Origin of the sequence: Corallococcus sp. AB030 (genome assembly GCF_003668965.1) — a bacterium.
Taxonomy (GTDB): Bacteria; Myxococcota; Myxococcia; order Myxococcales; family Myxococcaceae; genus Corallococcus; species Corallococcus exiguus.
The window spans coordinates 1-56,437 of record NZ_RAWQ01000019.1 but is presented as its reverse complement, the minus strand read 5'-3'; the positions used below and the strand labels follow the sequence as shown (position 1 = coordinate 56,437).

Here is a 56,437-nt window from a genome sequence, read left to right as displayed (position 1 = left end):
GACATTGGCGGGCGACGTCCTTTCCAACGGCCTCTTCTTCTCGCTCGTGGCCCTGGGACGTCCCAAGCGGCCGTACCTGCGCGGCGCCACGCTGGGCCTGCTCGCCGGCCTGGGCGCGGTGGTGCTGCCTCCGAAGCTGGGCTTGGGCCGCAAGCCGTCCCAGGCCCGCCCGTCCACGTCGCTGCTCACCGTGGCCTGGTACACGTTGGGAGGACTGGCCGCGGCGCGCGCCACACGGAAGCTGGTGGCGCGCCGTCAGCCGGAGCCGCCCCTGGGCCGGCCCCTGCATTAGCGCCGGGCGGTGACTGGAATGCGTTGCACGCGGTGGACTACAAGTCTCCGCGATGCATCACATCGACATCCCCTCCGGGGAGCTGAACGAGTTCGACCTGCCAGCCATCTGCATCGTCACGGGTGAGCGGCAGGGCGTGGTCTTCAAGCCGGTGAACTTCACCTGGTATCCGCGCTGGATTGGCTTCCTCGCCCTCCTCAACCTGCTCATCGCCATCATCGTCGCGTCCGTGATGACGAAGCGGGTGAATGGCACCCTTCCCTTCACGGAAGAGGCCTGGAGCCGGTGGAAGCGCGGACAGGTCATCATGGCCGTGTCGGTGTTGGCCGCCATCGCGCTGCTCATCCTGGCGTTCTGCCTGTTGGCATCCGACGTGCCCGAATGGCAGGGCCTGGTCGCGCTGGCATCGAGCGTGGCCATCCCCGTGCTCGCCTGGGTCTTCTTCCTGCGCGGCCGGGGACCCAAGGTGCGGCGCATCGACCCGGACAACATCTCGCTCGCCATCCCCAACGGTCCCGCCGCGCATGCCATCACGGGCCACTTCCTGGCCGGGCTGAAGTCTCCAGCACGGGATGACGGTGAGAGCCTGGACGCGAACGAAGCTCCGGCTCACGCCCTCTGCGCGCGGCACGACGACAGCGTCGCGAACCAGGTGTGCACCCGTTGCGGCGCGTTCATGTGCCCGCGCTGTGAGCACCGCGTCCGCAGGGAGTCGCTGCCGCTGTGCCCGGACTGCTGGGAGCTGCGGGGCCACACCATCGCCGTGCAGGCGAAGGCCCCCGGCCTCTCACTGGCGAACTCGGGCCTGTTCATGGGCGTCATCTCGGTGATTCCCATGTGCTACGCGGTCCACGTCGTGTCGCTGGTGCTCAACACCGTGAGCCTGGTGCGCAACCGGCATGCCGACTCGCCCCGCATCGACCGGAAGAAGGCCATCGCAGGGCTCGCGCTCACCGGCATCGGACTGTTGCTGACGCTCGGAATGCGGCTGTATTCCGGGCGCTGGTAGGCGCTCGGCGCCCCCCAAGGTTGGCGAGTGAAACCCCCTGGCACGGGGGCACTTGCCGGAGACGGAACGGCGACCCCAGCCTGAAGGTCCATGGCCACCGACTTCACCCGCCTGCCCCTGCGCGGCGCTCAGGATGCGTTGCACGTCGTCGTCGAGTCGCCCCGCGGTTCGACGGTGAAGCTGAAATACGACTCGAAGCTCCAGGCCTTCACGCTGTCCCGGCCGCTGACGCGCGGCTTCCGTTACCCATTCGACTGGGGCTTCATCCCCAGCACGAAGGGCCCGGACGGAGACCCGCTGGACGCGCTGGTGTACTGGGACGTGCCCACCTGGCCCGGCGTGGTGCTGCCCTGCCGGCCCCTGGGCGTGCTCCTGGTGGACCAGAAGCCGAAGGGCGCGACGAACGGCGAACGCGAGCGCAATGACCGCCTGCTGCTCGTCCCGGTGAACGCCACCCGCTCGGACGACCTCAATTCCTATCAGGACCTGTCCAAGCGCGAGCGCGAGGAGCTGGAGCACTTCTTCCTCGCGGTGGTGCACTTCGCGGACAAGGACGCGCGCATCCTCGGTTGGGAGGGCCCGGACGCCGCGGAGCGCATGGTTCAACAATACGCCCTCAAGGAGGACTGACCCGCCATGCCGCCTCCCACTCCCATCCGGGGCCTGGGCCCCGACACCGCGCTGGGCGACGCCGCCCGCCGCATCCTCGCCGGCCGGCTCGCCGACGTGCGCCACCCCGAATCCCAGCTGGACGACGAGCTGGGCGAGGACGGCGTGCACGACATGCGCGTGGCCACCCGCCGCCTGCGCGCCGCGCTCCAGGTGTTCCAGGCCACCGGCAAGCTCACCCGGCTGGAGACGGACGTGAAGCGCCTCCAGGACGCGCTGGGCGACGTGAGGGACCTGCACGTCCAGGACAAGTGGTTGGACACCGCCGCGAAGGGCAAGAAGGACGCGAGCAAGGCGCTGGCCGGCCTGCGCGAGTCCCACCTGTCCGGCCTGAAGTCCCGGGAGAAGAAGCTGCGCGCGGAGCTGGAGCGCTGGACGGACCACACCGTGCCGCGCCTCCTCAAGAAGGTGGACACGCTGGAGGACGCCCACCGCTTCGCCGGCAAGCGCGTGCGAAGCCACCTGCGCCAGCGACTGCGCCGAGTGGAGAAGCGCCTGGAGCGCTACGCGGACGCGCCGGACGCGGCCTCCGCCCACGCCCTGCGCAAGGATTTGAAGAAGCTGCGCTATGAGCTGGAGATCTTCCAGCCCGCCTTCCGCCGCACCGTGGGCGCGCTGCTGGAGGTCCTGGTGCCACTCCAGGACGGCCTGGGCGAGCTGCACGACGCGGACGTGCGCCTGGAGCTCTTCGAGCGCGCCGCCGCGGAGGCCCCGCCCGGCCAGCGCAAGGCCGCGCGAAAGCTGCTGCCCCAGGCCCGCGACGAGCGCGCGGAGCGCTCCGCCGAAATCGCCCGCGAGGTGCAGCGCTGGCACGCGGAGGCCATCCCCAAACGGCTGCGCAAGGCGTTGACCTGACGAACAAGGGGGAGCAAGGGCAGACGGGTCGTCTTCATGGGTGAAGCCTGACACACCCAGACAGAGCCGTCTTCCTTGTTATTTCTGATAGACCCTGGGAGCCATCTTCATCCGAGGAGTCTGTCCTTGCACCCGAATCCCTCCCGTCTCCTGGCCCTCGTGGCCGGGAGCGCGTTGTTTGTCATTCCCTCGCTGCGTCCGGCCCAGGCGGCCGACACCTGCGGCCCCGGGGACCTGTACGAGGACGTGCAGCCCGCGTTCACCGCCGCGGGGTTCGACCAACTCCAGCAGGTGACGCTCACCCCGCAGCGGACGCTGCGGTCGGTGAACCCGTTCTGGACGCCCACGTCGGTGGACTCCATCGTGTTCCCGTCGGACCAGAACGTCACCATCAGCTTCGTGTACGAAAGCGCCGGCGCGAGCCACGCGCTGGGCTACCTGTACGTGAGCGACCTGCAGGCGCGCGGCTACGTCAACGCCCAGGGCGACCTGGTGGATGGCAATGGCAACGGCATCGCGGACCTGCACGAGGACCTCTACAACCTGGCCCCGCCCTCCGGTGCCCAGGCCCGCCCGTACATCGGCGTGAGCCCCCGCTGTTCCCAGACCTTCACGTCCCGTGGCTTCACCTACCGCCAGCCGGACCTGGCGCTCAACTCGACCTGCGCTTCGGCCTTCCTCACCAACCGGGACATGACGGATGCCCGTCCCGGCCGCACCTCCTCCGCCTACAACATCATCGTCGACGTCGTCGGGAGCACCCAGCTGGGAGCGGCCGGCACCAGCTATTCGGACAACGGGCTCTTCACGCGAATCCCCAACCTGCTGGAGCCCGCCCACGCGTCCAACAACAACATGGGCATCGGCCACCTGGCCTTCCTCCTGGCTGACGACGACTCCGACAGGGAGACCTACCAGGGGCTGGGCGCCGTCGCTGACGCGACGGAGTTGAACGACGGCGTCCCCGACTACGACGTCTCCGCCTATGACGGCCATGGCCGTCCGAGGGCCTTCAACCCGGATCCCGGCATCACGACCTACGACCGCACGGTGGACCTGGGCGTCATCCCGGGCGGACAGGAGGTGGTCTTCTTCCTCGTCTCCGCCTTCGAGCCGATCCACAACACGGACGCGGGCATGGTCCATCCCTGCCTGCGCAGGGATGCCGACCTCAAATGCACGCTGCACCTGAGGACGCCCATCAACGTGTTCTTCTCCAAGGCGAAGTGGAACCTGGATCAGGACTTCATGGGCCAGAACCCCGTCGTGTCCCGGAACATGGGTTGTGATTACGACGAGGCCTGCAACCGGACCAACCCGAACTCGTCTCCGCGCGCCTGCACCCTGGCCGGTACCAGCCAGAAGTTGTGCGGGTGGTTGGATTCCGGGACCCGGACCCGCATGGGAACGTTGCCCTACGGCAACACGACCCTGCCCATGGCAGCCACCACCGTCGCCGCGCCGGGCAACCTCGTCATGCCCCACGCCGTGCTGGGCAACGTGGGCCCCGCGTCCGACCGGTGGCTCCTGGCCTTCGAGGACCTCCCGGGTGGAGGCGACCGGGACTTCAACGACGTCGTCTTCATGCTGCGCAACCAGGCGCCCACGGCCGGCCGCGTGCGCTCCACCGTGCTGAGCCCCGCGGCCCCCAGCTGCGCCATCCAACAGGTGTACATCCACAAGGACGACGCCCAGGACCCCACCTGCGCCCCTCCGGTCGCCATCCACTACGCGGTGGCCACCGACTGCCGCTTGTGCCTCGCCGGCACGTGCATTCCCAATCCCACGCCCACCTGGCATCCGGTGACGTTCGACTGGAACCGGGACGCCGTGCTCGACGTGTCCGGCACTCCCGGCCATCAGCTCTGCTGGAAGGCGGACCTGACCGCCGGGAACGGTCCGTGCCAGGCCACCATCAACAACGTGGACATCGGCTACGAATCCGGGCCTGTCAATCCCTGACAGCCAGGGATTGGCCACCGCTGGAGATGCCCGTCATCTCCATCTGATAGACCCTCGGGGCCGTCTTCACCCCGAGGAGTCTGTCCTTGCAGCCTCATCTTCTTCGCCTCCTGGCCTTCGTGGCCGGGGGGTTCCTGCTTGTCATTGCCTCACCGCGCGCGGCCCACGCGATGCCCCCCGGGGGAACCCAGCCCGGCCATGTGCTGCCGCGGCTCAACGGCTTCTCGCAGTCCTCGGCGGTCCTGCCTCCCGGCGGCACCGCGGAGGTGGGCATCCTGGCCACGGATCCCCACGGGAATCCGCTGACGTTCTCCTGGGACGCCAGCGCGGGCACCCTGGGGACGCAGGTGGACACCGGGACCTCGAGCCTCCAGACCTGGACCGCGCCGCAGTGCCTGGCGGAGGACACCACGCCGGTGGCCGTCACGGTCACCAGCAGCCATGGCCAGTCCATCTCTTCGTCGTTCGGCTTCAGCGTCGCCCAGGACCTGGCGGTGAACCGTCAGCCGCCGTTCGTGGACTCGGGCTTCGAGCTGCTGGAGAACGCTGGCGCCGCGTCCTGGCAGGAGCTGTGGTTGACCGCTCCTTTGGCCCCCAGGTCCCCGGAGCGCATCGTGTTCGCGACGGACCAGGAGCTGAGCGTCACCTTCATCGCCAAGGAATCGGAGGCCACGCACGCGTTCGGCTACGTGTACTACGACGACCTCGTCGCTCGCGGCTACGTCAACGCCCAGGGCGACCTGGTGGATGCCAACGGCAATGGCATCGCGGACCTGCACGAAGACCTCTACAACCTGGCCCCGCCCTCCGGCGTCCAGGCCCGCCCGTACATCGGCGTGAGCCCCCGCTGTAGCCGGACCTTCACGTCCGGTGGCTTCCTCTTCCGTCAGCCGGAGCTGGCGCTCAACTCGGTCTGCGCTTCGGCCTTCTTCACCAGCCAGGACCTGACGGATGCCCGTCCCGGCCGCACCTCCTCCGCCTACAACATCACCGCCGACATCGTGGGGACCGTCCCCCCCGTTCCCTCCGCGAACGCGGGCACCGGCTTCTCCGACAACGGCCTCTTCCCGCACATCCCCAACCTGCTGGAGCCCGCCCACCCCACCAACAACTTCATGGGAATGGGCTCGCTGGTCTTCCTGAGCACCGAGGACGACAGCAACCTGACCACCTATCGCGCGATGGGTCTGGTGCCGGACGCCGATGATTTCGAGGACGGCATCCCGGACTACGACGTGTCCCGGTACGACACGCGGGGCGTGGTGCGGTCCGTCAACCCGGATCCGGGCATCACCCGCAAGGACCGCACGGTGGACCTGGGGCTCATCCAGGGAGGCAAGGAGATGGTCTTCTTCCTCGTCACCGCCTTCGACGCGGCCCACTACCTGGACGACGGCACCGTCTTCCCGTGCCTGCGCAGGGACGCCAACCTCAAGTGCACGCTGCACCTGAAGACGCCCCTGTCCGTCTTCTTCTCCAAGGCGAAGTGGAACCTGGATCAGGACCCCGTGGGCCGGATGCCGACGCTGCAGCGGAACATCGGCTGCGCCTTCTCCGACCAGTGTGACCCGGACCACGCCCAGTCCTCCTCGAAGGCCTGCGCCGTGGTGGCGACCAGCCAGAAGCTGTGTGGCTGGATGGATTCGTTCGTGCTGCAGCGCATGGCGGATCCGTATTACGGGCGTCTCGTCCTTCCCAAGGAAGGCGCCACCGTCCCCGCGTCGGGCAACCTCCGCATGCCGCACGTGCTGATGACGGCGCCCACGACCCTGCCGGGCCAGTGGCTCATGGGCTTCGAGGACCTCAATGGCGGCGGCGACCGCGACTTCAACGACGCCGTCTTCCTGTTCCAGGGTCAGGCGCCCAGCGCCGCGCGCTCGAAGGTGCTGAACCCTCTGGACGCAAGCTGCGCCGTGTCCCGCGTGCGCTTCACGAAGACGGACACCGTGCCGACAGGCTGCGCCACCAGCCAGCCCGCGCCCTCCTATGCGCTGGCCACCGACTGCCAGGTGTGCGGCGACGGCGTCTGCGCATCCAACCCCACGCCCACCTGGCACCCGCTGCCGCTCATGCGCGGGGCGGACAGCGTCACCGTGGATGTCTCCGGCACGCCCGGCAACCAGCTCTGCTGGAAGGTCACCCACCCCGGTGACGCCCCCGCCTGCCTGCCCGCGGCGGTCCAGGTGAACGTGGGCTACGAACTCACGCCCGTGGCCCCCTGAGCGGGCCGCCATTTTCCGGACACCCGGCGCCCCGGTCCCCTGGTGTGGGGGCCGGGGCGTGCCCACATCCCTGCTGGATGTGATCCGCCCTGTGCCCGGGTCGGAGGGCAGGCAACCCTCCCTTGGGGGCACCCGGAAGAAGTGTCGGAACCCCTCGCTGTAAAAAGTGCCGGGTTCCGCCCTAAGCATTGGGGCCGTTTCGCGCAACGCCCTGGAATCATTGAGGTTGCCCGCCGGCTGGCATTGGCCCGTGCGTTGCTAAAGGTCTCCCCGTCGCAGCAAACGGCGGTCGCACACACCGCCCTCTTCCCCGAGAGAGACCCCCATGCAGACCTCCAGCTCCTTCTCTTCCGCCGACTCGCTCTCCACGTACCTCTCGGAGATCAACCAGTACCCGCTGCTGAACCCGCAGGATGAGCAGTCGCTGTCTCGCGCCTTCCGCGCGGGCGACCTGTCCGCGGGCCACCGCCTGGTGACGAGCAACCTGCGCTTCGTGGTGAAGGTGGCGTACGAGTACCGCTCCTACGGCCTGAAGATGTCCGACCTCATCCAGGAGGCGAACATCGGCCTGATGAAGGCGGTGCAGAAGTTCGACCCGGAGAAGGGCATCCGCCTCATCTCCTACGCGGTGTGGTGGATCCGCGCGTACATCCAGAACTACGTGCTCCGCAACTGGAGCCTGGTGAAGCTGGGCACCACGCAGGCGCAGCGCCGGCTGTTCTTCAGCCTGGCCCGCACGCGCCGCGAGCTGGAGAAGCTGGGCGCCGGCGATGGCCACATCGTCAACGCGGACGAAATCGCCAAGAAGCTGAACGTGAAGCCCACGGAAGTGCGTGAGATGGAGCAGCGCATGGGCGGCCGGGACCTGTCCCTGGACGCGCCGGTGGGCGAGGACGGCGACGCCACGCACCTGGACTTCGTGGAGTCCGATGCCGCGTCCCACGCGGACGAGGTCGCCGACCGGCAGCAGGCGGGCCTCACCCGCAACCTGGTGCAGCGCGCGCTGACGCGCCTGGATCCGCGCGAGCGCTTCATCATCGAGCAGCGCGTGATGAGCGACTCGGAGATGACCCTGAGCGAGCTGGGCGAGCACTTCGGCTTCTCCCGCGAGCGCGCCCGCCAGCTGGAGATCCGCGCCAAGGACAAGCTGAAGGCGGAGCTGGCGAACCTGATGGCCGAGGCCGGCCTGGACCAGGCCGAGCTGGCCGCGTAACGCGCGGGTAGCAACAAGGCTGCGACACGGCACGGCCCCGTCCCCTCGCGTTGGGAAGCGCGAAGGCACGGGGCCGTGGCATGTCTGGAGTCACGGTGACCGGGGCACGCCGGGCGAGGACTCGCCGCTCTCCGCCGGTGCGGGCGCGGCCGGCTGCGCGCGGGACGTCGCGTCGATGCGCAGGGCCTGCGGCTCGCCGCTGCTCGCGTCCGTGCGGTAGGAGGCGCGGACCTGCGCGCCCTCCTGGATGTCCGCGGCGCTCGCGGCCCGGCCGTCCACCTGCACCTGCGTGCCGGGGCCCACCTTCAGGCGCAGCCGCGGCTCTCCGCGCTGGCTGACCAGCACCTCCTGGGCGCTCGCGCTGAGCACGTCGCCGGAGATCTGCTGCTCCTGGGCGGGTGCCGCCCGCGAGTTCTGGGCGATGGCGGCCTGCTGGGTGGCGGCGTTCGGATTCGCGGCCTGTTGCTGCCAGGCGTCCGGGTTCGCGACGCGCTGGTTCGCGGCGGCGTTCTCGTTGGAGGCCTGCTGCTGCTGCGTGGTGAAGTTCTGCTGCGCCTGGCGCTGGGCGGCCAACGCGCTGGCCTGGGCCTGCTGGGCCACGGACTGGGCCTGCTGGGTGCGCGCCTGCGCCTGCTGCTGGCTGGCCTGGGCCTCCTGGGATTCCTTCTGGGCCTTGGCCTGGGCCTCCTGGAGCTCCTGCTGCTTGTGCTGCACGTCCTCCTGGGCGCGGGCGGCCTCGCGCTGCTGACTGGAGGCCTCCTTCTGCGCGTCACGTGCGTCGTCGAAGGCCTTCTCCGACTGGAGCTGGGCCTGCTCCACCTGCTGTCCGGGGGTGTTCTTCTCCGCGGTGTCCTGGCGGGAGCGGTCTCCGTCCTGGCAGGCGGTGGTGCCCACTACGAGTGCGGCGACTCCGGCACCCAGCCATGCTGCGCGCGATTTCATGGGGTTCTCCTGTCAAAGGGATGACAGGGCAAAGATGGCGGTGGCCCGTGGAGCGCCAAGCCATCCGTTGGCGAGCGCCCGCCCGGCCGCCCGCCCTGCGGCAGACAGTCACTTTGGGGCTACCGCGTCCGGAAGAATGGCGATAAGGGGCGCCCCCCCATGCGCGCCTGCGGACTCGACTTCGGAACCAGCAACACCGCCCTGGCCCTGCCGGACGGCACCGTGTTGCCGCTGCAGCCCCACACCCCGGAGCCCCGGCTGTTCCGCTCCGTGCTCTTCTTCGCGGAGGAGGAGCGGGAGGTCTTCACGGGCGCGGACGCCATCCAGCGCTACCTGGAGGACAACAACGGCCGGTTCATCCAGTCCGTGAAGTCCTTCCTGCACAGCTCGTCCTTCCGGGCGACGCAGGTGAAGGGGCGCACGTACACCATCGAGGACCTGGTGGCCATCCTGCTGCGCCGCGTGCGCGAGGCGGCCGGGGCGCACCTGGGCGAGCCGCCGGACGCGGTGGTGCTGGGCCGGCCCGCGGTGTTCACGCCGGATGCGGATGCGGACGCGCTGGCGGAGAAGCGGCTGCGCAAGGCGGCGGAGATCGCGGGCTTCACGCACGTGCAGTTCCTGATTGAGCCCATCGCGGCGGCGCTCGCGTACGAGGCGCGGCTGGAGAAGGACGAGCTGGTGCTGGTGGCGGACTTCGGCGCCGGCACGACGGACCTGACGTTGATGCGGCTGGGGCCGTCGCGGCGAGGGAACCTGGACCGCAGGCCGGACGTGGTGGGGTCCACGGGTGTGCGCATCGGTGGTGACCGGTTCGACGCGGAGATCATGCGGCACAAGCTGCTGCCGAAGTTCGGGGCGGGGTCCACGTACAAGGTGAAGGGCTTCAGCCACAAGCGGCTGCCCATTCCGCAGCACGTGCTGGCGAAGCTGCTCAACTGGCACGAGATGTCCTTCATCCGGGAGAAGTCCACGCAGGAGCTGCTGGAGGTGATGCTCGACACGAGCGACCACCCCGCGGAGATTCAAGCGCTCTACGACCTGGTGATGGACAACCTGGGCTACCGGCTGTTCCGGGCGATTGAAGCGACGAAGGTGAAGCTGTCGAGCGAGGACGTGGCGACCATCGACTTCGAGGACGCGCGCATCCACCTGCACGAGCCGATGACGCGGGCGGAGTTCGAGACGGCGAGCCGCACGTTGTTGGATGAACTGTCGCAGTGCACGGAAGGGCTGTTGGCGAAGCACCCGGAGGCCAGGGAGATTGACGCGGTCTTCCTGACGGGCGGTTCGTCGCAGATTCCGGCGGTGCGGGAGCTGTATGTGAAGCGCTTCGGAGAGGACCGGGTGCGCACGGCGGACGCATTCACCTCCGTGGCGGAGGGCCTGGGCCGCGCGTCCGCGTGGCTGACGGGGTGAGCCATGGCGGCACAGGCAGCACGGCGACGGTGGCTTCAAGTCGCGGCCGTGCTGTCCCTGTGCGCAGCGTGTGTCGGGCCCACGGACCGGACCTTCGTCACGGGGCGGATTTTGCCCCGGCAGATCCGTTTCGTGACTCTGAGGGAAGCAACGCCAGGAGAAGAAGGCGGTCAGCGCTCCGCCTGCATCCACATCCGGATTACTCGCGCCAACACCAGCGAGACCGTGCTGTGCAGGTTCGGCGTTGAAACGCCCCTGCGAACCCACGAAGGCGTCCTCTCACTACCGCTGGCGCAGCGCATCGCGGCGGACCGTATCAATGAGGCCTCTCAGGCAGTCTTCGGCTCCGCCACCGTCGACTCACCGCTCGGAATGCTTTGTGAGTTGATGAAGGCACAGCTGCGAACGACCTTCGAGGCGTCCCTTGCTGGAGCCCGGTTCAGGGCGCAATGCGATGAACGGGCGCCTCCGGTGCTGTTCGGACACGTGACTCTCTGACGCTGGAGCCCCCGCGCCATGCCTCCCAGCACGAATGAACTGCTGACTCTCGCTCGCCATTACTGGCCTGCTTCGTACGAGGAGTCCCTGGACGACGCCCATCCTGAACACAAGCGCCGCCAAGAACGTTGGGAGCAGGTGCGACAGCAGAATGAGCGCTGGGATGCATTCCGGCGGCAGCTGGGCATGCTGCTGCCAGACTTCACCCTGGCGGAAGCCAGCACGACCTCCCAGGCCTCCTTGCGCTGCGCCGTCTATCCCGCGAAGGGAATCCCCATGAAGCCCGTGCCCTGGGCCCTCGTGGGCTGCATGAGCATCCTGGCCCCGGTCTACACGGTGTATGGACTCACGTTCGACTACGCGGGACGCAAGCGAGGCAAGGCCCACCTGCACCTGCCGCCCTTGCCCGCGCCCATGAGCGACACCTCGCGCATCATCGCCCGGGAACTGGAGGCCCACTTCCACGTCACGCCGCTCCCGCCCGAAGTCGCAGCCCTTCCCGTCCCCGTCGCCGTGGAGTGGACGCGTCCACCCCAGACCACCCTGTTCGACGCCCTCTTCGACAGCGCCCCCACCATCGTCCCGTGAGCGGGGGCCGACTACGGGGCGCCACCGTCCAACACGGCCCCATCCAGGATTCCCGCATCCACGGACGGAGGCGCTGGCAGTGCCTCCGGTTCCGCGCCCACACTGCGCCGCAAAATCCGACCGTCGAGGCCGACCGCGTAGCGGGCGCCAGTGTCCACGCCAATGAAGGCGTCGCCACAGGAGCCTGGGACCTCGTGGATCAGGATGAAGAAGACGTCTCCCTGACGGATGACACGGTAGCGATACGCCTCCGGTCTTCCCCAGCACGGCGTGTCCTTGGACTGCTTCGGGAAGAAGTCCTCCATGGCGATCTGGACGGCCCTGAGCAGGTTGCCGTCCAGCACATACGCCTGCTCATTGCCCCCCACCTGTACTGCGGACTGCGCATGGAACGGCGGAAACGCGATGCTCCGGTCTCCCTCCCAGGCAGAGGGCTGGGCTCCCTGTCCTCGCAGGCAACCCGCCAGGAGCAGCGCTCCGACCACCACGGTGATGGCCCGACCGGCGCTCAGGGCCCCACGTCCACCGTGCGCGTCGTCCAATCCGTGCCTCCACGACCATCGCGGGCCACGACCCAGACAGTGATGCGCTCGGGCGTCTTGGCTGTCGTGTAGGTCGTCGTCGGGTCGCCGGGCTTGCCGTCCACCGGCTCCAGCGAGCGGAACGACCCTACCTCGCCCTCGCCCGTCGCGAACCAGCTGTAGAAGACCTGCTCCGTCCTCAGCCCGTCCGCCGTGGAATAGGACTCCTCGCTGCCCTCTCCCAGCACCGGCGTGAACGTCACCTCCGCGTCCAGCGGCAGCGGCCCGGACAGCGGCGCGTCGTTCCACAGCACGTCCTGCATCACCGGGTTCTGGTTGGGCGTCTCCGTCGAACGCAACGTGATGCGCCGCACGCCCCGCTCCACTCCCTCCGGCGTCCCGCTGCCGTCCGTCGCCTCGTACCCCACGAAGAGCGGCAGCCCCGCCTGCAACACCTGCTGCACCGCCGGGTCGTTGAAGTCGAACGAGCCTCCCTGCCCTCCCCCCGTGCTCCCCGTGGCCGCCTGGAACGCCGCGATGAGCAGCGCCTGCACCGCCGGGTCACTCAACGACAACACCCCGCCCGGCAACGGCACCCCGCTGTCCCCCGGACACGCCACGTCCCCGTAGGGATTCACGTCCGGCCGGCACAGCGCGTACGTCACCGTCACCGGACGCGCGTCCGGCGTCACCGCCAGCGCCGTGAACGTCACCGGCGGCGGCAGCGTGGAGGCGTTCGGATCCAACGCCAGCTCCGGCGGCTCCGCCTTGATGCCGAGCACGCGCACGCTGCGAATCTCACTCTGGGCTTCGAAATCGGGGCCACTGCACGCGCTCGACCCCAGCAATGCAATGACAGACAGCAGGACGGGAGTGCGCATGGCGTTCAGAAGGCTCCCTTCAAGCCGAGCACGGGCAGGATGGGCAGGCCCTTGAAGTACTCGCGCTTGGAATAGTTGTAGTTGTAGGCCACGCCCTCGACCGACTGGTTGTTGTACGCGTTCGTCAGGTCCAGGTAGAGGTCCAGGTTCCAGGTGTCGAAGATGAGGTTCTTGTCCACGCGGATGTCCAGCTGGTTGAACGACGGCAGCCGCTGGGAATTGACCAGCCCATAGTACGGGATGAACACGTCCGTCGTGTCGTCGCGCTTGGAGCCCAGCACCGGCGTCGTCGGGTTGCCGGACGCGAAGCGGAACCGCGCGCCCACCTCCCAGCCCTTCGGCAGCTTGTAGCTGGCGATGGCCGTCAGCACGTGCGTCTGGTCGTTGTCGAACTTGCGCCAGCGCGCTCCCGGCGCATCCCTGCGCTCGCTGCGGCTCAGCGTGTACGAAATCCAGCCGAACAACCGGTCCGTCAACGCCCGGCGCACCAGCAATTCAAAGCCATAGATGCGCCCCACGCCGCCGTTCTTCAGGTTCTCCGGCACGGACTCGCCGTCGCGCACGACGCGCGCGTTCGAGCGGACGATGAGGTCATCCAGGTCGTTGTAGAAGACCTCGCTGCCCACGAACCACTCCGGCCGCGCCTGCCACTCCGCGCCCACGCTGTACTGGAGCGACCGCTTCGCCCCCAGGTCCGGATTGCCGAACCCCGGCGACGGCTCATCCTGCACCGGCGGGCTGTGGTAGACGCCCGCGCCGCCCTTCAGCGTCAGCGTCTCCGTGAGCGCGTAGCGCACCGCGAGCCGCGGGTTCACCGTGCGCTTCACCTCCTGCTGGTCCGTGAAGATGTAGCTCTCCGTGCGCACGCCCGGCACCACCAGCAAGTCTTTGATGGGCCGCCACCGCACCTCCGCCCAGGCGGACGGGTAGTACTGGGTGAACTTCCCGTCGATATTGATGAGGTCCTCCGTCACCAGCGGCGACGGTGGCTCACCCTCGCGCGGCGGCTGCTGGATGCTGGCCGTCACGTTCGCCAGGTTCGCCACCACGTCCAGACCGCCCGCCACCATCACGCTGTCGTTGAACGCGTACTCCACCGTGGGCCGCAGATACAGGTCCGTGGACGCGATGCGCAGCCCGCGCTCGCCAATCTGGAAGTCCAGGATGGTGTTGCCCACGAGCCCATGCGTGTCGACCGTCAGCCTGCCCTCGCGGAACTGGTGCCGCAGGCGCAGCTGGTTGAAGCCCGTCGTCACATCCAGGCCGCCATTGACGGACGGGTCGCCATCCGCCGGCTGGTCCAGGAGCAATGCCAGACGGTCACGTGACGTCAGGCCCTGCAGCGTGAAGGTGTGGCGGCGGCTCGGCTTCCACACCAGCTTCGCCTGCGCGTCGTAGTAGCGCGGCGCCACCTGGAGGCTGTCGTCGTCGAACGGCACCGCCTTGAGCACCAGGTCGATGTACGAACGCCGGCCGCCAATCGCGAAGCTCAGCGTGTCCGTGATGGGGCCTTCAATCACCGCGTTGGACTCAATGAGGCTGATGCCCACCGTGGCGTGGTAGCGGTCCGTGCGGGGCTCGCGGCTGCGCACGTTGATGACGCCGCCGGTGATGTCGCCGTAGTACGCGGAGAAGTTGCCGGGCAGGTAGTCCACCGCCTCCAGCAGGTCCGAGTTGTACACGGAGGTGAGGCCACCGAAGTGGTACAGGATGGGGATGCGCAGGCCGTCCAGGAAGACGCCGGACTCCTGCGGGCTGGTGCCTCGGATGACCAGCGCGCCGCCGTTGAACGCGGGCCGCGCCACGCCCGGCAGGTTCTGCACCACCTTGAGCGTGTCACCCTGCGTGCCCGGTATGCGCTGCACCTCCGCCACCGAGATGGTCGTGCGCGTCACCTCCTTGCGCTCGCGGTCGCTGCGGACCACCGTCTCGTATTGGCTGAAGATGCGCTTCTGCACGTAGTACGTGGCCCGCGTCTCCTTGCCCTCTTCAATCGTCTCCTGCGTCTTGAAGCGGTCGTAGTTGCCCAGCACCACGACGACCGGGTGCGTGCCCACGGGGACGCCTCGGAAGGAGAAGCGCCCTTCGCCGTCCGTGACGGTGGAGCGGTCCAACTCCGTGAGCACCACCTCCGCGCCCACCAGGGGCTTGCGCGTGCCGCGCTCCACCGCCTGGCCGCTGAAGTTTACCGGCCCCTGCGGCTCCGCGACGCCGCCGTCCGGCGAGGCCTCCGGCTGCGGCTCCGGCGCGCGGAAGACGAACTGGTAGGCGTACTGGATGCGCACCGGCGCGGGGACGTTGTCCACCTCCGCGGGCTCGAACTGGAACTGCTTCACCGCTTCCGTGGCGGCTTCGTCGAAGCCGTGACCCGCGGGCTGGGTGATTTCGACATTCGTGACGGCGCCCGTCTCCGAGATGTCGATGAACATCACCACCGTGCCCTCCAACTGCTGGGCGGCGGCATCCGGCGGGTAGGCCGCTTCGACCTGGCGCAGGAGGGCGGGCGGCTTCGTCAGCACGCCCGTGGGAGCGCCAGCGTCGCTGGCGGGAGTTCCTGCGTCCGGAGCCTGTGCCACGGCTCCGGTCGCAAGCAATACACAGACGACGCAGAGGAGCGTTCTCATGAAGGGTGCGCGGGTCTCCCGCGCCCCCTCCTAGCGCCCCCCGAGGCCGGGGGCGAGAACGATTTCGATGCGCCGGTTCTGGCTCTTGTGCTCCGGCGTGTCGTTGGGAACGAGCGGCTGGTACTGCCCGTAACCCGCCGCGGACAGCATGGTCGGGTCCACGCCAGAGTCCTGAAGCGAACGAACCACCGCCATCGCGCGCGCCAGGCTCAGCTCCCAGTTGGTGGCGAACTGTCCGCCGCCGGTGGGCACGTCGTCCGTGTGGCCTTCCACGCGCACGATGCGGCCCTTCACCGTCTTGAGCGCGTCGGCGATCTTCACCAGCGCGTCCTGCCCTTCCTTGCCCACGCGCGCGGAGCCGGACGCGAAGAGGATCTTGTCCTTGAGCTGCACGGTCATCCGGCCCTTCATCTCCGACAGCTCGATCTTGCCGTCGGAAATCTCCTGCTTGAGGGACTGGGCCAGGTTCTCGTACTCGGAGCTCTTCTTCTCCAGCTCCTCCTTCGCCTGCGCGAGCTTCTTGGCGTTGCGCCCCAACTCGTCGTTGAGCGCGGCCAGCTGCGCGTTCTTCTCCTCCAGGGCGCGGCGCTCGGCCGCGGCGCCGGTGAGGCGGTTCTCGGAGGCGTTGAGGCGCGTCTCCAGCGCGGTCTTCTCCTGCTCCAGCGCGGTCTGCTTCTCCTCCAGCTCCTTGATCTTCGCCTCGGCGGCCGCGCGGGCCGCCTTCTCATCCGTGAGGTTCTTCGTCAGCCCTTCCGCCTCCAGGGCCTTCTCGTTGAACTTCCCCTGCGAGACGCAACCCGTGGAAAGGGCAACGAGGGCAGCCAGAACCAGACGTGTCCGCATAGGTGCGATTCCTCCTGACAAGGATGTTGGTGGGTCCGAGATTACCGCTCTCGGGCCCGCAGCCTAGGAGAAACGCGCATCCAATTTGAGGCCAAACTTCCCCGCCGGGCGAGCGGCCCTACTTGGGGAAGATGGGGTGGGTGTCCAGCCAGGAGCTGAAGAGGGCGTCGGCGAAGGACTTGCCGGGGATGTGGACCCCGCCGGACGCGCCGCCGGAGACGTGGAGGCCGGAGCCGGGCAGGTAGGTGAGGACGAGGTCGTCGCCCTTGCGCACGTCATGGAGGGACGACAGCAGCTTCTCCAGGGACTGGTTGAGGGCGTCCTGGCGCATGGCCGGGTTCTGGCGGAGGCCCTCGCGGAAGCTGCCCACGAGCTGGTCCTTGCTGATGGTGCGCAGGAAGCGGAAGTGCAGTCGTTTCAGGCTGTTGGACGACACAGCCTCCTTGAAGCAGGTGGGCTCCTCCTCCATGTAGAGGCTCCACACGTACACATTGAAGAAGAGCTTCTTCTTCAGCTCCATGTGGGTGAGCGCGAGTGTGCGCCCCTCCACCTGGAGGGAATCCGGCATGTTGACCCCGCCCGCCTGTCCCGCATGGGCGGCAGCGCCCACCAGCAGGAGCATCCCCAGCGCGAGCCCTCGCGCCCCCTTTTTCAACGCCGTCCCCATCATCGCCTTCCCCTTCACCCTCTTCCCAACGCCGGTGATCGCAACGGTGCGCATGCTCTTAAAAACCGCCACCGGTCACGATCATTGGTTTGTGCACCATTGGACGGCAACCGGAGGCCCAAGGCAAGGCTGTTGGGGGCTCAAGTGACTCCCCGGTTGTCCGGCGGACAGGGCGGATGGCGCGGGGTGTCATGAAACCCGGGAGCTGAGCTTACTCCGGAAGCGGGTTGGGGCGGGCCAGCGATTCGCGGAACTCGTCGATGAGCGTCCAGTACAGCGCCCATGCCTCCGGGTCGCCGTCGGCAGCCTTGTGGATGGCGGCGGCCGGACCGCAGGAGGTGCTCCAGCCTCTTGTCTCGAAGAGGTACGCCCCGAACTTCACGGAGAAATCGAGCCCTGGCTCCAGAATGCCGTGGTGGCGCAATGCGCATGAGTAGCCCCACAGCATCTGCTCCAGGCTTCGCAGATGCACCAAGCCCAGAGGCTCGTTGCCAGGCACATACATGGACGGGCGCTGACGAACGCCGTCCAGCAACTTGAAGATGTCCGAGTGGATCATCTTCGCGACGTCCATCCGCTCTGCTTCATCGCGCAGGGCCTTCAGATGCTGCGCCGCTTCGCGAAGCGCCTGCCGGAAGGCAGCGACATCCCGCACCCGTGCCACCTGATCCTCGTACGTGATCACCAGCACGCCTTCGTCGTGAGCGAAGCTCAGGGCATCGGGTTCCCAGAGCAACTTCACCCGCACGGGTGACTCGTGCTGGAGCCGCTTCAGCCCCACGTCCAGGGCCCACAGCCAGGCATTGATGTATGTCTGTTCGTCCTGGATTCGCCCTTCGTCGCCCATGACACGGATGGACCCCATAAGGGCGTAGGGCGAGGCAGCTTCGGGCTTGAGCTCCAGGTGAATGAATCGATTGGAGTGGGAAATCATGTGACCTCTCATGGGTCCGGATGCACCGCCCGGAACATCACCTGAAACCCAATGCTTTTGCGTGCGCGAGACATCAGCCGGTAGAGGTGCCCCGCCTCATCCAGTTTCTCCAGGCTCATGTAGTCGCCGTACGTGATGAACTGGGCAATGCGCCAGATCTCCGAGCGGAACTCAGGACCCGCGGGGCCTGTGACCACGTGGTTCCCGCCGTCCTCACTTGTCCGCTTCCAGCCGGGTTTGAGGAGGAAGTCGAGTTCGATGGAGACGCCTTGCAGGGAGCTCTCTTCCCAGGTGCGTGCCATCGTCACGGCGCGGGCCACGACGTAGCCGCCCATCCCCACGGACGGCTCGAACTCGTACAGGGCGAGTTCACCCGCGAGGACCTCCTGCGTCCAGACGGCATCCAGTGCCCACTCCGCGCAGCGCTCGGCGGCTCCGTCCATTCCTGCTCGCCATTCGCGGATGTCGAAGAGCACGTTCTGCGTCCCGAGCCTCTCCAGGGACCATTCCTCCGCACCCTGGAAGTCAAACCAGACGGTTTCGCGGGTGTGCAGGACCAGCTCCACCTGCAGGAACATCTTCTCCCGATCCATCCGCACGCCCGTGACCTCGGCGTCGTGGACCGACACGTTCAGGAAAGCCATCGTGGGGAACAGTCTGTCACCCAATGGCCCCACGCGGGGAAGAGCCGGCGTAGGCTCTCCGTCCATGAGCGCTTCCGTCCATTTCCGCACCTGCAATCTCTGTGAAGCCATGTGCGGCGTGCGCATCGAAGTGGCGGACGGGCGCATCACGTCCATCAAGGGGGACGCGGAGGACCCGTTCAGCCGGGGCCACATCTGTCCCAAGGCCGTGGCGCTCCGCGACCTGCACGAGGATCCGGACCGGCTCCGCCATCCCATGAAGCGCACCGCTTCCGGCTGGGAGCGCGTGTCCTGGGAGGACGCGTTCCGCGACATCACGCAGCGGCTCCATGCCATCCAGAAGGAGCACGGCCCGAACGCCGTGGGCGCGTACCTGGGCAACCCCAACGTCCACAACCTGGGCGCGATGATGTTCGGGCCCGGGCTGCTTCGCGCGCTGCGCTCGCGCAACCGGTTCTCCGCCACCTCCGTGGATCAGCTTCCTCATCAGCTCGCGGCCCATCTCATGTTCGGCCACCAGTTGCTGGTGCCCATCCCGGACATCGACCGCACGCGGTACATGCTCGTCCTGGGCGCGAACCCGCTCGCGTCCAATGGCAGCCTGATGACCACGCCGGACGTGCGAGCCCGGCTGCGTGCCATCCAGGAGCGCGGCGGCAAGGTCGTCGTCATCGATCCCCGCCGCACGGAGACAGCGGTCATCGCGGACCAGCACGTCTTCGTCCAGCCTGGCACCGATGCGCTCGCCCTCTTCTCCCTGCTGCATGTCGTGCTGGAGGGAAACGCACATCGAATGGGACGGCTCGCGGAGTTCGTGGACGGATTGGACACCGTGCTGCCACTCGTCCGCGACTTCCCTCCGGAGCGCACGGCATCTCACACGGGCATTGCAGCAGACGTTCTTCGCGGCATCGCCCGGGACTTCCTCGCCGCGGACGGGGCTGTCTGCTACGGGCGCGTCGGTGTGTCCACGCAGCCGTTCGGCTCGCTCTGCCAATGGCTCATCAACGTCCTCAACATCGTCACCGGCAATCTGGACCGCGAGGGCGGCGCGCTCTTCACCCTTCCCGCTTTCGACCTCATTGGCGGGCCTCGCGCGTTCGGTGTCAGCCCTGGCAGCCATGGCCGCTGGAAGAGCCGGGTGCGTGGCCTGCCGGAGTCCTCCGGAGAGCTTCCCGTCGCGGCGCTCGCGGAGGAGATCCTCACCCCGGGCGAGGGCCGCATCCGCGCGCTCATCACCCTGGCCGGCAACCCCGTGCTGTCCACGCCCAATGGCACGCAGCTGGACACAGCGCTGGGGCAGCTCGACTTCATGGTGAGCGTGGATCCGTATCTCAACGAGACCACCCGCCACGCCCACTACATCCTGCCGCCCGCGTCGCTGCTGGAGCGAGGACACTACGACCTCGTCTTCCATGTGCTCGCCGTGCGCAACACCGCGAAGTATTCGCCGCCGGTGTTCCCAGCGGGTCCGGACTCGCGTCAGGACTGGGAGATCGCCCTGGAGCTCCAGCACCGGCTGGAGACCCTGCGCAAGGGACGGAGTGTTCGCGCACTGCTCCAGTACCAGGCCCTCAAGCGCATGGGGCCGGAGCGCATCCTCGACCTGGGCCTGCGCATGGGGCCCTATGGCTCGCGCTTCCATCCGCTCAAGAAGCACGGACTGTCGCTCGCGAAGCTTCGCGCCGCGCCGCATGGCATCGACCTGGGCCCGATGAAGCCCAGCCTGCCCGGCAGGCTCCGCAACCGCTCCAAGCGCATCCAACTGGCACCGGAGCTGCTCGTCGCGGACGTGGCCCGGCTTCGTGCCGCGTTCCCGGACGACGCGGCACCTCGCGAGGGTGAGCTGCTGCTCATCGGCAGGCGGCACCTGCGCGACAACAACTCGTGGATGCACAACGTGCCGGGGCTCGTGAAGGGCCGTCCCCGCTGCACGCTCATGGTCCATCCGGACGACGCCTCACGCATCGGGCTCGCGGATGGCGCCAACGCCACCATCCGCTCACGCGTGGGAGAGGTCACCGTGCCCGTCGCCGTCACCGCGGATGTGATGCCCGGCGTCGTCAGCCTGCCGCATGGCTACGGACACCAGCGCCCAGGCATCCGCCAGCAGGTCGCCAGCGCGCACGCGGGCGCAAGCATCAACGACCTCACGGATGACCAGGCGCTGGACGCCGTCAGCGGCAACGCCGCGTTCAGCGGGACACCGGTCCAGGTCCGACCGGCCTGAGCCTCTTTCAGCGGTACACGGGCGCGGACAGCACGGGCGGCACCACCGGCGCGGCGGCCGCCACCTTCGCCTTCGCGCGCCACACCAGCGGCGTGAGCGCTCCCACCAGCACGAACACCGCCTGCACCGTGTGCGCGAGCAGCGCGATGGACATCGCCTTCGCGGCCGTCGTCCCCATCGCTCCCGCCGCCAGCGAGAACATCCCGTCCGTCACGCCCACCTGCCCCGGCACCAGCGAGCCCATCGCCAGCGCCACCAGGTAGAGCCCCTGCGTGAACAGCGCCTGCACCACCGACGCGTCGATGCCCACCGCGTGCGCCAGCACCGCGTACTGCATCACCTGCAACACGCGGCTGCCCAGGAAGGCCAGCATCGGCCGCCACGGACACAGCCCTCCGGCGCATACCGATGCCTGGAACGCCTCCGCGTGCTCGCCCCATTTTCCGCACCGCCTGCGCATCCACGTGCCCAGCCGCTTCGTCCGGAGCCCCGCGCGCACGCCCAGCGACGCGAGCAGCAACACGACGCCGTGCACCAGCATCGCCACCGTGAACGTGCTCCAGCCCGTCATCAGATATGCCGCCAGCGCGCACGGGAAGGAGATGAGCCCTCCGGCTCCCAGCGACGCCGACTGCGACGTGGCCGCCGCCGCCGTCGCGGCCGCGCCTCCCGTGTATGGCGTCAGCAGCGTGGCCTTCGTCGCCTCCGCCGCCGTTCGGCCCGCGGGCGCCATGCTCGACACGGCGGTTCCAATCAGCTGCGCTCGCACCAACACCGACAACGGCACCTGCCGTGCACGCGCGCCGTAGGACAGCCGCGTCGCCGTGGCGTCACACGCCTGGCGTCCCAGTTCGATGAACACCACCCAGGGGAGCAGCGGCAGCGCGTCCAGGAGCGTGGTCTTCAGCTCGCCCGCGCCGGCCTTGTGCACCAGGGTCCCCAACATCCCCAGGCCGCCCATCGCGAACACCGGCTTGAGTACCGTCAGCAGTCTGCGTCTCCAGACGCACGGTGAGGCGGAAAGCCCCTCCCCTGCGGCGGCCCCCGGCCCGGCCAGGGCCCCTTCGCGGTGCTCGTTGCTCACACTCGCCCTCCTCGCCCGTCCCCACCCGCCCCACCGCGGGGTCCATTTCAGAACCTGTGCAGCCCCCAGCGTCGTGGCGAGGCCCGATCGTCACCGACCGTCAGCCTCCTTCCTCTCGCGTCCGGGGGTGGACAGAGCGCCGCGTCCTCGGGACGGGAATGCAGGCGGAGCGGATCCATCCACCAGCGGATGCACACCGCGCGTGGCACCACAGCGCACGCTCGGCAGCAGGGCGGAAGGCGGTTAGGGTGGCGCCGCCTTCACAGCGCGGGAGCAATGCCATGAAAGCAGTGCGCTTCTCGGCCTTCGGGCCGCCTTCCGACGTCGTCCAGGTGGTGGAGGAGTCACCCGCGCCGCTGAAGCCCGGCGAGGCTCGGCTGGCCGTGCTCGCCACGCCCATCAACCCGTCCGACCTGCTCACCCTCTCCGGCGAATACGGCGTGCTGCCCAAGCTGCCCGCCACGCCCGGCAACGAGGGCGTGGGCCGCGTGGTGGAGGTGTCCGGCTCAGACACCGTGGCCGTGGGCGACCTCGTGTTCCTCCCGCTGGGCGCGGGCACCTGGCGCACCCACCTCACCGCGCCCGCCGCGCAGCTGCTGCCCGTGCCGCCGGGACTGGACCTGCTCCAGGCGAGCATGCTGCTCATCAACCCGCCCACCGCCTACCTGATGCTGCGTCAGTTCGTGACGCTACAGCCCGGCGAGTGGGTGGTGCAGAACGCCGCCAACTCCGCGGTGGGCCGCTACCTCATCACCCTGGCGCAGGTGATGGGCCTGAAGACCGTCAACGTCGTGCGCCGACAGGAGCTGGCCGACGAGCTCAAGGCCCAGGGCGCGGACGCGGTGCTGCTGGATACGGACGAACTGCCCCAGCAGGTGCGCGCGGCCACCGGCGGCGCGAAGGTGCGGCTGGGCATCGACGCGGTGGGCGGAGAGTCCGCTCGCCGCGTGGGCGACTGTCTCTCCACCGGCGGCACGCTGGTGAATTACGGCGCCATGAGCGGCAAGGGCCCCATGCTGTCCGCGGCGGCCAGCATCTTCAAGGACGTCACCCTGCGCGGCTTCTGGCTGACGCGCTGGCTGCGCGATGCCCCTCGCGAGGAGCAGAACGCCACGCTCGCGCGGCTGGCGGAGCTGATGGCCGTGGGCACGCTCCAGGCGCCCGTGGACGGCACCTATCCGCTGGAGCGCATCCAGGACGCGGTGAAGCGCGCGCTGGAGCCGGGCCGCAACGGGAAGATTCTCCTCACCCCCAACCCCACGGCGTGAAGCACCCGCCGTTCACATGAAGGAACGACGACCATGAAGCGAGTCGAAGGCAAGGTGGTCCTGGTGACTGGCGGCGCGGGGGGCCTGGGCGCCGCGTCCGCACGGATGCTCGCGCGCGAGGGTGCGAAGGTGGTGGTCACCGACCGGCGCGAGGGCGAGGCCCGCGCGGTGGCGGAGGAGCTGGGCGACGCCGGACTGTTCCTCCCGCTGGACGTCACCCGCGAGGACCAGTGGGTGAGCGCGCTGGCGCGCACGGTGGAGAAGTTCGGGCGGCTGGACGTGCTCGTGAACAACGCGGGCATGGGCATCGTGAAGGACGTGGAGGAGATGTCCCTGGACGAGTGGAGGTTCGTGCACTCGGTCAACCTGGACGGCGTGTTCCTGGGCTGCAAGCACGGCATCCGCGTGATGAAGGAGTGCGGGGCCAAGGGCTCCATCATCAACATCTCCTCCGTCGCGGGGCTCGTGGGCGTGCCGCAGTTCCCCGCGTACTGCTCCAGCAAGGCCGCTGTGCGCATGCTGTCCAAGTCCATTGCGCTGCACTGTGCCTACAAGGGCTACGGCATCCGCTGCAATTCCATCCACCCCGGCTACGTGGAGACCGCCATGGTGGAGGCGCTGGCCCAGGCCGGTGGACAGGCGGAGAAGACGCGCGCGCGCATGCTCAAGGGCATCCCCATGGGCCACTTCGGTGAGCCGGATGACGTGGCCAACGCCGTCGTCTACCTGGCGTCGGACGAGTCCAAGCTGATGACCGGCGCGGAGATGGTCCTCGACGGCGGCGCCACCGCGCAGTAGCGCGGCGGGCCTCCACTCCAGGCGCCCGGGGACATCACTCCCAGGGCGCCCCGAGCAGCTCCCCGAAGCGCATGCCCAGCTCCATGCGGCCCACCATCACCTGTCCCCAGGCGGTGGCCTGCGCGGCCCAGGTGGCGGGCGTGAGCCCCAGGGTCTCGAAGAGCTTCATCACGTCCCCGCCCTGCTGCATCGCCTTGATCATCCGCGCGTAGTCCACAATCGTGGGGAAGGCGGACTCCGGGAAGAGCACCTCGCGGTCCACGTCCTTCAGCGGCACGCGGGGCTGGAGCGTCACCAGCAGGCGCTGCGCATTCACGCGGGAGAGCGTCTCCTGCTGTTCGCGCTCCACCGCCTGCCGGGCCCGGAGCGCTTCGGCCTCACGGCGCTGGGCCTCCAATTGGCGCTCCTGGTCGCGGCGGCGGGACTCGGCCACCTGTCGGTCGATGGCGCGCTGCCGCTCGCGCTCCTCGTCTTCACGCCTGCGCTCGCGGCGCTCGCGCATCATCCGCAGCGCGCTGTGCGTGTCGTCCAGGAAGTCGCGGTGGATGTTGGACTCCTCCGGCGGGGACTGCGTGGCGCGCACGCGCTGTTCGAAGGCGGGGAGCCACGACTCGAAGTGCTCCAGCTCCGCGTCCAGGACATCGAGGACGTGGACGTCGCGGGACTCCAGCCCGTTGCGCAGCGCCATGGCGCCCTTCGACACGGAGAGGGACGCCGTGCGCGGGCGCGTGCCCACCAGCTCCTCCGCCGCGTCCCAGAGGGCGCGCAGCCTCTTGGGCAGTGCTTCCTGCGGGACTCGGTCCAGCAGCTGCTCCGTCTGGCGGTAGAGCCCTTCCGGATCCACGCGCCACCAGGTCTGGAAGCGCACGAGCGCGTCCGGCTCCACGTCGCACTGGTACTCCCACAGGCGGTCTCGCCAGGCCGCGAAGGCGGTGAGCAGGGGAGCGCGCTCGGCGGGATGGGACTGGAAGCGCCTCCACACGGCTTCGACGAACAGCTCGCTTCCGGTGAGGGAGCTCCAGGAGCGCACCACGCGGGTCAGCGGCGCTACCAGGAGGTGCTGGCCCGGCCCTTCCCAGACGGCCATCAGCAGCCGGCCGAAGTGACCGGGGTCGGGGTGCTTCTCCGTGCTCGGGCGCTCCGGAATGAGGCTCAGGTTCCGGGCCCTGGAGGGGAACATGAGCAACGCCTCCAGCAGGGCCTCGCCGCTGTTCGGGTCGCGGGCCCAGTCGTTCAGCCGCCGCTGTTCGTCCACGCCCGAATGGTGGAGGAAGCGCGCGAACGAGGAGTCCTGGAAGCACTCGGTGCGGTCCTTCTTCGCGCCCCGGTCGATGGCGTGCACGGTCTCCTCCAGGAAGGCCCACATCGCCTCGGACTCTTCTTCCTCGGGGGGCTCGGGGTCGTCGCGGGGAGGCGTGGCGGCCCAGCTGAAGAAGTCGAGCGCGGTCTCCGCGGGCAGGTCACTCAGCACCGAGCGCGCCCAGCGGGCCCAGCGCCGCTGGTCTTCCAGCCCCCATTCGCGGAAGGGGCGCCGCTTCGCGAAGGAGAGCAGCTCGTCCGCGAGCGACCCGACCGTGCGCAGCGACACGGTGAGCATCGCTTCCAGGGCGCCCTCGGGTGGAGGGGTGGGAAGTTCGCGGAGGACCTCCTTGGCGAAGGCCGCGTCCCCATCCCGCTGCAGGCGCGTGAGCAGCCGGCGTGAGCCCCACTGACTCAAGGTGCGCCGCGCGAAGGCGGCGAGGTCCGCATCGGAGGAGTCCAGCGCCTGGGCGACCTCCACCTCGTCGTGGAGACACAGCGCGCACTCGAAGCGGACGTCGGGGCCCATGCCATACAGGCCCCGGCGGAGCGCGGTGGAGACATTGTCCGGCGGCGCTTCGTGCGACGCGCGCACCCAGGCGACCGCGGCGCGTGAGGACAGCTCCGGCACGTCGAGCACCCCCAGGGCGAGGGTGCGGATCCGCTCGCGCTCCTCCTGGTTCAAACGGGGGGAGAGGCCGCTGCGCCAGCGCGTCATCGCGAGCATGGCCTCCACCGCCACGCGGCCCTCGCCGTGCAGCAGCTGGTTGCGCACGGAGTAGCGCGCCTCCTGCGACCAGGTGCCCTGATGCACCCAGGCGAGCGACGCCAGCAGGCGCAGGGTCGGATCCGGAGACTTGCTCGCCAGCCACTCCACCGAGTCCGGCATGGGACTGAAGGGCGCGAGCATCTCCTCCAGGGATGCCTCCTCGATGGGCAGAATCACCGCCCACGCATCTTCCAGCTCCCGCACGAAGCCGCGCTGGATGAGGAGGGGCTCGATGCGACGGGCGTCCTCCGCGAGGCGCTGCACCGCGCCCCACTGCCGTGCGTAGCGCGCCTCCAGCACCGCCACCTGGGCGGGCTCCAGCGCGGCGGTGCGGGCCGCCAGGGAGAAGCGGTCCACGCCGGACTTCACCAACGCCCGCGCGGAGCCATAGCGCTCCAGCGGGATGGCACCACAGAGGCAATGCGGGCACGCGGCATCAGCAGGGATGAAGCGGATGCACCCGGGGCAGCGAACCTCCGCGCCCTGGCGCACGCCGCTGTCGAGCAGGGCGGACATGCCGTGTGTCTACCCCGGTCCGGGGGTGTCGCGCACGGCCCAGGCTTCACCCAGGTGCCCTGCCCCGCCAGGCCATGGCGACCGGGCAGTCCTCTCAGCAAGACTCGCCGTCAGGCCTGTGGGACCGGGGGCTCCACCGAGGATGAAGCAGGGGCAACTGCCAGCCGCTCCCAGGCCGTCCGTATGTCATTCCAGGGAGGCACACACATGGGCGCATTGGACGGGAAGATCGCGGTCGTCACGGGCGGGAGCACGGGCATCGGCTTCGCCATCGCGGAGCGCTTCGCCAGCGAGGGCGCGGAGGTGGTCATCGCCGGGCGCCGGCAGCAGCGCCTGGAGGACGCGGCGGCGAAGATTGGCCGGGGCGCCCGGGGCGTCGTCACCGACGTGGGCGACGACGCGCAGGTGAAGCGGCTCATCGACTCCGTGCCTCGCGTGGACCTGCTGGTGACGTGCGCGGGTGGCGCCGTGTTCGGCGCGGTGGACAGCGTGCCCTCGCAGTCGTGGCGGGCCCTCTTCAACGACCGCTTCTTCGGCCAGCTCTCCGCATGCCACTACGCGGTGCCGAAGATGGCCCCGGGCAGCGCCATCATCCTGTGCTCCGGCATCGCGGGTCACACTGCGCTGGTGAACTACTCGGGCGGCGCGGGCCTGTGCGGCGCGGTCAACGCCATGGGCCGCTCGCTGTCCGTGGAGCTGGCGCCCAAGGGCATCCGCGTCAACGTCCTGTCCCCAGGGCTGACGCGCGACACGGATATCGACTGGGGCGTCCCGCCGGAGCAGGTCAGCGCATTCCTGGACGCGCTCGTGAGCAAGGTGCCCCTCAAGAAGCCGGGCACCGTGCACGACATGGCGGACGCGGCGTACTTCCTCGCCACGTGCGCGTACGCCACCGGACAGGTCATCGACATCGACGGTGGCTGGACCGCCGGGGCGTAGCGCTCCGAAGGACGGATGCGACAGTGCCGAAGGAGCGATAAAAATTCGCTCCGATGGGCACGCCAGACGAAGCGCGACGCGCACTGGAGTCCGTCTACGCACGCGTGGAGACGCGTGCGGCGGACATCTCCGGCTCCCATGACGGGTGGCCCTGCCGCCGCGGGTGTGACCACTGCTGCCGCCATCTGGCCGCGCCGCTCCCCATCACGCAGCAGAAGTGGAGCGACCTGGAGGAATGGCTCCGGCAGCTCCCCGCCGAGACGTTGGAGGAGATCCGCACCCGCGTCGACGCCATGGCCCGTCAGGAGGCCCGTTTCCCAATCGTGCGAGCGGGAGCCCCTTTTCAGGGATTGGCGCCAGCCGTCCCGGCAGGGAGCGGCTGCGTGGGCACCTTCAGCTCCCCGGAGATGATGCGAGCCTTGAGCGCCTCCACCGTGCGCAGCGCCTCGTCCTTGCCCGGGAAGTCCAGCCGCACGGGAGCCAGCCCCATGCCGCCCTCCTTCAACCCGAGCGAGACATTCCCGCCCTGGAAGCGTCCCTGGCGCTGTTCGCGGATGGCCTCGTACACCACCAGGTCCACGTGCTTCACGACGGCGGACAGCACCGCCTCCGGCGCCAGGTGGGACGGGTCGGAGTCCACGCCAATCACAGACACGGTCTTGCCCGCCTCGCGCGCCTCCTTCACGGCCTGGATGGCACCCAGGCCGTCCACGCCGGCCGCCGCGAAGAGGACGTCCGTGTTCTTGAGCAGCAGGTCCTGCCCCACCTGCTTGCCCAGGGCGAAGTCCGTGAAGCTGCCGGTGTAGTTCACCAGCACCGTGGCGTTCGGATTCGTCGCGGCCACGCCAGCCCGGAAGCCGGCTTCGTAGCGCTGCACCAGGGGAATCTTCATCCCGCCCACCATGCCCACCCGGCCCGTCTTCGTGACGAGCCCGGCCAGCGCTCCCGCGAGGAAGCAACCCTCCTCCTCGCGGAACACCACCGTGCGCACGTTGGGCAGCGTGATGACCCGGCCCTGCGCGTCCAGCAGCGGGCTGTCCACCAGCAGGAAGGGCAGTGAGGGATTGCGCCGGGCCACCGTCTCCACGGCGTTCTCCAGCATGAAGCCCACGCCCATCGCCAGCGACACGCGCTGCTCCGCGAGCAGTTGGAGGTTCGGCTCGTAGTCCTCCGCCACGCGGCTCTGGAGGACCACCGGCGTGATGCCCAGCGGAATCATCTCCCACCCGCGCGCGGCGACGTCCGGCGCCAACGAGTCCTTCCGCTCGGACGCGGTGGTGTCCTGATATCCAGCCTTCTCGTATTTCACTCCCCCGGCCCACAGCTCCAGTCCCCGCAGGGCGGAGTCGTTGAAGGCGTGGTCGCCCCGGCCCCCCAGCCCCAGCACCAGGCCGATGGCGGGCTTGGAAGGCGCGGCGGGCGCCTCCTTCTTGCAGCCAGTAGCGACCGCCAGCAGACACACGACGAGGGGGAGGATTCGGCGGCGCGGGCTCATGACGCCGCGTAATATATCATGCGGCTTCTGGCGCTCCCCCAGGGTGGACGATGCTCTACTACTTCAAGTGTCAGAAGTGCCTGAACACCAGCGGCATCTTCCTGGAGAGTGAGTTGCCGGGCGACATGCCGACGTGCAACCACTGCACGAAGGAAGGCGGCAGCAGCAAGGTCGACAAGCTGTCGACGATGGCCTTCTTCTTCGGCTGCTCTGACTGCAAGGGCCAATGGATGTACTCCGCGCCCAGCACCTACTCGGATGAGAAGGCGAACCGTCCGGACTGTCCAACGTGCGGACACAACCACTCCATCTTCTTCGTCCCGCTGACGACGGACGCCAACAAGGCCCAGAAGCGCAAGAAGGCCGGATTGCTCAACCCGGCGCGGCACGACGTCAGCGGCTCGCTCGACATCGCTCCGGACGCGGCGGTGCTGAACCTCAAGCGGCGGCGGCTGGACGACGGCTTCCAGGACGAGGTCCCCACCTTCAGCGTGAAGCCCGTGGAGGACGATGACGCCAAGGCGCGCATCGACACCGAGCGGGCCTACCAGAAGGTGAAGAGGCGGCGGCAGGACTACGACACGAAGTTCGGGGCACTGTCGAATGCACAGAACCCGAAGACGACGACCACGCACCCGGGCCGGGTGGTGTCACTCAACCAATACAAGACCCTGCTGACCCACCGGGAGACGGTCAACAGCACCAGCTATCCCCGGCTGAGCCAGTCCGCCCCCACGGTGGTGAACGCCGCGAAGATCGTCGGCCGCGACGCCGTCTGGGATTACCGCGAACTGGGCCCCAACTCCTTCATGCGGCGGCTGTGCACGCTGCTCTACACCATCGACTTCGGCGGAGACTCGATGAACCCCGTCGAGCTCCAGGCCATGTGGGCGCACGGCTCGCTCTTCATCTCCTCCAACAACTACTCCTATGGGCTGGAGCTGGAGAACTCGCTGGGCACGCACGGGACGCTCAAGGCGCTGATTGGGCAGATCAAGATTGGCAAGACGGGCGCGGGGTCCATCAACTCCTCCAAGCGCAACCTGAAGAAGTCCCACACGGATCGACTGCCAGATTACAAGGCGGCCTTCGTCTCGAACACCGAGGCGGCCTATTCGGAGTACTTCCAATATCAATGGAAGTACATCTTCAAGCAGCTCCGGGCGTCGTTGAGCTGCGCGAACCACGAGCTCCTCACCATCACGAAGAACGGCGACGACTACACGGCCTGGACGGCGCCCGCGGTGGCTCCGGGCCGCGTCTACCTGGTCGTGCCGGAGCAGGGCCGCGGGACCTTCACGAAGAAGGACATCCACGCGGAGCAGATGTTCTATCCCATCCTCATGAACCTGGACGCGGCGGGACTGTTGAGCGAGTCATCCCCGGCGTTCATCGGTGGCGTGAAGACGCCCTGCCGGACCTGCTACGAGGTGCTCCAGGCGGCCTCCGGCGCGCTGGGCACCAAGCTCGTGCTGCCGACGGATGCCTCCGGACACTACTGGGAGGCGTCCGGCATGCACGTCCCGAGCACCGTCTTCCCGCCAGCCCATCAGACGATGGTGTTTGGCAAGCCGGGGTCGGACAAGATCTTCGACACGGAAGTGCCTCCGTCTCCCACGGGCCACTGACGCTCAGGCGTCATCGCCATACATGCCAATGGGGATCTTCGCCTTCACGGCCTCGATGACGGCCGCGGGGCACTTCGCCTCGGCCGCCGTCATGAGCGCCTTGGGCGATGCGTGGAGGGTGACGGCGCCCAGGGAGTACTCGACGAGCGGCACCGCCATCTTGCAGGTGGTCTTCAGGTAGAAGCGCAGGTCCAGAGCTCCCCGGATGGCCTCCACGGCGTCCTGGAGGGCAACCTCCGCCGTGCGCGCGTTGTCCGCCTGCTGATACGCAGTGATCTGCTGCTGGCTCAGCAGCTCCGCGTAGACGCCCAGGACGTGCTCGGGGAGGTAGTGCACCTGGGCCTCGCCGTAGGGGATGGAGGCCGCGTTCAGGTAGGGGGCCTTGATGACGCCGCTCGGGAACGAAGTGCCGTCCTCCAGGACGATGTTCCGCTCCACGCCGCGCTGCTTTCCGGTGGAGCTGACGTCGGGCCGGGTGCCATTCACCCGCTCCCGCATCTCCACGAGCTTCGCGCTGACCAGATCCCAGGTCCCCAGGGTCTTCCCATTGGCCTGCGGCGCCGCGGTGCGGGGGAACTGGCCGGGATACCGGCTTTCGAGGACGTTCTTGGTGGGCAGCCCCAGGTCCCCCTTTCCCCAGCCAGCGAGCTCCGCCTGGTTGCTGATGACCACCCCCGGGCACTTGAAGGAGTCGTATTCCTGGATGGGCAGCCCCTGCAGCACGGTGAACGCCGCGTGCCAGTAGTTCTTGTCCAGCGAGGGCTCCACCGCGTCGATGCCCAGGTGGTAGTATTTGTACCTCGGGTGGATGTTGTATTTGATTTCATCCTCCACCCGCCGCGTCTTTCGGATGCAGAGCACCCGGGCGAACTCGGTGCGGATCCGCTCGGAGAGGGTGGCGACGCTCGCCTGACTCTCCGTCTTGGACAAGTGGTTGAAGCGCTTCAGGCGGGTGCCTCTGGCAATCTTGGGCATGACTCGAATCTATGAGCTGTTTCAGGCGCGGGGAACGACCTGATGCGTGGACGTGCATGGGTGTAGGCTCGGGGGTCATGACCTACCGACGCGCTCCGGTGAAGGCTCCGCGACTCTCTGGCATGGCCCTCAAGGCCATGGTCAACACGCTGGAGCGGGGCGGCGTGGGCCCGGCGCTGGTGGAGAAGTTGATGCGGGACAGCGGCATCGAGCAGTGGCGCGAGCTGTCCGCCGGCGATGCTCCGCCCATCCAGTACCCGCTGCCCCCGGGTGCGCCGCCCTCCGAATCACAGACACCGGTGGAGCAAGCCGCGCGCGCCGCCGCCGCGTCGCCCGTGACGCCGATGCAGGAGACGGTCGCGGCGTTCGCTCGCGCCTACCGGGACGGGAGCACGGATCCGGTGGCGGTGACGCGCAAGGTCCACGAGGCGATTGAACGGCTGGACGGCGGCGCGGACCGCCTGGGGCTCTTCATCTCTCGCAAGCCGGAGGAGGTGCTGCGGGCCGCGGAGGCGTCCGCGGAGCGGCTGCGCGCCGGAACGCCCTTGAGCGTGCTCGACGGTGTGCCCGTCGTCATCAAGGACGAGCTGGACCTGGCGGGCTTCCCCACGACGCTGGGCACCACGTTCCGCACCGAGCCGGCCCAAGCCGATTCCACCGTGGCCGCCCGGTTGAAGGCCGCGGGCGCGGTCATCCTGGGCAAGGCCAACATGCAGGAGATTGGCATCAACCCCATCGGGTTGAACCCGCACCACGGCGCCGCGCGCAACCCGTGGAGTCGGGGCCATATCACCGGAGGCAGCTCCAGCGGCTCTGGGGCCGTGGTGGCGGCGGGCCTGTGCCCGGTGAGCATTGGCGCGGACGGCGGAGGCTCCATCCGCATCCCCGCCGCGCTGTGCGGCATCGTCGGGCTCAAGGCCACCTGGGGCCGCATCCCGGAGACGGGCGTGCCACCGCTGTGCTGGAACGTGGCGCACGTGGGCCCCCTGGGCCTCACCGTCGACGACGTCGCGGCGGCGTATGCGATTGTGGCTGGACCGGACGGACACGACGTCGTCGCCCGGCAGCAGCCTCCGCATCACCTGTCTGGCTATGAAGACGGGGCGTTGAAGGGCGTCCGGCTGGGAATCTGCACGCCTTATCTTGAAGACGCGGACGCGGACGTGGTGGCTCGCTGCCGCGAGGCCGTGCGCGCCCTCACCGACGCGGGCGCCACGGTGGTGGAGCTTCCCGCGCCGGACCTGAACACGATTCTCTGGACGCACAGCTGCATCATCCTGAGTGAGATGGCGGAGGCGATGCTGCCGCAGGTGAAGGCTCGCGCGTCGGTGTTCGGGCTCGACTCGCGCACCAACCTGGCGCTGGGGCGTCACTTCCGGGCCACGGACCTCATCCACGCGCTGCGGCACCGGCACCGGCTGACCCGCGAGCTGCTGGCGCTCATGGCGGACGTGGACGTCATCGTCACGCCGACGACGGCGAGCACCGCGCCCGCCATCCCCGAGGCGACGCTCCCTGCCGGAGAGTCGAACCTGCCGGTGGTGGACGCGCTGATGCGCTTCATCCGCCTGGCGAACCTCACCGGCTGCCCTGCCCTCTCCGTGCCCGCGGGCTTCGACCGCGCGGGCCTGCCCGTGGGCGTGCACCTCATGGGGCGCCCGTACGAAGAGCACCTGCTGCTGCGCCTGGGCCGCGTGGTGGAGCGCGCGACGGAGCGCCGCACGCCGGGCATCCACGTCAGCGTTCTGCCCTGACCGGGACAACTCTTCTTCTCATCTCCCGATAACCTCCTCGAACCGCGAGCACGGAAGGCCCGGGACATGTCCATCGACGGAGTGGGAAGAGGCGGAGTCCGGCAGGTGACGCCGCGCGCCGTGGAGGGACAGACCGGCCCCGTGGCGAAGAACGCGCTCGCCCGCCCGCTGGCGGCCAAGGACGTCTTCGAGGCGAAGAGCGCCCAGTCCTCCAGCTCCGGCAACGCGAACCTGCCGCCCATCCAGTCCAACACGGGCACGGTGCAGGCCGGCACGGTGCAGCTGGATGACGCGACGAAGGTGGCTCGCGGCGCGCTGAAGATCGACTCGAACGCGGATCCGAAGACCTACGACGGCATGTACCTGGGCTCGGACGGCTACGCCTATCCGCCGGACAAGTTCTCCGTGTCGGAGGTGCCGCCGTTCAAGCCGGAGAAGCCCATCGCCTCCCCGACGCCGACGACGTACCACGTCAACGGCATCCTCACGCAGCCGCAGGGAGATGGGAACGCCACGGGCGAGGCCCAGAAGCTGGCGAACGAGACGGGCACCAACGTGGTGCCCATCTACAACGCCACGGAGGGGCTGCCCGCGGACGTGACGCAGACGGGCCTGGACCGGTTGGGCCTTGGCGACAACAAGGCGGCCCAGACGCTGGCGGACGCCATCTACAGGGACCTGCAGGCCGGCAAGAAGGTCAACGTCACCGGCTACAGCCAGGGTGGCGCCATCGTGTCGAGCGCGCTGCGCGACGTGGACAACCGCATCAAGGACGACATGGGCGGCTTCTGGGGGAACCTGCCCGTCTTCGGCGACGGCAACCGCGACAAGCGCGAGGCGCTGCTCGGGAACATCAACGTCTCGACCTTCGCGGGCGCGGGCAAGACGTTCCCGGACGGGCCCAAATACACCTTCTACGTGAACAAGCAGGACCCCGTGCCCACGTGGCTGGGCACGCACGCGTTCAACCCGGTGACGGACATCGTCAGCGGCATCGCGTCCGGCCTCTTCCCCGGCATCGGCATCCTCAACGGCGGCCCGTCCACCCAATATCCGGAAGGAGCGACCATCCACACCTTCGACTCCGCCGGGAACGGCGAAGTCTTCGCCCTGGATGGCAAGCACGGCATCGACACGTACCTGAACAACATCCAGGACGCGGTCTGAAGCCACTGGGGCGCGGTGTTCCTGCTCGCCCCGGGATCACGGTGAGGCGGGCGCCTGCTCCTCGTTCCGCAGCCGGTTGGGACGGCGCTCGGGGACGGGGGCGATTCCGCCCACCCACTCCCAGTCCATGCCGTTCCACGCCTGTTCGCACCAGCGCAGGTCCGTGGCCAGCTCGCGCGCCTTGGTCCCGTGGGGGATGAGCGCCCAGCCCAGCCGGGACTGCTTGCACTCGCCGCTCTTGAACTTCAGCAGCCGGCGCTGACCCTGGGCCTCGGCGCGCTCCGCTTCCCAGAGCGCCTGGTTCCGCAGGCCGTCTCCCTGCGCGTCCACGCCGTTCCACTCACACCACGCCTGAACGTCCTTCAGTCGGACCAGCTTCGATCCCCGGGAGAGTTCCGTCACGGCCGCGACGAGAAGGTCGGGGGTGATGACACGCATGCGTTGGGGCCTCCGGTACAGCGCGGCGAAGGACTCCAACGTACAGCGTAGGAAATGGCGGAGGGCCTCAGCTCCGCCATGCGTTTGTCATGGTTCTGTCATGAAGCCCGGCATGACGCAGGCGGGCATGCGTCAGGGCTTCGGCGCGGGCTTGCTTGCAGGGGCGGGCGGTGTGGCTGCCTTGGCCTTCGAGTACGTGGCGATGCGGTTCGTCACCTCGCCCATCAAGTCATTGGGGATGGGAACGGAGAGGTTGTACTGGGCGATCTTCCAGCCGGCCGCGTCCTTCACCAGCACGCCGCTGCCGCGCGCGGGGCCCAGATTGGGCGTGTCCAGCGCCTCGTCGAACCAGGCGACCTGGCCGTCCTTGGAGAAGAACACGTTGCGGGACACCGACTTGAACGACCACGCCTTGCCCTTGGAGAAGTAGGGCTTCGACCACGCGCGGAACTGGTCCACCGTCCAGCGCTCCTCGCCGTCCGTGCCCATGAAGACCGCGTCCGGCGTGAAGAAGGAGAAGTAGCGCGGCTCGTTGGCCACCGCCGCCGCGCGGTGCCAGTCGTCCAACACCGTGGCCACCGCGACCTTGGGGTCGGCCGGAGCCTGGGCCGCGGCGGGAGCAGCGACGGGGTTGGCGCCGAGCGCCAGCAACAACCAGGAGACGGATGCCATCGGGTTCACCTCGACGAAAGGGGGGTTCGCGGTATGAAGCGGCAGGCGTGCCTCCAGGTCAAGGCATGCGACACAAGGCGGTGGTGGCGTGGTGCTCGAAAGTTTTCAGGTGGGCACGGGGGATGTGCTCACGGTGATGTTGCACGGATTCCTCGGGACGGGCCGCAACCTGCGCTCGCTGGCCGTCGCGTGGACAAAAGCCGATCCGCGCCGCCGCATCCTCCTGCCCGACCTCACCGGCCACGGCACGTCCCCGGCCCTGCATCCGGACGCGGACCTGAGCACGCTCGCGCGTGACGTGGTGGACACGCTCGACGCGCAGGGCTTCACCGGCGCCGTGGACTGGGTGGGCCACTCGCTGGGCGGCCGCGTGTCCCTGGCCGCCAGCCTGGAGGCCTCCGAGCGCGTGCGCAGCGTGGCGCTGCTCGACATCGCGCCCGGGCCCGTGCCGGTGAACCTGTCGGACAGCGGCGCGGTGCTGGACATCCTGCTGAAGGCCCCGCCGCGCGCGGACAGCCGCAAGGACCTGCGCGCGAACCTCACCGGCAACGGCCTGTCGGAGCCGCTGACGGACTGGATCCTCATGAACCTCACGCCCGACGGTGACGGCGTGCGCTGGCGCTTCGACCGCGACGCGCTCCTCCGGCTCCACCGCCGCGTCACCGGCGAGGACCTCTGGCCCGCGGTGGAGCGCCCCGTGCACCCGCCCCTGCGCTGCATCCGCGGCGGTCGCAGCCGGTACGTGTCCGATGAGAGCGCCCAGCGCCTGGAGGACGGCGGCTGCCCCGTGGCCTTCCTCCCGGACGCCGGCCACTTCGTGCACGTGGACAGTCCCCAGGACGTGCTCACGTGGCTGATGGCCCCCTGATGGATACACAGACCGTCCTGCTCGTCTTTGTCGCGGTGGGGCTGGACGGCCTGGCCGGGCTCGCGGGCGGTGTGTTGTCCGAACGTTGGCTGCAACGGCGGCTGCCCGCGCTGGTGGCCTTCGCCGCCGGAACGCTTTTGAGCGCGGTGTTCCTGGAGGTGCTGCCGAAGGCGGTGGAGGCCAAGGGCGATGCCGCCTTCGCGTGGGCCTTCGCCAGCTTCGTCGTGCTGACGTTCATGGAGTGGGCCCTGGGCCATCACCATCACGACGCGGAGGCCGCCGCCGGACACGCGCACGGCCATCATCATGCGCACCCGGTCTCGCCCACGCTGCCCACCGCGCTGCTCGCATCGGATGCGTTGCACAACGTGGGTGACGGTGCGGCGGTCGCGGCGGCCTTCCTCGTGTCTCCTCAAGCAGGCTTCGCCACCGCGTTCGCGGTCATCGTCCATGAGCTGCCGCAGGAGGTGGGTGACTACGCGCTCCTGCGCGCCGCGGGCTGGACTCGCGCGCGGTCGCTGGTCGCGTTGGGCGCGGTGCAGCTCACCGCCGCGGTGGGCGCCGCCGGCGTGTTGCTGGGCACGCGGTATCTGCCTTCGCTCCAGGGCACGGTGCTGGCCATCGCCGGAGGCTCGTTCCTCTACATCGGCGCGGTGGACCTGTTGCCGGAGCTGCGCCGGGGCCCGGACTCACGCCAGCGCGTGGTGGGCTTCCTGTGTGGCCTGCTGCTCATTGGCGGACTGCACTTCGCGGAGCGGTTCGCGGGAGGCCATGGCTGAAGGGCCGCGCCCCTGAGAGGATGGGGCCATGCAAGGAAAGACCGTGATTGTCACCGGTGCCTCCGCGGGCATCGGCGAGGCGCTGGCGGTGGCCCTGGCCGGCCGGGGCGCGAACGTGGCGCTGGCGGCGCGGGATGCCCAGGCGCTGGAGCGCGTGAAGGCGAAGTGCGAGGCCGCGGGCGGCAAGGCGCTGGCGGTGCCCACCGACGTGGGCGACCCGGAGGCGTGCCGCGGCCTGGTGGAGCGCACCGTGGAGGCGTTCGGTGGCGTGGACGTGCTCGTCAACAACGCGGGCATCACCATGCACTCGCGCTTCGAGGACGTGAAGGACCTGGGCCTCTATGAGCGCCTCATGCGCATCAACTACCTGGGCGCGGTGCACTGCACCTTCCACGCGCTGCCGTACATCAAGGCGCGCAAGGGATTGCTCGTCGCCGTGTCGTCGCTGACGGGCAAGACGGGCGTGCCCATGCGCACCGGCTACGCCGGCAGCAAGCACGCGATGCAGGGCTTCTTCGATTCGCTGCGCATCGAACTGTTGGGTACCGGCACGGACGTGCTCGTGGTGTCGCCGGGCTTCGTGGCCACGGACATCCGCGCGCACGCGCTGGGTCCGGAGGGCCAGCCCCTGGGACAGAGCCCTCGCGACGAAGCGGGCCCCACCATGGACGTGGACACCTGCGTGGCCCTCATCCTGCGCGCCATGGAGCGCCGCGAGCGCGAGCTGGTGATGACGCTCACCGGCCGCGTGGGACTGGTGCTCAAGCTGGTGGCGCCCGCGCTGGTGGATAAGCTGGCCGCGCGAGCCATCCGCGGCAAGAAGGCCTGAGGCTACTTCTCCAGCCGCGACACCATGCCCCACAGGCCGTCGAAGGTGGCGTTGCCCACCTGATGCAGGCCGAAGCCCCAGAGGAAGGCGGTCATCCACCCACCGGAGCCGCCCCACGTGGGCGCGAAGACGTCCAACACCTGGAGCCCCAGCAGCACCGCGATGATGGACATCATCCCCAGCACCGCGAGCTCCACCTTCCACAAGTCCCTCGAGCGCGGCAGGGGAATCCAATCCAGGTTCACCAGCGCGTCGGTGCTCGCCTTCGTGGATGACGGCGGCAGCGGGGAGAGGTTCCCGGTGGCGGGACCGCCGGGCAGCGGTGATGGCGACGGCTGCGGCGATTCCATGGCCGGCTGCGAGAAGGGGTCCAGCGTCACTGCGGAGGGGACGGACTCCAGGGCCAACCGGCCGCCCGTGGACACCGGGGGCGGCGGGAGCGTGACGTGGCGCGCGAAGTCCTCGCGGGCGGCGCGGTACTCCGCCGCGGCCAGGTTTGCTTCGCCCTTGTCCAACTGCTCTCGCGCCGCCGCCAGCCGCGCGTCCACCGCGGTTCGCCAGTCCGCCAGCGTGTTCAGGCCCCCTCCGGATTGCGCCTGGAGCTGCGTCAACGCCTCCTCCAGGTTGTCCACCAGCTCGCGCAGGTACAGCGCGTGCGCGGACTGGTAGTAGAGGTATGCCTCGTCCACGCTCGCGGACATGCGGGCCCGCGACCGGGCCAGCTGTTCGCCCACGCGCAGGCGCAGCGCCGCCCACTCCTCCTGCGTGAAACCGCCGGGCAGCTCCTTCGCGGTGAAGGCATCCTCCAGGTCCGTCAGGAGGATTTCGAGGAACGCCTCGCGCGCGGTCTCCACCAGCCGGCGCGACGCCTCCAGGTCGGGCCCCGGCAGCTGCTGACGCGCGCGCAGCACATACAGGGGCAGCTCGCCCTGGAGCCGGCGGCTCACGGGGTCATCCCCGCGCTGGGAGGACAGCGTCCGCGACTGCTGCTCCAGCTCCGTCAGCCGCGCCTCCAGCACCGCGCGGGCCACCGCCTCCAGGTCGAGCGTGCGCAGCAGTTGCACCTGTTCGGTGAAGTCCGCGGACGTGGCTTCATCATTCTGGAGCAGCGTCTCCACCGCCTTGAGCTTGCGCTCGGCGTCCAGCAGCGCCACGCCCTTGAGCCCCTCCAGCTGCCGCAGGAGCACGGACCAGAGGGAGAAGAGCTGGAGGCGCGCCTCGAAGAGGGCGAGCACGGAGTCCTGCACGACGAGCCCGCTCAGCGGCCGCTGGATGTCCGCGAGGAGCGCGTCCACCTGGCGGCGCAGCGACGCGGCCACGGTGGCCTCGCGCTCCAGCGGACGGGCGGGCACCAGCGAGAGCAGCTTCTGTCTCGCGAACTCCGCGCGGCTGCGCAGGTTCACGCGAGGGCGCACGCGCTGCACGTAGAAGCGCACCGCCGCGGACGTCACCACGCCCAGGAAGATGAGGAACGCGCCGAACAGCGCGGGCGTCTTCACCCAGACGGTGAAGGCCTGCTCCACCGCCGCGCCCTCCGGCACCAGCAGCCGCACCGTGCCGGTGTACTCGCCGGACTCCGGCAGGTCGTCCACGTCCAGGCTCAGCAGGCCGGTGCCGTAGGCGGGCACCTGGAGGATGCCTTCCTTCCCCGTGCCTTGCGGCTGGCCATCCGGTCCTCGGAAGAACCACTTCGCATCCTGCGCCTGCACGGGCGCGGCACCGTCACCCGAGCCGCCCGCCCTGCGGTCCAGTTGCACCACCGCCGCGGGCCCCACCGCGCCGCCCACGCCCGCCGTCTCCCGGAAGGTCAGCCGCACCGTGGCCTTGCCGGAGAACGGCCCCAGCGTCCAACCGCGCGCGGGGGCCACCGGATAGAACTGCACCGTGGGCGCCATCGCCACTCGCTGCACGACGAGCGGGGTGACTTCCCGCACGCCATCACCCAGGAGCACCACGCGGCCGTGGTAGTCGCCCGCCGCGGGCAGGTCCGCGGACAGCGTCACCGTCACCGGCTGCCGCACGGAGATGGGCACCTCCGCCGCGCCTTCCGTCGTGCCCACGCGCACCGTCACCGGCACCTGCGTGCCGTCCGCCGCGAGCAGCGGATCCACCAGCACCGTCACCCGCGTGACCTCCGCGCTCGCGTCGCGCGGTGACTCCGGAGACACGTCCGTGGGCGTGGGCAGCAGGTCCACGCGCAGCACCGTCTCCAGGTGGGCAGTGGACGTGCGCAGGCGCACCTGATTGTTGGAGGACAGGCCGGCGAGGCCGAAGCGCGGCGCCGCGCCCGCGAGCATGGGCCACAGGCAGAGCACGGCGCACGCCAGTGTCACGCCCGTGGGGAGCAGGACCTTCACGGCCATGGTGCTTCGAGCGGGAAGGCTCATGCGCGCGGACGATAGCAGTCCCCTCCTCCGCGCTCGCATGCGCGTCCACGCGTTATTTCACTCCCAGCCCAGGCGGCGCAGCACGCTCCCGGACAGGCTCCCGCGGATGGCGTCCAGGGGGATGCCCTCGTCGTCCTCGGCGGATTCGTGGCCGGGGCGCGGGTCTCCGCTGTGGTGCAGCGCGACCAGCTCCAGGTCCGGCGTGAAGCACGGCGACCCGGACGAACCCGGGTGCGTGTTGGTGCAGTACGTGACTCGCGTCTGGGAGCGGTTGACCGTCTGGAACGTGTCCAGCGCCACCTGCATGGGCCGGCCCTTCGGGTGCTGCACCACGAGCGCCAGCGCGCCGGGCTCGAACGCCGTGGGCGACGACGGGGCCAGCGGGACGAAGCCGCGCGGCCCGTCCCCCACCCGGTCCTCGCCCGGGGCGTCCTGGATCTGCAGGAAGGCGTAGTCCAGCTCGTCGCGCGTGGCCTCGCGCGGACGCGGGTGCATCAGGTCCGCCGGGCTGTGCGGACTCTGCGCCAGGCACGCCGTCACCGCGTACACCCGGCCGGGATGCACCGCGATGCGGTCCGGCAGCACCTTCAGGTCGAAGCGCACGCGCAGCGCCTCCAGCAGCCGGTGCTCGATGACGTGCGAGTTCGTCAGCACGATATCCGGCGCCACCAGGAAGCCCGTGCCCAACGCGCGGCCGCCCTCCAGCTCCACGCGGCACACGCGCCGAGACAGCGTGGTCAACCGGTCGCGCCAGGCCTGCGGCGTCAGCGCCAGCCTGGACTGCTGGACGATGCGCGCCAGGGCACTGCCGGACACGCTGCGCTGCACGGAGGACAGGTAGCCCTGCAGGAAACGGCGGATGCGCGGATGGCCTGGCGCCGCCGCTTGCGCGCCGCGCACCAGCACGTCCGTCCACCCCTCCGCCTCCGCCGTGCGCACGAGCGCCCGGGCCCGCGCCGCCCCCTCCCGTTCGACGGGGGGCACCAGGCTGCGGCCGCATTTCACCTCGACCATCCGGAGGAGCTCCTCCACCGAGGTGAACGCGCCCAGGAGAGCGTGGGTCAGTTCCTCCTGTTCGGAGCCTTCAAGCTCCATCCGTCTCCTCGCTGCCGCGCGCGATGCATCTCCGCCGTGCACTTTGAAGTGTACGCATGCGGGCAGCGATTGCACCGGGCGGGGGGCGCCCGGCGGGACGGGCCCCTGCCGCGCTTCCGGCGCGCATTCCACTCGCACCCGAGGCCAGACGGAAGGGTCCTGTACCGGCGCCGTGAGTGGAGAATGACCCCACACACAGCGCCGGAGGGATTCAGCGCACCGCCCAGGTGGTGGGCGGCAACGACGCGGTGATGTCCGGCCGGCCAGGCACACCCAGTCGCGCCGCGCCCGCCTGCAACGTCCCGGCGAGCGTGGGCAGCACGCGGAACTCCACCTGCACCAGCGCGCCCTGCTCCCTGGGAGAAAGGTCCAAGGACAACGCACCATCCTGCACATCCCAGGAGGTCACCTGTCCGGACGCCACGAGCGCGGCCAGGCTCGCGGGATCCACCTGCACACCCGCGGGCAGCTCCTGCTGGAAGCGCAGCGGCAACGAGGACGGCGCACCCACCTGGACGCGCACGTTCGTCAGTTGTCCCACGCGCGCCTCCTTCGGCCCCGTCACGGCCAGCTGCAGGCCACCCTTCACCTCGCTCTTCCAGGGCACCGCCGCGGACAGCGCCAGGGAGAAGCCCAGCCCCGGCACCGCGGGCTCCGCGCGCACGGTCCACGTGTGCGACCCCGCCGAGCCCGGCGCCGCGGCCTCCAGCGCCAGCACTTCGCGCAACGCCTTCGTGTCGTAGGTGCCCTCCGTGACGACCTGTCCGTCGCGCGCCACCGACACACGCACCTGGGCAGGCAGCGGATCCTTGAAGAGGGCCAGCGCCGCGCGCAGCCCCACGCGGTTGGCCTGCCCATCCCCCCAGCCCAGGCCCGGCGTGTAGTGCGCGAGCAGCCAGGCGCCCAGGTCCGCGAGCGGCGCCTTCGCATCACCCTGGAGGGCGAGCACCGCCATCGCCGTGGCCTCCGCCTCCGAGGGCATCTCCCCGTCCGCGCGCACCGTGTCCGGCTCCACCGGCAGCCACGCGGTGCCGTCCGTGCCGGTCTTCAGCGCCTCGCGCACGCGGGTGCGCAGGGCGTCCGCCACGCCGCCCTCCGCGGAGCCCTCCGCCAGCAGCACCGCCGCCGTGTAGCCGTCCTTCACCTGCGGCAGGTAGCGCTCGAAGACGCCCGACGCGCGCACGGTGAAGGCCGCCGCGCGCTGCTTGCCCTCCGGGGTGCCCTGCGCCGCGCGCACCGTGCGGGCGCAGTTCGCCGTCGCCACCAGCAGCCGCTGGAGCGTCCAGCCCTCACCGCCCTGGCAGGTGCCATCCGGCCGCTGCGCCTGGGCCACCTGCGCCACCAGCCGCTCGCCCAGCCGCGCGAGCACCGGGTTGTCCGGGTGGGCCAGCGCGCCCTCCGCGAGCCGCGTCGCCACCTCTATCGACGGCGCTCGCGCCGCGCGCAGCACCCGCTGCGTCGCCACCAGCGACAGCGCCTTCAGCGCAGCGGGGTCCGCCGTCTCGCCCAGCGACTTCAAGAGCTCCGGCGCCTGGCCCGCGAGCAGCAACGCGTACGCGTCCCCGGCCACGTCCACGGGACGGCGCTCCACCGCCGCCAGCTCCGCGCGCACCATGCCCAGCGCGCCCGGGTACACCTGCAAGCGCACCCTCTCGCTGCCGGCCTGTGCGTCGGCGGGGCCCACCAGGGACAGCGTGCGCGGCGCCGCCAGCGAACCGCCGCGCGTCTGGACCACGGGCTGACCGGTGGCCCACACGTCGAAGTCGCGCACCACCGCGTCCGTGTCCCCCAGCGAGGCGCGCAGCGTCACCGGCCCCGCGCCTCCGGCCTTCACCGTCACCAACTCCACCACGCTGCCGCGCGCGGGCACCCGCACCGTGCGAGCGCCGGCCTCCACCTGCGCGCCCTTCACGTCCACCTTGAGCGAGGCCTCCACGGCCTTGTCCGTGGTGTTCACCACCTGCACCGGCAGGCGCACCGTGTCGCCCGCGCGCAGGAAGGGCGGCAGCACCGGATCCACGTACGTGGGCAGCGTGCCCGCGAAGGACGTCACCGCCCCCGCCTGCGCGCCGGAGCGAGAGTGCGCGAGCGCCAGCACCCGCCACTGCGTCAGCCGGTCCGGCACGCGCACCGGCACCGTCGCCGAGCCGTTCGCGTCCGTCACCACCAGCGGTTCGAAGAGGAACGTCTCCGGGAACCACGCGCGGGTGGGCGCCGCCGCCGCGCCGTCGCGGTCCTTGCTGACGCCCCCTTCCTCCATCTCCGGCTCCGGAGGAGGTGCCGCCATCTCCATCACGGGTGCCGCGGCCATCGGAGCTTGGGCCGGTCCGCCGCCTCCCCGTGAACCGACGGACTCGTCGTCATACGAGTTCGCCGACCCGAAGCTCTTCATCGTCTTGCGCTGCAGACCCTCATCGCCGGAGCCTGGCGAGCTCTTGGTCGCGACGAACTCATCCCCCGCGAGCGCCGCGGCGGAGCTCCCCATGAGGCGGCGGACCGACTCCCCCGTCACCACCGCGATCATCACCCCGCCCAGCACGAACCCCACCCCGAGGCCCACCGCCCCGGACATCCACGAGCGCTGCTTCATGGCGCCTCCCGGGCGACCCACGCGCCCCAGTTCACGACGTCCTCCGGCAACCGCGTTCCATTCACCACCACCGCGCGAGGATCCGTGAGGGCCAGCAGGTCCTCCGGCAACCGCGACAACCGCAGCTTGCGGCCGAACGCATCCGTCACCTTCTGCCCGCGCTGCTCGCACGCGGCCAGCGACTCCGCCCACAGCCGCGCGAGCCCCGCGGGGTCCAACGTCTCACCCTCGGGCGCGGTCTCCTCCCACTTGCGCGTGCGCGCGTGCAGCTCCGTCAGCACCGCGTAGAAGGGCTCCGTCAGCTCCGCGTCCGGGGAGAAGGGGCTCGTGGCGCTCGCCGACAGGGGCGTCTCCACATCCTCCAGCGTGGGCACCGCCGTCACGCGCAAGAGCGCCGCCGCGGCCGCGTTCGCGCCCCGGATGCGCCCCATGGCCAGCGCCTGGCCGTCCAGCACGCCGAAGGCCGGCGTGGCCACCGACGGAGAAGGCCTCAGCCCGTCCAGCGCATCCGCGCCCGGCAGCGGCGCCAGCTGGGACAGCGTCTCGTCCACGCCGAAGAGGCCCACCGCCGCCTCGCCGTCCTTGCCGTCCACGCGCGTGTGGACCTGGAGACGCGCCAGCTCCCCGGGCGCGTACGCGGGCTTGTCCGGAGACACCTCCACCGTCAGCGATGCGCGAGGCGCCACATACACGCGCGCGGTCGCCGCCACGCCCTCCACCTGCGCCCAGCCCTCGAAGTCCTTGGGCAACGTGAAGTGCGCGGAGCGCGTGGCCGCGTCCAGCTTCTCCTTCAGGCGCGTCGGCCCCGCCACCAGCTCCAGCGTCTTGGGCAGCTCGCCCGTGAAGCCGGGGCCGCGCAGCAGCTCCACCTTCACGGACTCGCCCGCCTTCGCCAGCACCGGCGTCATGCGGAGGCGCAGCGGCGGCAGGCGCGCGGGGCGCAGCACGAACTTCGTCTCCCCCATGTCCTGGCCGTCCCACTTCGCGCGGACCTTCAACTCGTAGCCCAGGAACGTGGTGGCCTGGGGCGGCCGGGGAATGCCGTTGCCGCCGTACGTCGGCTGCGTGATGAAGCGCACCACGCCCATGGCCTCCGACGGCCTGCGTCCCGCCAGCAGCTCCGCCTGCGTCGACGCCGGAACGCGGATGCGCGCGAAGCGCTCCTTCACGCACGCCAGCACCGCAGCCGGGAGCGCGTCATCCGTCGCGGGCTCCGCCACCCAGGACAGCGCCAGCTCCGGCTTGTCCGCCCACCGCCGCCACGTCATCACGCCGGGCACCGCCACGGCGCGGTCCAGCGTGGGCGGCAGGCACGAGCGCGCATCCAGCGCGGCGACCGTCAGCCCCTCGCTCACGCCCCGCTCGTCCCCGAAGGCGACCTGCGTGTTCCAGCGAATCGAGGGCAGGCCTGGATCCATGACCTGGAAGCGCAGCTGGAGCATCCGCTCCGCGCGCGCCGGCAGTCCCCGCGCACGCAGCGCCGACGCCATGCACGCCTCCAACCCCTCCTCCGCGCCGGCCACGTCCAGCACCTGCCCGGACGCGCCCACCCGCACCACGAACTCCGCCATGGAGGCGCCGGAGGACGGGCTGACGAAGCGCGCGCAGGGATGCAGCACCGGCAGCAACCGCTCCAGCGCGAGCTGATCCTCCAGCGACGACTGCCCTCCCTGAGTGCCCAGCAGATCCCGCGACGACGCGAGCGACACGGGCGGCGGACGCGGCTGCACGCGCACCGGCAGCGGCGGCACCACCACGTTCACCGCGGGGCCGGGGTCCAACTGGAAGGCGGCCACGCCGTCCTCGTCCGCCACCGCGCTCACGCCCTTGTCGCGCGGGTCCCACGCGCGCGTCACCATCACCTCCGCGCCCGGCAGCACCTGGCCCGACGCGGTGGTGGCGCGCAGGTAGACGCGGTTGCTGAAGCCCGCCACCAGACCGTCCTCCAGCTCCGTCACGGAGGACACGGCCACCGCGTCCTCGGACAGGAGGAGCGACACGCCGCCGCGCACCGGCTCGCCCGTGGGGTCCTTCGCCTCCAGGCTCGCGCTCAGCGTGGCCTGGCCGCGCAGGTCCTGGGGCACGCGCGGCAGCGTCACGCGGAAGCGGCCGGCGGCATCCGTGCGCGCCTTCGTGGGCAGCTCGCCCCGGAGCCACTCCGTCGGAGGAGGCCATGCGCCCGCGTGGCTCCACGCCAGCGTCACGTCCGTGTCCGCCACCGGCGCGCCGGACGCGTAGGACACCTGCCCCGTCACCTCCGGCGTGTCGTTGGCGCGCCAGAAGGGCCGGGGGCTCTTCGCCTCCATCCGCAGGCGCGGCAGCGTGAAGGGCTCCACCGTGAAGGTCGCGTCACCGGAGGCGCCACCGCTGGTCCACGCCACCGACCACGTGCCCGTGGGCGCGCCCCGGTCCAACGGGAAGTCCCCCGCCACCACGCCCCAGCTGCCCGCGGGCGCGCGCTCCTCCAGCACCACCTCGCCGGAGGGGTCCATCACCTTCCACGTCCCCGGCCGTCCATCGAGCGGCGACAGGTCCTTCGCGCGCAGCGCCACCGCGCGGAAGCGCACCCGGTGCCCGGGCTCGTAGAGGGGCCGGTCCGTCAGCACGCGCACCCGCGCGGGCGCGTACAGGGGCAGCGCCGCGTCCACCGTGCCGGTGCCCAGCGGCGTGGTGAGGCGTGCGCGCAGCTGGTAGTCGCCGTCCGGCACCGCGGGCAGCGTCACCGGCGCCGACAGGGCACCGGAGTCTTCGCGCTCCCAGCGGCCCTTGGCATCCAGCGGCAGCGGCGTCTCCTTGCCGGCCGCGTCCACCAGGAACAGCGCCGCCGTGCCGCGACCCACGAGGGCCTCGAGTTCGCGGCCCTCCGCGTCCATGCCGTGCGCCTGTGCCCAGACCGTCACCCTGCTGGAGCCTCCCCGCGCGAGCCCGCTGGCGGACATGCTCACCGTCTGGCGGAGCTCGCCGTCCGGACACGCGGGCACCTCCACGCCCTGGAACATCCAGGCGGACAGACACCGCCCGGAAGCCATGAAGGCCAGGCCTCCCCCCAGAAACAACAGCCCGAGCCCGCCGGCCACCCATCGCCGGCGCTGGATGCCACCTGTCATGCGTTTTCTCCCCGTCTTTCCACTGTACGCCGGAAAGCGCGGAGCCGGTCCCCACCTCCCCCCGTTGACGTATCCGTCGGGCGGCTGAGCTAGGGTGATGCGTCATGGTCGTTTCGAAGAACCGTCCCCCGCAGGATGCCCTGCCGCCCCGCCTGGATGCGCTGCTCGAAGCGTTGATGGACCGCGACTTCGCGACGCGGCTTCGCAAGGTCTACCAGGCGGCCGCGGTCGCCATCGACCGGCTGGGGCACCTGAGCATCGTGAAGTACGAGCCCACCACCGCCGAACCCGACGACGCCGCGGACCTGTCGTTGTGGGAGACCATGGCGCCCGCCATCGGCGAGACGCTGACGGACGTCAACAAGCTGGTGGCCGCCATCCGCGACGCCTTCCCGCCGCCCGCGCGCCCCGCCGCGTCCAACGACGGCGGCTGGGCCCCGCCGCCCGCGAGCTCCGACGAGCGCCTGTCGCAGGAAGCGGAGGCCGTGCTGCACGCCAGCGCGGAGCGCCTGTCCAAGCGCGTGCAGGAGCTGGGCGTGCAGATGCGCCGGCCAGAGGTGGTGAGCGACCGCTGGACGCTGATGTCGGAGCTGGCCGCGTCGCGCGCGGACTTCCGCAACCGCATCGGCGACCTCGTGTACCTCACCGCCGCGGCCTTCGCGGACGTGCGCCGCGAGGACGTGGTGCCCGGCTACACGAACCAGGTGGGCGCGCGCGTGGCCCTGCGAGGCGCCGCGGCGGACCTGCGCCGCTCACTGCAGGGCCGGCTGGAGCGCGCCGCGAAGGCCACGGACGCCCAGCGGCCCGCGCTGGCGAGGCAGGCCGAGGAGAGCCTGGCCGCGTTCGTGTCCCTGCCCGCGTCGCTCGCGCTGAAGACGCCCACCAAGCGCGAAATCGTCGCGGCGCGAGGCCGGCTGCGCGAAGCGGGCACGCAGTCCGCCCTGGGGCCGGAGGTGCTGCCCGGGATGGTGGAGCCCTTCCTCGCGCTGATGGAGGACGCGATGGAGGAGCTGACCCGCGCGTGGCTCACCGTGCACGACCGAGCGGTGTGGGCCGCGAGCAGCGCCCGGCTGGAGCAGGTGGACATGCACCTGGAGCTGGGCTCTTCGGGCGCGGCGCGGGTCCTGGAGGAGGCGGTGGCGGCGGCGGGCGCGCTCTCGGGCCGCTCGGCGCCCTTCGACGTCTTCCTGCGCAAGGGCCGTCAGGAGGCCTCGGAGGGGCTCAACGAGGCCGGCGCGAGAGACCTGCTCGCCCGCTTCCGCGAGCGGCTGGCCAGTCTGCCGTTCAGCTAGCGGGCCTCACGCCTCCACGGGGCCCGGGAACCTCCGGGGCCCTGGAAGCGGACGGCCAGGCGAATCACCCGGAGCTTCAGGGCTTCGCGGGCGTGGCCGGCGCGGGCAGCGCGGGGGCGTCCTTCTTCGGAGGCAGGATGCGCAGCTCCTCGAAGCGCTCCGCCAGCGTCTGCGGCGTCAGCTCTTCCTGCCACTGCTTGGGGTTGGTGTTCCACCCGAAGTCGGCCGGCACCTTGCCGCCGCCCTGGCTGGTGTAACCAATCATCTCCGGGAACTGCGCGGACCAACGGCCGCCCGGATCCGGCTCCTTGGTGACGTGCTGCCGGTTGGGGAGGATGAAGGGCTTGGGCTTGGGAGCATCACTCATGCAGCCAAGCCTCTCCGAAAGAGACCTCATTGGGTAGAGCCAAGCAGGGCTCCTGCCGCCTTCGCGCGTGGTTCTTGGGGGGCAGCACGCTCGGCCCCAGCTCGAACACCGCCGCGAAATAACGCGCCTGGGACTCGCTGCCGTACCGGTAGCGCCGCACGCCCGCCGAGTGCGCCACCTCCACCCGCCAGCCCTTCCGGTCGCACATGACCTTCACTGTGTTCCCTACACCCATCCCGCACCTCCCCCGTCCCGTTGCTGTCCGAGGGGGTGCGCTATGAAATCCCCGTGCCAGCGCTCGCCAGCCCGCTCAAGAGGTTGCGTTGTCGCCGGGTGAGCAGTCGGAGATCGGCCGGTAACCTTTGCAGGCTGCCTTGAAGGGCCGTCTTCTGTGCCCGAAAGGTGGGGCAAGGCGCCATACCGGGTCCTCGCGGGGAGGGAACCGGTCTGCTTGTGTCGGGCAGATCCTGCGTTAACTCAATGGCATGACCCAATTCGAGACCCAGAGCGGAGAGCGGTTCGCGGACTTCGATCTTCCCGAGGGCTGCATGATGTGTGGCGGCGCGGTCTCCATCCGGGCCACGCCAGCGGGTGCTCACGGCTATTGCCCGCACTGCCATGTGCTGTCGCGTCCACAGATGCGCGTGAAGCCCAATGGCGTCGAGCTCTCCTTCGAGACCACGGCGCTCGCCTGAAACGAATCGCCTGACGCCCGTGCCGCACGGGCGTCAGTGCACCAGGGACAGGAGCAGCGGCGCGGTGGCGAACGACAGCGGAATGCCCACGCCCACCATCAGCACCGCCAGGTCCGCGTCCAGGTCGTGCTCGGCGGCGAGGATGGCCGCCGTCACCATGGGCGCCATGGCGATTTGCAGCACCGTGGTCTGCCTCACCACCAGCTCAAGCCCGGGCATGAGCATCAGCAAGCCCAGCACCGCCAGCGGCGCGAGCACCAGCTTGTAGGACAGCCCCAGCGCGAGCGCCGGCACACGTGGCCAGAGCCCCTTCAGCCGCAGCTGGAAGCCCACGACGAACAGCGCCAGCGGCGTGAGCAGGTCGCCCAGCCGCTGCAGCACGGATTCCAGCCAGTCCGGGAAGGGAAAGGGGCGCAGGAGCAGCGCCAGCACCAGCGCCTGGAACGGGGCGAACCCCACCACCTTGCGAGCGAGTGTGCGCACGGACAGCTCCGTCCGGGCGCTGGCCCTCGCCGCCGTCAGCGTGGCGAGCGTCGCCAGCACCAGGAACGAGCCCAGCTGATCCGCCACCACCGCCACCGGCACGCTCGAGGGCCCCAGGAGCGCGGCGGCCATGGGCAGGCCCACGAAGGCCGTATTGCCCAGCCCCGCGGTGAGGATGAGCGCCGTCACCGACTCGCGCGACAGCCCCAGCCGGGGCCCGAGCAGGCGAAGGAAGAGCACCGCCCCCACGAAGAGCAGCCACGGCGCCGCGGCGGCCACCACCAGCCCGGGCGCGAACTCCAGCCGATGCATGGCGCGCAGCACCAGCGCCGGCAGCGACACGTTGAGGAGGAAGACGTTGAACGCGGGCGCCGTCCCTTCGGGGAACCGGCCACTGCGTCGCGCCAGCACGCCCAAGACGAGGCACACCCCCAGAAGTCCGATGACCTGCCCCATGCCCGCCTTGCGTCCCGCCTTCCAGGGTGTGGATTGGCGCGGCAACCTGGAGGAGCCCGCCAGCGATGTCCAGCGCCATGAAGGTGCGGCCGGGGAAGTCGCGTTTCGCGCGCGACTGGAATGCATGAGGCTCCAACCGCCCGTGTGAGCCAGAGGGCGCATGGAAACGCGCGGGGCGCGAGCGCATGCTGGCGCGCGCCCGCGGTCAGTCCCTCCTCTCCACGTCCGTCGGACATCCCGCCATGAATCCCGTTGCCACGGTGTTGAGAGCGCTGGGCGGGGGTGGCCTGCCACGGACGTATTGGGTCCTGTGGGTGGGCACCTTCGTGAACCGGCTGGGGTCCTTCGTCGCGCCGTTCCTGGCGCTCTACCTCACGCGCGAGCGCGGCTTCAGCATCGAGCAGGCGGGCTTCATCGTGGCGCTCAACGGCGCGGGCGCGGTGCTGGCGGCGCCGCTGGGGGGCATGCTCGCGGACCGGGTGGGCCGGCGGCTGACGCTCGCGGGGGGCCTGTGGCTGGGGTCGGGGGCCATGCTGCTCATCGGCCACTCGGAGACGCCGGGGCGCATCGCGGTGGCGGCCTTCCTCCTGGGCATCCTGGGGGACCTGTACCGGCCGGCGGTGTCCGCGGCGGTGGCGGACCTGGTGCCGCCCCGGGACCGGGCGCGCGCGTACGGGTTGCTCTACTGGGTCATCAACCTGGGCTTCGCCATCGCGCTGCCGTTGGCGGGCCTGCTCGCGGGGATGGGCTACCGGCTGCTCTTCATCGCGGACGCGGTGACCACGTTCCTCTACGGCTGCTGCGTCTGGGCGTTCGTGCCGGAGACGCGGCCCCCGGAGGCTCGAGCGGCGCACGCGGAGCACTCCCCGCTGGGGGCGGTGCTGACGCCCTTCCGTGACAGCGTGTACCTGGCCTTCTGCCTGCCGGTGTTCGCGCTGGCCCTGCTCTTCCACCAGAGCTTCATGAGCCTGCCGGTGACGCTGACCCAGCAGGGCCTGACGCCCGCCCAGTACGGGCTGGTGATGTCCGTCAACGGCGTGCTCATCGTCGCGCTCCAGCCGTTCGTCGTGCGAGGCGTGGGCCGGGTGCGCCGCTCCACCGCGCTGGCGGTGGCGGGCGTGCTCACCGCCGTGGGCTTCGGGCTGCACGCGCTGCCAGCCACCGTGCCGCTCGCGATGGCGGCCGTGGCGGTGTGGACGCTGGGCGAAATCGTCCACTCGCCGGTGGCGCCGTCGGTGGTGGCGGACCTGGCGCCGGCGGAGCTGCGCGGCAGCTACCAGGGCGCGTACCACATGATGTGGGGCCTGGCGTCCAGCATCGCCCCCGCGTTGGGAGGAGCGATGCTGGGCCACGTGGGTGCCACCGCGCTGTGGGCGGGCTGCTTCTGCGTGGGCCTGGCCGCGGCCGCGTGGCACCTGACCATCGCGGGAGCGCGCAGGCGCCGGGTGGAGACGCTGCGGCTGGAGCGCCCGGAGATGAGCGCCAGCCTGGACTGAAGGGCGCGGCGGGCGCCCTGGCGCGAAGCCGGAGCGCACCGCGCCGGGTGAGGCAGGTACGGCGGACTACGGCCCCACGCCGAGCAGGGCTTCCGGCTTCGTGAGGCCGCGCGCGCGGGCGACGGGCTGGAGGATGTCCTGCGGGGGCGCGTCCGCGGTGAGCAGCAGCGCGCGCACGGCGGTCTCCACCACGTCCTCCGCGCCGGGGCGCACCATGCCGCGCCGGGCGTCCTCCACGCGCTTGCCGCGGTACAGGTCGAAGCGCTCCTTCACGTGCTTCGCCACGTCCGCCACGGCCTTGTCGCCCGCGTCCACGCGCAGCTCCAGTTCGTTGCGCAGCTGCACGGGGTCCGCGAGCACGCCGTAGCGGTCATAGCCCTTGTGCGCCAGGTCCTCGTGCAGCACCGCGTAGTCCTGCGTGTTGGGCGCGGGCACCTGCTGGGGCGTCAAGAGGTCGCGCATCACCGACGTCACCGTGGCCGTCACGGTGAGCCGGTGCAGCTGCACGTCGTAGACGAAGTCCGAATACATGGGCTCCTCCACGGTGATGGGCTCGCGGAAGACGGAGTCGCGGTTGCGCTGCACCTCGGTGCGCTGGGTCTCCGCCTTGTCCAGGGCCACCTGCACGGCCACCTCCAGCACGCGCGCCGCCTTGGACTTCATCGACATCAGGCCCTCATCCTGGGTGCACTGGCCCGAGCAGCGCTCCGGGTCGCACTCGCCAGGCACCTTGCCCGGGCTCTTCGCGTCGCGGGCCTCCTCGCCGCACTCCTGGATGGCCGCGCGGCACTCGCGCTTCTCCCGCTCACGGCAGCGTTCGGCGACGTCGCGCAGCGTGCCCAGCTCCAACTGGGCCTTGAGGTACTCGCGCAGCACGGCGGCCTGCTTGCGCTCCACGCCCTCCAGGGTGCGCTCCGCCTCCAGCAGCTTCTTCTCGTAGTCGCCGCGCTTGGGGTTGGGCACGGAGCGGTTGCCCGCGAGGTAGCGCTGGCTGCGCTGCGAATCCTCCACCGCCTTGAGCGGCAGCACTCGCTCCAGGGACAGGTCCAGCTTCACGCCCACGCGGCCCGGGGGCGCCTCCGTCACGACCTTCAGGGGCAGCTTCGTGGGGAGCGCCGAGGCCAGCCGTCCCGCGCTCAGCCGCTGGGCGACGTCGGGGGCCTGGGCGTTGTCCTCCACGGGCGTGGCCACCACCAGGAAGGCCACCTCGTCGCGCAGCCGCTGCCGCACGGACTCCGCGCGCTCACGGGCGGCGGTGGCACCCACGCGCTCCTGGTCCGCGCGCACGTAGGCCACCAGCGCGTTGCCCAGCTTGCCTGCCTTCTCCAGCGTCTCCGCGCTGGCGAAGAAGCGCCTGGCCCACGCCACCTGTACGGCGTCCACGCCCTTGCGAGCGTTCACGTGGTCCGGCGCCACGGCCAGCACCGCGTCCAGCTCCGCTCGAGCGTCCTGGAGCTTCTCCTCCTTGAGCAGCCCCAGGGCCACCTGGACGCGCGCATCCAGCGTCTGGGCGAGCAGCGCGCGGGCCCCTTCATGGTCGGGGTTCAGCTCCAGCACGCGCACCAGCAGCTTGGTGGCGGACGGCAGGTCCCCGGAAGCGTGGGCGGCGCCGGCCTCCTGGTACACCTCCTCGCCCCACTCCCTGCGCACCGCGCGCAGCTTCACGGTGATTTCGGAGGCCTCCGGATCCGCGGCCAGGGCGCGCAGGTAGGCGGCTTCGGCTTCCGCCCAGTGGCGCTCCTTCACGGCGCCGTCGCCCTCGCGCACCGCGCGGGAGAAGGCGGAACAGCCGCTGAGCAGCACGAGCGACAGCAGGGCCAGGGCGCTCAGCCAGCGGGAGGAATCGCGGGGGGTTCGGGCGGCGGGGGAGCTCACGCGCCGCATTCTCGCGGGAAAGCGCTCCGGGCGTGAAGATTCCGACGGCCTGCCCGGCTGGTTGCTCCGCGTGAAGGCAGACATCCTGGCGGGACGGGCCAAGGACGCCCGACGTCATTAGGCTGTTGTGCCTTTTGAATGTGTCGCACCCACACGGTCTTCTGCTGGCAGCGATGAGCCGGGGTGCAAGCGTTCAGTGTCCAGGCGACGGACTGCCGGGAATGACGCGACGCACCAGTCAGTAGAGGGAATCAGCACCCACGAGGGGGGCTAGAGAGAACCCAATGCCTTGTCCACAGCCGCGTCCCACCAAGTTCCACCTCCCGCTGCGGGCCGATACCTTCTCCATCGAGGACCACCGCAACGTCCACTGCCGTTTCTACGGCGGCTGCATCGACGTGGCGGTCCGTCAGGACTGGGAGAGCTTCACCTGCGCCAAGTGCCCCATGTTCCAGCAGGACAAGGCACCAGGCGCCAGCTCGTTTGCCTTCACGCAGCCCGCGAACTTCGGGCAGCCGTAGGTGTCTTTGTTTCAATCCCTGTGATTGAGCCGGCCGGGCGTCCTGGGCGCCCGGCCCCTGCGTTCCGGGAGGACCGGGCCCACCTTGTCAGGCGGCGAGGGGGCAGCGGATGCAGGAGCATCGCGTCACATCCTGGTTGGAGTTGCAGGACCTGGTGTTCGCGGGCTCATGGAACGAGCCGCTGGGCCGGTTCCGCACGAGCTTCGTGTTCCGGGGCGTTCCGGACGCGACGTTGGATTTGACGGCGACGCTCAACCGTCAGGGGGCGTTCGTGCGGTTGGAGCGGGACCTGCTGCGGGCCTTCCGCAAGTACGCGCGAGGCGTGCCGGGCACGGAGCGGCTGACGTCCATCTGGGACTGGCTGGCGCTGGCGCAGCATCACGGGATGCCGACGCGGCTGTTGGATTGGACGTTCAGTCCCTACGTGGCGCTGCACTTCATGACGGAGCGCACGGACCTGCTGGAGCAGGACGGCGCCGTGTGGTGCGTGGACTATCACCAGACGAACCAGCAGTTGCCCCGGCCGCTGCGTGAGCAGTTGCGGTTGGAGGGGGCGGACGTGTTCACGGCGGAGATGCTGGCGACGGTGGCGGGGGACCTGGCGACGTTCGACGGGTTGGGGGAGCATCCGTTCGTCTTGTTCTTCGAGCCGCCGTCGCTGGATGCGCGCATCGTGAATCAGTTCGCGCTGTTCTCGGTGATGAACGGGCCGGGGCTGAGCCTGAACGAGTTCCTGGGGCACCAGCACCAGGGCGTGCGCAGGCTGGTGGTGCCGGCGCGGCTCAAGTGGGAGATCAGGGACAAGCTCGACCAGGCGAACATCACCGAGCGGGTCCTCTTCCCCGGCCTGGACGGCCTCAGCCGCTGGCTGCGCCGTTACTACGCTCCGCGTCCCCGATAGGAGCAGGAACCTGTGGCTCTGGCGCGGGCGTTGGGACCTGGGGTGGCTCAGCAGGTATGCCTTCATCCGGAGGTCCCGGTGACTCCGCGACCACGTCCCCCTGGGGTGTGACGGCGTAGAAGAACCATCCATCCAGGATGCGTCGGCGCGGTCCCGCGCATCGCTCGAAGTCGGGATCCAACAGCACGTAGTAGAGCCCTGGTGTCGGGCCCGTGAAGAGCGAAACGTTGAGGCCGTCCTCGGGATGCTCGCAGCCGGAAAACAACCGGCGGGGGTTCGTCCTGACGAACTCGCGAACGGCGCCCACCGCGGCCTGCGCCGCGCCTGCGGGCATCGGGCTCTCCACAGGCCGGGCCGAGTGCTCATCCGGCCACTCGACAACAATGGTGCCCGGCCCACCCGCACACCCCACCAGCAATGACAGCAGCGCGAATCGCACGGCGCATCCTCGCACCCACGCGAGGAAAGCACCTCACGCTTTCACGCGTGCAAGGGCTCCCCACCCATGGGCCCGGACTCGTCCCGGTCGCGCCGTGACGCGCGCTCCGCGTCTTCCTTCGCCCACCGCGCGTCATCCTCGCGCGCGTTCTTGTGCGCGAGCACACCCCCCACGAGGACCCCACCTATCACCAGCATCATCACCAGGATTCCCACCAGCACCGAGCCGACGATGAGCATCTGAACCACCTCCACCTCCAACGGTACGTCGCGCTTGCCCCTCCCGCAGGCCTGAGCCGACACGCCCTGCGGGACCTTGTCTCCCTGTCCGTCCCCACCCGTGTCTGCGACCCCGGGGCCCCCCGCCTGGCAATGGACAGACGTGGGACGCACCTTTGCCGAAGAGCCGCAGGGACACCCCACATGGAGGTGCGCCAATGCCAGAC

The 56,437-nt window shown here is 70.1% G+C and carries 48 protein-coding genes (1 of these 48 cut by a window edge); 24 read left to right on the top strand and 24 right to left on the bottom strand.

Annotated elements, in window-relative coordinates; translation table 11 throughout:
• From D7Y15_RS07345 to D7Y15_RS07315, 7 genes are all read left to right on the top strand, one after another.
• On the top strand, window positions 1-292 hold the 3' portion of the coding sequence (locus tag D7Y15_RS07345; protein WP_120578161.1) for a hypothetical protein. Its footprint begins 209 nt before the window's first position; only the last 292 of its 501 coding nucleotides appear in the window; its start codon lies off the left edge, out of view; its stop codon occupies window positions 290-292.
• A gap of 52 nt (window positions 293-344) precedes the next feature.
• The gene (locus tag D7Y15_RS07340; protein WP_120578162.1) at window positions 345-1,301 is read left to right on the top strand and encodes a B-box zinc finger protein; all 957 of its coding nucleotides are present in this window, start codon (window positions 345-347) and stop codon (window positions 1,299-1,301) included.
• A 90-nt stretch (window positions 1,302-1,391) separates the two neighbouring features.
• Complete coding sequence (locus D7Y15_RS07335; RefSeq protein WP_120578163.1) at window positions 1,392-1,931, top strand: inorganic diphosphatase; 540 nt, start codon at window positions 1,392-1,394, stop codon at window positions 1,929-1,931.
• A 6-nt stretch (window positions 1,932-1,937) separates the two neighbouring features.
• Window positions 1,938-2,825 (top strand): CHAD domain-containing protein, encoded by an 888-nt coding sequence (locus tag D7Y15_RS07330; protein ID WP_120578164.1) that lies wholly within the window; start codon window positions 1,938-1,940, stop codon window positions 2,823-2,825.
• Window positions 2,826-2,951: 126 nt separating this feature from the next.
• Window positions 2,952-4,787 carry a DUF4114 domain-containing protein gene (locus D7Y15_RS07325; RefSeq protein WP_121752108.1) on the top strand — a complete coding sequence of 612 codons (1,836 nt, stop codon included), beginning with the start codon at window positions 2,952-2,954 and terminating at the stop codon, window positions 4,785-4,787.
• A gap of 86 nt (window positions 4,788-4,873) precedes the next feature.
• On the top strand, window positions 4,874-7,009 hold the full coding sequence (locus tag D7Y15_RS07320) for a DUF4114 domain-containing protein (RefSeq protein ID WP_121752107.1): 2,136 nt from the start codon (window positions 4,874-4,876) through the stop codon (window positions 7,007-7,009).
• A 325-nt stretch (window positions 7,010-7,334) separates the two neighbouring features.
• Complete coding sequence (locus D7Y15_RS07315; protein ID WP_121752106.1) at window positions 7,335-8,222, top strand: RNA polymerase factor sigma-32; 888 nt, start codon at window positions 7,335-7,337, stop codon at window positions 8,220-8,222.
• A 90-nt stretch (window positions 8,223-8,312) separates the two neighbouring features.
• On the opposite strand, the gene D7Y15_RS07310 is transcribed toward D7Y15_RS07315, so the two are convergent.
• Window positions 8,313-9,164, bottom strand: coding sequence for a hypothetical protein (locus D7Y15_RS07310; protein WP_148712717.1), 852 nt, complete (start codon window positions 9,162-9,164; stop codon window positions 8,313-8,315).
• Window positions 9,165-9,323: 159 nt separating this feature from the next.
• Between D7Y15_RS07310 and D7Y15_RS07305 the strand changes: the two genes are divergently transcribed.
• Together D7Y15_RS07305 and D7Y15_RS07295 are read left to right on the top strand one after the other, a co-directional pair.
• Window positions 9,324-10,580: an Hsp70 family protein gene (locus D7Y15_RS07305; RefSeq protein WP_121752104.1), complete on the top strand. Its 1,257-nt coding sequence runs from the start codon at window positions 9,324-9,326 to the stop codon at window positions 10,578-10,580.
• A gap of 636 nt (window positions 10,581-11,216) precedes the next feature.
• The gene (locus tag D7Y15_RS07295) at window positions 11,217-11,666 is read left to right on the top strand and encodes a hypothetical protein (protein ID WP_233604851.1); all 450 of its coding nucleotides are present in this window, start codon (window positions 11,217-11,219) and stop codon (window positions 11,664-11,666) included.
• Window positions 11,667-11,677: 11 nt separating this feature from the next.
• Here D7Y15_RS07295 and D7Y15_RS07290 read toward each other — a convergent pair whose 3' ends face one another.
• The 7 genes from D7Y15_RS07290 to D7Y15_RS07260 all read right to left on the bottom strand — a co-directional run bounded on the left by D7Y15_RS07290 (window position 11,678) and on the right by D7Y15_RS07260 (window position 18,927).
• Entirely contained in the window at window positions 11,678-12,208 is a 531-nt protein-coding gene (locus tag D7Y15_RS07290) for a hypothetical protein (RefSeq protein ID WP_121752102.1), read from the bottom strand.
• Window positions 12,175-13,068, bottom strand: coding sequence for a hypothetical protein (locus D7Y15_RS07285; RefSeq protein WP_121752101.1), 894 nt, complete (start codon window positions 13,066-13,068; stop codon window positions 12,175-12,177). Before D7Y15_RS07285 ends, D7Y15_RS07290 begins: the two co-directional genes overlap by 34 nt.
• A gap of 5 nt (window positions 13,069-13,073) precedes the next feature.
• Window positions 13,074-15,692: a TonB-dependent receptor gene (locus tag D7Y15_RS07280; protein ID WP_121752100.1), complete on the bottom strand. Its 2,619-nt coding sequence runs from the start codon at window positions 15,690-15,692 to the stop codon at window positions 13,074-13,076.
• Between the two features lie 30 nt (window positions 15,693-15,722).
• On the bottom strand, window positions 15,723-16,535 hold the full coding sequence (locus tag D7Y15_RS07275) for an OmpA family protein (protein ID WP_120599470.1): 813 nt from the start codon (window positions 16,533-16,535) through the stop codon (window positions 15,723-15,725).
• Window positions 16,536-16,653: 118 nt separating this feature from the next.
• Entirely contained in the window at window positions 16,654-17,256 is a 603-nt protein-coding gene (locus D7Y15_RS07270) for a chalcone isomerase family protein (protein WP_233597476.1), read from the bottom strand.
• A 157-nt stretch (window positions 17,257-17,413) separates the two neighbouring features.
• A complete protein-coding gene (locus D7Y15_RS07265; RefSeq protein ID WP_121752099.1) occupies window positions 17,414-18,136 on the bottom strand; it encodes a hypothetical protein in 723 nt (240 codons plus the stop codon).
• A gap of 8 nt (window positions 18,137-18,144) precedes the next feature.
• Entirely contained in the window at window positions 18,145-18,927 is a 783-nt protein-coding gene (locus D7Y15_RS07260; RefSeq protein ID WP_233604852.1) for a hypothetical protein, read from the bottom strand.
• Here D7Y15_RS07260 and D7Y15_RS07255 point away from each other — a divergent pair.
• On the top strand, window positions 18,845-21,010 hold the full coding sequence (locus D7Y15_RS07255; RefSeq protein WP_121752097.1) for a molybdopterin oxidoreductase family protein: 2,166 nt from the start codon (window positions 18,845-18,847) through the stop codon (window positions 21,008-21,010). The two genes, D7Y15_RS07260 and D7Y15_RS07255, sit on opposite strands and share 83 nt — an antisense overlap.
• A 7-nt stretch (window positions 21,011-21,017) precedes the next feature.
• Here D7Y15_RS07255 and D7Y15_RS07250 read toward each other — a convergent pair whose 3' ends face one another.
• A complete protein-coding gene (locus D7Y15_RS07250; RefSeq protein ID WP_199745894.1) occupies window positions 21,018-22,094 on the bottom strand; it encodes a lysylphosphatidylglycerol synthase domain-containing protein in 1,077 nt (358 codons plus the stop codon).
• A 281-nt stretch (window positions 22,095-22,375) separates the two neighbouring features.
• Here D7Y15_RS07250 and D7Y15_RS07245 point away from each other — a divergent pair, with 281 nt between their 5' ends.
• A complete protein-coding gene (locus tag D7Y15_RS07245) occupies window positions 22,376-23,362 on the top strand; it encodes a zinc-dependent alcohol dehydrogenase family protein (protein ID WP_120578220.1) in 987 nt (328 codons plus the stop codon).
• Window positions 23,363-23,395: 33 nt separating this feature from the next.
• A complete protein-coding gene (locus D7Y15_RS07240; protein ID WP_121752096.1) occupies window positions 23,396-24,160 on the top strand; it encodes a glucose 1-dehydrogenase in 765 nt (254 codons plus the stop codon).
• Between the two features lie 34 nt (window positions 24,161-24,194).
• Here the strand turns inward: D7Y15_RS07240 and D7Y15_RS07235 are convergent, their stop codons facing one another.
• A complete protein-coding gene (locus D7Y15_RS07235; protein WP_121752095.1) occupies window positions 24,195-26,744 on the bottom strand; it encodes a hypothetical protein in 2,550 nt (849 codons plus the stop codon).
• Between the two features lie 207 nt (window positions 26,745-26,951).
• Between D7Y15_RS07235 and D7Y15_RS07230 the strand changes: the two genes are divergently transcribed.
• On the top strand, window positions 26,952-27,683 hold the full coding sequence (locus D7Y15_RS07230; RefSeq protein WP_120578223.1) for an SDR family NAD(P)-dependent oxidoreductase: 732 nt from the start codon (window positions 26,952-26,954) through the stop codon (window positions 27,681-27,683).
• A gap of 343 nt (window positions 27,684-28,026) precedes the next feature.
• On the opposite strand, the gene D7Y15_RS07220 is transcribed toward D7Y15_RS07230, so the two are convergent.
• Entirely contained in the window at window positions 28,027-29,178 is a 1,152-nt protein-coding gene (locus tag D7Y15_RS07220; RefSeq protein WP_121752094.1) for a BMP family protein, read from the bottom strand.
• Window positions 29,179-29,228: 50 nt separating this feature from the next.
• Between D7Y15_RS07220 and D7Y15_RS07215 the strand changes: the two genes are divergently transcribed.
• Complete coding sequence (locus tag D7Y15_RS07215; protein WP_121752093.1) at window positions 29,229-30,806, top strand: hypothetical protein; 1,578 nt, start codon at window positions 29,229-29,231, stop codon at window positions 30,804-30,806.
• A 3-nt stretch (window positions 30,807-30,809) separates the two neighbouring features.
• Here D7Y15_RS07215 and D7Y15_RS07210 read toward each other — a convergent pair whose 3' ends face one another.
• On the bottom strand, window positions 30,810-31,781 hold the full coding sequence (locus D7Y15_RS07210; protein ID WP_121752092.1) for a hypothetical protein: 972 nt from the start codon (window positions 31,779-31,781) through the stop codon (window positions 30,810-30,812).
• A gap of 77 nt (window positions 31,782-31,858) precedes the next feature.
• Between D7Y15_RS07210 and D7Y15_RS07205 the strand changes: the two genes are divergently transcribed.
• On the top strand, window positions 31,859-33,535 hold the full coding sequence (locus D7Y15_RS07205; RefSeq protein ID WP_121752091.1) for an amidase: 1,677 nt from the start codon (window positions 31,859-31,861) through the stop codon (window positions 33,533-33,535).
• Between the two features lie 66 nt (window positions 33,536-33,601).
• Complete coding sequence (locus tag D7Y15_RS07200; RefSeq protein ID WP_121752090.1) at window positions 33,602-34,702, top strand: PE-PPE domain-containing protein; 1,101 nt, start codon at window positions 33,602-33,604, stop codon at window positions 34,700-34,702.
• Between the two features lie 36 nt (window positions 34,703-34,738).
• Here D7Y15_RS07200 and D7Y15_RS07195 read toward each other — a convergent pair whose 3' ends face one another.
• Together D7Y15_RS07195 and D7Y15_RS07190 are read right to left on the bottom strand one after the other, a co-directional pair.
• Window positions 34,739-35,140: a hypothetical protein gene (locus tag D7Y15_RS07195; RefSeq protein ID WP_121752089.1), complete on the bottom strand. Its 402-nt coding sequence runs from the start codon at window positions 35,138-35,140 to the stop codon at window positions 34,739-34,741.
• 132 nt (window positions 35,141-35,272) lie between these two features.
• Window positions 35,273-35,812, bottom strand: coding sequence for a nuclear transport factor 2 family protein (locus D7Y15_RS07190; RefSeq protein WP_121752088.1), 540 nt, complete (start codon window positions 35,810-35,812; stop codon window positions 35,273-35,275).
• A gap of 88 nt (window positions 35,813-35,900) precedes the next feature.
• Between D7Y15_RS07190 and D7Y15_RS07185 the strand changes: the two genes are divergently transcribed.
• The 3 genes from D7Y15_RS07185 to D7Y15_RS07175 are packed head-to-tail and all read left to right on the top strand — an operon-like array spanning window position 35,901 to window position 38,288.
• Window positions 35,901-36,680 (top strand): alpha/beta fold hydrolase, encoded by a 780-nt coding sequence (locus tag D7Y15_RS07185; RefSeq protein WP_121752087.1) that lies wholly within the window; start codon window positions 35,901-35,903, stop codon window positions 36,678-36,680.
• A complete protein-coding gene (locus D7Y15_RS07180; protein WP_147452122.1) occupies window positions 36,662-37,459 on the top strand; it encodes a ZIP family metal transporter in 798 nt (265 codons plus the stop codon). The genes D7Y15_RS07185 and D7Y15_RS07180 overlap by 19 nt, the downstream gene beginning before the upstream one ends.
• A gap of 28 nt (window positions 37,460-37,487) precedes the next feature.
• Window positions 37,488-38,288, top strand: a complete 801-nt coding sequence (locus tag D7Y15_RS07175; protein ID WP_121752086.1) for an SDR family oxidoreductase — start codon at window positions 37,488-37,490, stop codon at window positions 38,286-38,288.
• 2 nt (window positions 38,289-38,290) lie between these two features.
• On the opposite strand, the gene D7Y15_RS07170 is transcribed toward D7Y15_RS07175, so the two are convergent.
• From D7Y15_RS07170 to D7Y15_RS07155, 4 genes are all read right to left on the bottom strand, one after another.
• Window positions 38,291-40,651 (bottom strand): hypothetical protein, encoded by a 2,361-nt coding sequence (locus tag D7Y15_RS07170; protein WP_120578234.1) that lies wholly within the window; start codon window positions 40,649-40,651, stop codon window positions 38,291-38,293.
• An 81-nt stretch (window positions 40,652-40,732) separates the two neighbouring features.
• Window positions 40,733-41,770, bottom strand: coding sequence for a trypsin-like peptidase domain-containing protein (locus tag D7Y15_RS07165; RefSeq protein WP_120578235.1), 1,038 nt, complete (start codon window positions 41,768-41,770; stop codon window positions 40,733-40,735).
• A 211-nt stretch (window positions 41,771-41,981) separates the two neighbouring features.
• Entirely contained in the window at window positions 41,982-44,360 is a 2,379-nt protein-coding gene (locus D7Y15_RS07160) for an alpha-2-macroglobulin family protein (protein WP_199745893.1), read from the bottom strand.
• Window positions 44,357-47,467 (bottom strand): MG2 domain-containing protein, encoded by a 3,111-nt coding sequence (locus D7Y15_RS07155; protein ID WP_121752084.1) that lies wholly within the window; start codon window positions 47,465-47,467, stop codon window positions 44,357-44,359. The genes D7Y15_RS07160 and D7Y15_RS07155 overlap by 4 nt, the downstream gene beginning before the upstream one ends.
• A 104-nt stretch (window positions 47,468-47,571) precedes the next feature.
• On the opposite strand from D7Y15_RS07155, the gene D7Y15_RS07150 reads away from it, so the two are divergent.
• Window positions 47,572-48,759, top strand: coding sequence for a hypothetical protein (locus D7Y15_RS07150; RefSeq protein WP_120598931.1), 1,188 nt, complete (start codon window positions 47,572-47,574; stop codon window positions 48,757-48,759).
• 76 nt (window positions 48,760-48,835) lie between these two features.
• On the opposite strand, the gene D7Y15_RS07145 is transcribed toward D7Y15_RS07150, so the two are convergent.
• Both D7Y15_RS07145 and D7Y15_RS07140 read right to left on the bottom strand, forming a co-directional pair.
• On the bottom strand, window positions 48,836-49,126 hold the full coding sequence (locus tag D7Y15_RS07145; RefSeq protein ID WP_120578238.1) for a hypothetical protein: 291 nt from the start codon (window positions 49,124-49,126) through the stop codon (window positions 48,836-48,838).
• Window positions 49,119-49,334, bottom strand: a complete 216-nt coding sequence (locus D7Y15_RS07140) for a hypothetical protein (protein ID WP_233597148.1) — start codon at window positions 49,332-49,334, stop codon at window positions 49,119-49,121. Before D7Y15_RS07140 ends, D7Y15_RS07145 begins: the two co-directional genes overlap by 8 nt.
• A 277-nt stretch (window positions 49,335-49,611) precedes the next feature.
• Between D7Y15_RS07140 and D7Y15_RS07135 the strand changes: the two genes are divergently transcribed.
• On the top strand, window positions 49,612-49,821 hold the full coding sequence (locus tag D7Y15_RS07135; protein ID WP_014393545.1) for a hypothetical protein: 210 nt from the start codon (window positions 49,612-49,614) through the stop codon (window positions 49,819-49,821).
• A 33-nt stretch (window positions 49,822-49,854) separates the two neighbouring features.
• Here D7Y15_RS07135 and D7Y15_RS07130 read toward each other — a convergent pair whose 3' ends face one another.
• On the bottom strand, window positions 49,855-50,760 hold the full coding sequence (locus D7Y15_RS07130; RefSeq protein WP_121752083.1) for an AEC family transporter: 906 nt from the start codon (window positions 50,758-50,760) through the stop codon (window positions 49,855-49,857).
• Window positions 50,761-51,002: 242 nt separating this feature from the next.
• On the opposite strand from D7Y15_RS07130, the gene D7Y15_RS07125 reads away from it, so the two are divergent.
• A complete protein-coding gene (locus tag D7Y15_RS07125) occupies window positions 51,003-52,256 on the top strand; it encodes an MFS transporter (protein ID WP_121752118.1) in 1,254 nt (417 codons plus the stop codon).
• Between the two features lie 66 nt (window positions 52,257-52,322).
• Here the strand turns inward: D7Y15_RS07125 and traC are convergent, their stop codons facing one another.
• Complete coding sequence (gene traC / locus D7Y15_RS07120; protein WP_121752082.1) at window positions 52,323-54,140, bottom strand: outer membrane exchange accessory lipoprotein TraC; 1,818 nt, start codon at window positions 54,138-54,140, stop codon at window positions 52,323-52,325.
• A 275-nt stretch (window positions 54,141-54,415) separates the two neighbouring features.
• Between traC and D7Y15_RS07115 the strand changes: the two genes are divergently transcribed.
• Both D7Y15_RS07115 and D7Y15_RS07110 read left to right on the top strand, forming a co-directional pair.
• On the top strand, window positions 54,416-54,652 hold the full coding sequence (locus D7Y15_RS07115; protein ID WP_120581469.1) for a hypothetical protein: 237 nt from the start codon (window positions 54,416-54,418) through the stop codon (window positions 54,650-54,652).
• A 109-nt stretch (window positions 54,653-54,761) separates the two neighbouring features.
• A complete protein-coding gene (locus D7Y15_RS07110) occupies window positions 54,762-55,553 on the top strand; it encodes an FRG domain-containing protein (RefSeq protein WP_120581468.1) in 792 nt (263 codons plus the stop codon).
• Here D7Y15_RS07110 and D7Y15_RS07105 read toward each other — a convergent pair.
• Together D7Y15_RS07105 and D7Y15_RS07100 are read right to left on the bottom strand one after the other, a co-directional pair.
• Window positions 55,510-55,992, bottom strand: a complete 483-nt coding sequence (locus tag D7Y15_RS07105; RefSeq protein ID WP_233597522.1) for a hypothetical protein — start codon at window positions 55,990-55,992, stop codon at window positions 55,510-55,512. The genes D7Y15_RS07110 and D7Y15_RS07105 overlap by 44 nt on opposite strands.
• 41 nt (window positions 55,993-56,033) lie before the next feature.
• Window positions 56,034-56,231 carry a hypothetical protein gene (locus D7Y15_RS07100; RefSeq protein WP_148712715.1) on the bottom strand — a complete coding sequence of 66 codons (198 nt, stop codon included), beginning with the start codon at window positions 56,229-56,231 and terminating at the stop codon, window positions 56,034-56,036.
• Window positions 56,232-56,437: the final 206 nt, after the last annotated feature.

What these genes read in the sequence shown, in the direction of transcription:
- D7Y15_RS07340 (WP_120578162.1), top strand. Translation starts at nt 345, where the DNA reads ATGCATCACATCGACATCCCCTCCGGGGAGCTGAACGAGTTCGACCTG.
- D7Y15_RS07335 (WP_120578163.1), top strand. Translation starts at nt 1,392, where the DNA reads ATGGCCACCGACTTCACCCGCCTGCCCCTGCGCGGCGCTCAGGATGCG.
- D7Y15_RS07330 (WP_120578164.1), top strand. Translation starts at nt 1,938, where the DNA reads ATGCCGCCTCCCACTCCCATCCGGGGCCTGGGCCCCGACACCGCGCTG.
- D7Y15_RS07315 (WP_121752106.1), top strand. Translation starts at nt 7,335, where the DNA reads ATGCAGACCTCCAGCTCCTTCTCTTCCGCCGACTCGCTCTCCACGTAC.
- D7Y15_RS07310 (WP_148712717.1), bottom strand. Translation starts at nt 9,164, where the DNA reads ATGAAATCGCGCGCAGCATGGCTGGGTGCCGGAGTCGCCGCACTCGTA.
- D7Y15_RS07305 (WP_121752104.1), top strand. Translation starts at nt 9,324, where the DNA reads ATGCGCGCCTGCGGACTCGACTTCGGAACCAGCAACACCGCCCTGGCC.
- D7Y15_RS07285 (WP_121752101.1), bottom strand. Translation starts at nt 13,068, where the DNA reads ATGCGCACTCCCGTCCTGCTGTCTGTCATTGCATTGCTGGGGTCGAGC.
- D7Y15_RS07280 (WP_121752100.1), bottom strand. Translation starts at nt 15,692, where the DNA reads ATGAGAACGCTCCTCTGCGTCGTCTGTGTATTGCTTGCGACCGGAGCC.
- D7Y15_RS07275 (WP_120599470.1), bottom strand. Translation starts at nt 16,535, where the DNA reads ATGCGGACACGTCTGGTTCTGGCTGCCCTCGTTGCCCTTTCCACGGGT.
- D7Y15_RS07270 (WP_233597476.1), bottom strand. Translation starts at nt 17,256, where the DNA reads ATGCGCACCGTTGCGATCACCGGCGTTGGGAAGAGGGTGAAGGGGAAG.
- D7Y15_RS07265 (WP_121752099.1), bottom strand. Translation starts at nt 18,136, where the DNA reads ATGATTTCCCACTCCAATCGATTCATTCACCTGGAGCTCAAGCCCGAA.
- D7Y15_RS07255 (WP_121752097.1), top strand. Translation starts at nt 18,845, where the DNA reads ATGAGCGCTTCCGTCCATTTCCGCACCTGCAATCTCTGTGAAGCCATG.
- D7Y15_RS07260 (WP_233604852.1), bottom strand. Translation starts at nt 18,927, where the DNA reads ATGCGCCCGTCCGCCACTTCGATGCGCACGCCGCACATGGCTTCACAG.
- D7Y15_RS07245 (WP_120578220.1), top strand. Translation starts at nt 22,376, where the DNA reads ATGAAAGCAGTGCGCTTCTCGGCCTTCGGGCCGCCTTCCGACGTCGTC.
- D7Y15_RS07240 (WP_121752096.1), top strand. Translation starts at nt 23,396, where the DNA reads ATGAAGCGAGTCGAAGGCAAGGTGGTCCTGGTGACTGGCGGCGCGGGG.
- D7Y15_RS07235 (WP_121752095.1), bottom strand. Translation starts at nt 26,744, where the DNA reads ATGTCCGCCCTGCTCGACAGCGGCGTGCGCCAGGGCGCGGAGGTTCGC.
- D7Y15_RS07230 (WP_120578223.1), top strand. Translation starts at nt 26,952, where the DNA reads ATGGGCGCATTGGACGGGAAGATCGCGGTCGTCACGGGCGGGAGCACG.
- D7Y15_RS07220 (WP_121752094.1), bottom strand. Translation starts at nt 29,178, where the DNA reads ATGAGCCCGCGCCGCCGAATCCTCCCCCTCGTCGTGTGTCTGCTGGCG.
- D7Y15_RS07215 (WP_121752093.1), top strand. Translation starts at nt 29,229, where the DNA reads ATGCTCTACTACTTCAAGTGTCAGAAGTGCCTGAACACCAGCGGCATC.
- D7Y15_RS07210 (WP_121752092.1), bottom strand. Translation starts at nt 31,781, where the DNA reads ATGCCCAAGATTGCCAGAGGCACCCGCCTGAAGCGCTTCAACCACTTG.
- D7Y15_RS07205 (WP_121752091.1), top strand. Translation starts at nt 31,859, where the DNA reads ATGACCTACCGACGCGCTCCGGTGAAGGCTCCGCGACTCTCTGGCATG.
- D7Y15_RS07200 (WP_121752090.1), top strand. Translation starts at nt 33,602, where the DNA reads ATGTCCATCGACGGAGTGGGAAGAGGCGGAGTCCGGCAGGTGACGCCG.
- D7Y15_RS07195 (WP_121752089.1), bottom strand. Translation starts at nt 35,140, where the DNA reads ATGCGTGTCATCACCCCCGACCTTCTCGTCGCGGCCGTGACGGAACTC.
- D7Y15_RS07190 (WP_121752088.1), bottom strand. Translation starts at nt 35,812, where the DNA reads ATGGCATCCGTCTCCTGGTTGTTGCTGGCGCTCGGCGCCAACCCCGTC.
- D7Y15_RS07175 (WP_121752086.1), top strand. Translation starts at nt 37,488, where the DNA reads ATGCAAGGAAAGACCGTGATTGTCACCGGTGCCTCCGCGGGCATCGGC.
- D7Y15_RS07170 (WP_120578234.1), bottom strand. Translation starts at nt 40,651, where the DNA reads ATGGCCGTGAAGGTCCTGCTCCCCACGGGCGTGACACTGGCGTGCGCC.
- D7Y15_RS07165 (WP_120578235.1), bottom strand. Translation starts at nt 41,770, where the DNA reads ATGGAGCTTGAAGGCTCCGAACAGGAGGAACTGACCCACGCTCTCCTG.
- D7Y15_RS07160 (WP_199745893.1), bottom strand. Translation starts at nt 44,360, where the DNA reads ATGAAGCAGCGCTCGTGGATGTCCGGGGCGGTGGGCCTCGGGGTGGGG.
- D7Y15_RS07155 (WP_121752084.1), bottom strand. Translation starts at nt 47,467, where the DNA reads ATGACAGGTGGCATCCAGCGCCGGCGATGGGTGGCCGGCGGGCTCGGG.
- D7Y15_RS07150 (WP_120598931.1), top strand. Translation starts at nt 47,572, where the DNA reads ATGGTCGTTTCGAAGAACCGTCCCCCGCAGGATGCCCTGCCGCCCCGC.
- D7Y15_RS07145 (WP_120578238.1), bottom strand. Translation starts at nt 49,126, where the DNA reads ATGAGTGATGCTCCCAAGCCCAAGCCCTTCATCCTCCCCAACCGGCAG.
- D7Y15_RS07140 (WP_233597148.1), bottom strand. Translation starts at nt 49,334, where the DNA reads ATGTGCGACCGGAAGGGCTGGCGGGTGGAGGTGGCGCACTCGGCGGGC.
- D7Y15_RS07135 (WP_014393545.1), top strand. Translation starts at nt 49,612, where the DNA reads ATGACCCAATTCGAGACCCAGAGCGGAGAGCGGTTCGCGGACTTCGAT.
- D7Y15_RS07130 (WP_121752083.1), bottom strand. Translation starts at nt 50,760, where the DNA reads ATGGGGCAGGTCATCGGACTTCTGGGGGTGTGCCTCGTCTTGGGCGTG.
- D7Y15_RS07125 (WP_121752118.1), top strand. Translation starts at nt 51,003, where the DNA reads ATGAATCCCGTTGCCACGGTGTTGAGAGCGCTGGGCGGGGGTGGCCTG.
- traC (WP_121752082.1), bottom strand. Translation starts at nt 54,140, where the DNA reads ATGCGGCGCGTGAGCTCCCCCGCCGCCCGAACCCCCCGCGATTCCTCC.
- D7Y15_RS07115 (WP_120581469.1), top strand. Translation starts at nt 54,416, where the DNA reads ATGCCTTGTCCACAGCCGCGTCCCACCAAGTTCCACCTCCCGCTGCGG.
- D7Y15_RS07110 (WP_120581468.1), top strand. Translation starts at nt 54,762, where the DNA reads ATGCAGGAGCATCGCGTCACATCCTGGTTGGAGTTGCAGGACCTGGTG.
- D7Y15_RS07100 (WP_148712715.1), bottom strand. Translation starts at nt 56,231, where the DNA reads ATGCTCATCGTCGGCTCGGTGCTGGTGGGAATCCTGGTGATGATGCTG.